A 57,671-nucleotide genomic window follows, 5' to 3' on the forward strand; every position below is an offset into this window, starting at 1 on the left:
TGGGGGATATTTCTTCAGTATCATAATTATAAATAATGCTGAACATGAACAGAATGAGCCCCGCCGCTATCTGCTTTGCATCTGTGCTGCCCGGAGATTTGGAGGGGGAAAATATTGAAGATTGGTATACTATGGGACAGCAATTCGATTCAAACATTATTTAATTTGTTCTGAAGAATGACTTCGCCATACCGTTACTTCACCGATAACTTTAAAGGTTCAATAAGTAAAAGGCGGCAATTAATTTGATCTAATCCGCCTCTTCCTCATCAGGATTAAATCTTTTATACATTTCCATATCGAAGAAAGAAGCGGAGTTAATTTTGTCGACTTTCAATACGAGATCAGTCTTCAGCTCATTTTGATTGGTAACAGATCCATCCGCAATGTAGGAGGCATAAACTGTCAGGTATTGGGTAGTAAACACCAATTCCTTATTTTCATTCCTGTATCCGCTGAATGCTGGTGTAATTCTGATATAATTTGTAGTAAATGGTTTAGGTAATTCTTTTACCCAGCCAATATATACCTTGCCATTATCCATAGTAAATTGAAGCAGGTGAGCATCGAAAAATGAAGTGCTTAATAGCAACTCCAATTCATTGCCCACTTTTTCCAGTGATTTTTTAATCGCTTCTTTCCGGTCGAAAAACAGGTTAGCTATTTCTGTAAATGCTACTGCCGCCAGCAGCGTGAAGCTAGTTGTGCCGAAATAAGGTAATCTCACGGGCATTTGTGCGCCGATGCTTTCGATAAATTCAGGAAAGATCATTTTGGCAATAGCTCTCAGTATAAAACACGCTACCAAAAGAATGATTCCGGCGAATGCAGAGTTAAGCAGGATGCGCTGGCTCTCTAACCGATATTGGATATACCGCAGGTATTCCAATCGGATGAGTATATAATAACCGCCCACAAGGGGGAAAATGAGCAGGTTAAATGGCATAAATTTTATTTATTATGCTTTTCCCTGGTTATTTTTTTAAAGATATTTGACTCCATCATCGAGCTTACCATCTGCTGAATTTTCGGTTGATTGAAAAAGTCAGGACTTTTGATGTATAGCTTTCCGCTACTGTCGGATTGAATGATGTGATCTATTTCAGTTTTCTTAGCCATAAGTCAAATATACTGATAATTTTTATTCATCATATAACAATAAGAGCCTAAAAGAGTTTGACTTTAATTTAATGATGCCCCTGAAAATTAACAGCAAGAACGGACATTAATGAGGTATTTATAACTTGCTGTCTGTGCGTATTTAGTTAATAAAACTTAAATTAGCCAAAATGAAGAATATTCAATTGCCTAAATGGACAATGGCCATTCCAGCAGCTGCAATCCTGGCCTATTTATTAACAGGTGTCAATGATAGTATTTATCTTAAGCTTATACTGGCAACACTGCTGATTGGTAGTGTAATTGCTTCTGTGCATCACGCAGAAGTGATTGCGCATCGGGTAGGAGAACCTTATGGTACAATAATTCTTGCTATAGCAATCACTACTATTGAAGTTGGCCTCATTGTTTCACTGATGCTTGCCGGAGGAGACGGGGTCAAGGAACTGGCCAGGGATACTGTTTTTGCGGCAGTGATGATTATCATTACTGCAATTGTAGGCATTTGTCTTTTGTCTGGCGGGATAAAATTCAAGGAGCAATTATACAAGTTGCAGGGCGTAAATGCGGCTTTAATTACGTTAATGGCTATCGTGGTGTTAACGCTGATCCTGCCGAATTATACCACCACCAAACCTGTTGGTGAATATAGTACGAGCCAACTGATCTTTGTATCGCTGGTTTCTGTAGTGCTGTATGGAGGTTTTATTTTTATGCAAACCGTTCGGCACAGAGATTATTTCCTGCCCAAAGCGGCTGCTTCGGCCGAGGAACACGCTGAGGTACCGAATAATCCAACGGCAACTGCCAGTTTCATCTTTTTGCTGCTTAGTCTGGTTGTGGTTGTGCTTTTGGCTAAATTGCTTTCTAAAGATATAGAATCAATTGTATTGGACCTTGGGGCACCACAATCTGTAGTAGGGGTAATTATTGCAGCTATCGTTTTATTACCTGAAGGATTAGCGGCCTACCGCGCGGTAAAAGCAGATCGTTTGCAAACGAGTCTTAACCTGGCGCTGGGTTCTGCACTGGCCAGTATTGGTTTAACCATACCGGCAGTAGCGATGGTGTCAATTTTTACCAGCATGCCTATTGTACTTGGGATCGACACCAGTTCAACAGTACTTTTACTGCTTGCTATGGTCACCATTATGTTTTCGCTGGCTACGGGAAAAACCAATGTTCAGCAAGGTATTGTACTGCTGGTTATATTTGCGTCTTACCTTTTTTATACAGTGGTGCCATAGGTATTTGGTATTTCCTTTTAAACCATAAAGCCAGATTAACCAGCCCTATCAGCGCGGGTACTTCTACCAATGGGCCAATCACACCTGCAAAAGCCTGACCTGAATTGATGCCAAATACTCCGATAGCTACTGCTATGGCCAGTTCAAAGTTATTTCCTGTTGCTGTAAATGCGATAGATGTGCTCCTGGAATAATCGGCCCCAAAGTATTTGCCGGCAAAAAAACTGACGACGAACATGATCGCAAAATAGATGATCATCGGGATAGCGATGCGCACCACATCCATAGGAATCTGGACAATCAACTTACCTTTTAAACTGAACATGACAATGATGGTAAAAAGTAAGGCAATCAGTGTTATCGGAGAGATTGCCGGTATAAACCGATTTTGAAACCAATCTTCGCCTTTTAACCTGATCAGTCCATACCTGCTGATGATTCCCATGGCAAAAGGAATTCCTAGATATATGCCTGTACTTTTAGCGATCTCGCCGATGGTAATATTTACATTGAGACTTTTCAAACCAAAGAAGGGAGGTAAAACGGTGATGAAAACATAAGCGAACACACTATAGAGCAGCACCTGAAAGATGCTGTTCAAGGCGATTAGACCAGTTGCATATTCCCTGTTGCCTTCTGCCAGTTCATTCCAGACTACAACCATCGCAATACACCTCGCCACGCCAATCAGGATTAAGCCGACCATATATTCGGGATAATCTCTCAAAAAAGTTATGGCCAGAAAGAACATGAGCAAGGGACCTATAACCCAGTTTAAAAGGAGTGAAACGCTCAGGACTTTTGTATCTTTGAACACTTCGCCCATCTTCTCGTACCTTACTTTAGCAAGCGGCGGATACATCATCAGGATCAAGCCTATGGCCAGGGGAATATTTGTAGTACCACTGGAAAAGGAGTTGATGAAATCTGAAGAGGAGGGAACAAAATACCCGATTCCAACTCCAAATCCCATAGCAACAAAGATCCATAAGGTAAGATACCGGTCCAGGAAGCTTAGTTTTTTTCTTTCGCTGGCCGATGCACAATGGTTTGCTGACATGGTTTATGGATGGGTTTCAATTTTTTTTAGAAAGTCGAGCGCATATACTTTGATCAGCTCTCTGACCTTTCTGAATTCATTTTTCACCTCTTCTTCAGTTCCCTTTGCCTTTGCCGGATCTGGGAAATTCTGGTGAAACTTTTGCGCTTTTGTGGGAAAGTAAGGGCAGCTTTCTTTAGCGTTGTCACAAACCGTAATCACAAAATCAAAATCAATGTCTGCGTATTCATCAAGATGATTGGAAGTGTGTCCGGATATATCAATTCCAATTTCTTCCATTGTTTGAACAGCCATGGGATTTAAACCATGTGTTTCTATACCAGCACTGTAAACCTGTATATCCTTCTTATTGCCGAAATGTCTTAAAAAACCTTCTGCCAGCTGACTCCTGCAGCTATTACCGGTACATAATACCAATATCTTTTTCATCATATCTATAATTAAATTAGCAGCAGCCCGATCCGGGCGTACATACTGTTGCGTCACCAGCAAGATTAATCAGCTGTATTTTCGGTTTTTCAACTTTCTCCGCTGGTGTGCAGCATTCTTCTCCTGATGCTGTTGTACCACAACTCCCACCGCGGTTGATGGCTTTACATTGCGTAAAATCTGGGGTTAAACTAACGATCAGTTCATCACCATTTACATTCATCTGTTGAGGATACATTTGCCTGGTATCATAATCAGCATTGCCGAATTCAATCTTGACGATGCCTAAGGGATTAAGGGCTAAAGATTTTTCAACGAGTTGAACAATAGACATAGCTTTGCTGACTTCCATAGCGCGATCGCTCTCTTTAACAGCAGGCTCCCAGAGCTGAATAATAATTTCCGTCCAGGCATTCATGACCCCACCACAATCTACTGAAACAATGGGTGCCTGTTTAATCTCTGTAATATGATAGGAAGCATTTACCAGTTTTCCTTCTCCATATTGAAACTGAAGGCTGAGCGATGGATGTTGTTCTAACCTGGCTTTGAATGTTTGCCAGTTCATTAATTCTGAAGTAGTCATATATTGCAATTTTACGATTGATATAGTCAAAAAAAGCTAGCAGCAGCTAGCAGGACCTTTATAGGCACCTAAAAAAGTACCAATTTGTGTTTCCAGTAATTTCCAGGTAACGGGATTGATACAATAACATACACTCACGCCCTCTATGGTTCCTTGTATAATCCCGGCATTTTTCAATTCTTTGAGATGCTGGGAGATGGTGGCTTGTGCCAGACCCAATTCTTCGACCAGGTCTCCGCAAATACAGGTATCGGAAATTAAAATCCTTTGCAGGATAGCAATACGGGCAGGATGCGCCATCGCTTTTAAAAGCTGTGACAACTGGTTTTGCTGATCGGTAAATATTTCAGATTTGGTAAGTCCCATAATTCTCTATTGCAATATTACGATATATAGATGATTATTCAAATTTTTAGGGCTATTAATTCATCTACAGATATTTGATGAAGATAAAGGAACATAACTGACATTTAAACACAATGTCCTGACTTCCGGATACTTTTATATTGATGGCTTAAAGCACCTTTATACCATAATTAAGCAAACATGAAAATAACATTAATAACAGGCGCATCGGGTGGAATTGGTGAAGCTATAGTAAACAGGCTTGCCGAAAGAAAGCAGAATCTATTACTGGTAGCCCGCAATGCGGAAAAACTGGAGCAACAGGGCAAATTACTTGCTGAAAAGTTTGGTATACAGGTGCAATTTATTGCAGCTGATTTATCAGCACCTGCAACTGCGCAATTTATTCTTGAAGAAACGCAAAAACGCGGCCTTGAGGTAGACGTTTTGATTAACAATGCAGGGATAGGTTCTGGTGGAGAATTTTCCTCACTGTCGTTGAAATCAGAACTAGACCTGATACAGTTGAATATTTCAACTTTAGTGGCACTTACGCATTTATTTTTGTCGCAAATGCAAATCAGAAACAGTGGTACCATCATCAATATTGCATCTATGGCTTCGTTTATGCCTATTCCATATATGGCTACTTATGCTGCTAGTAAGGCTTTTGTACGTTCTTTTACGGAAGCAGTAAGTCAGGAATGTAAACCGTATCAGGTTCACATGATGCTGTTTTGTCCGGGTTTAACAAAAACCAATTTCAATAGTGCTGCCGGTATTGACAATGAAAAAGGAGCGGGCTTGAGTTCTGATTATAAAAGTGCACCTACACAAACGCCGGAACAAGTGGCGGACGAATTATTAGATGCATTAGATAAAAGAAAGCGCTTTGCGGTTTCGGGAAAGATGAACAGGCTGGCGGCGAATATGCTTGCATTGATACCTAACCGGTTCATCACCGTAAACTTTGCGAGATTATATCGTAAAAGATTGGGAATGTAATGTGTAAATTTGATATTGAAACCTGTCTGAAATGAGTAACGAGAACCATACTATCCATTTTGAAACCATTTCTCAACTACATCAAGCTCTGGGTATAGCAAAACCTAAACATCCGCTATTTAGTATTACCCGCTTTGAGGATTTTCCTCCGCTTGAGAATACACAACGGGTAAAACTGATTGCCGATTTTTATCAGATTACCTTGAAGAAGGAATGCCCCTGTAAAATGCAATATGGGCAAACTATGTTTGATTTTGATGAAGGTATAATTTCCTGTTTCGCACCAAAACAAATCTATATTATTGATAAGGAATTCACATTGGCCAAATCAGGATGGCAGTTGTCTATCCACCCGGATTTTTTAAGAACTTACGGGTTAAGTCTAAAAATGAAAGACTTTGGTTTTTTTGATTATGAAATCAGTGAAGCACTGATACTGTCAGATGATGAACAAAGATCAATTGAAAGTATTTTGGGACAGATCGAAAAAGAATACTTGTCTCCTATAGATAACTTTAGCCAGGATGTAATCATTGCTCACCTGGATGTGGTACTTTCTTATTGTAACCGTTTTTATAACAGGCAATTCGTTACCCGAAAAACAAATAACAGTGAAATGCTGAGTAAAGTGGAGAAAATCCTGAATGTGTATGCTGAACATAAGGGCAGTAAGGGTTTGCCTACAGCCAGCTATTTGGCAGCTGAACTTAACTTGTCGCCCAAATATTTAAGTGATTGTCTAAAACAGCTTACGGGCAACACTACGCAGCAATTGATTCAGGAAAAATTGATGGAACAGGCTAAGGAACTACTGACCTCAACTGAGCTGTCGATTAGTGAGATTGCGTACCAATTAGGTTTTGGCTACTCACAGTCATTCAATAAATTGTTTAAAAACAAGACGAGTCAGACGCCGCTGGAATTCAGACAGTCGTTTAATTAAAACATTGCTGCTATTTTATAATCAATTCCAGCTTAATCAAGATGCTGCACCATCGGTAAACTGAACCAAATCGTAGTTCCCTCACCTAATTTACTTTCAATGCCGAACGTTCCTTCATGTTTAGAAACGATTTCTGAGGCTATATACAGACCAAGACCTAAGCCCTGAAAGTGATGACCTGCCTCACCAACCCGGTAAAATCTTTTGAAGATACTGCTTAGATTTTTCTTTGCTATTCCGATGCCATAATCCTGTACGGCAATTTTAACGTATCCTGCTGCTGAACTTAGCCTGACATCAATTTTATTTGAAGATGGGGAGTACTTCACTGCATTATTGATCAGGTTGATCAGCACCTGTTCGATTCTAAACTGATCGCCCATAATCGTAACAGGCAAAGTTCCTTTAAAATGGATTTCATGAGTAGGGTGGATGGTTTGTAAGCTGCCGATACAGGCTTTAATAAATGCGTTCACATCAAAATTGATGATGTTCAGATCAACATTTCCGGCCTGTATTTTTGTCACATCTACTAAATCAAGAATCAGCTTTTCGAGTCTTAGAATGTGATAATTGGATTTCTCTATGAAACCGTAATAGGTTTGATCTTTACTGACTGCCTTTTCGAGCAGCTGGTTAATTGCTTTTATAGTAGTAAGCGGAGTTCTCAGCTCATGGCTAACTATGCTGATGAATTCATCTTTCTTGGTATCAACCTCGGCCCTGATCCGATCCATGTTTTTACGTTCTGTGATATCTTCAAAAATAGTATAGCCGAAGGTTGCACCACTATCCTCAAATATAATGGAGGTGACGCGACACCAAAGCGTAGCCTGATCTTTCATTAAAATACAGGTGTCTATACTAAAGCTGGCATTTTTATCTGCCCAGAGTTTTGCCTGGAGTTCTTTCCAGTCATTTACATATTCAGGATGGGCAATAGCTGTAATCAGTGTTCCTTGTAGTTCTTCTGCTGAATACCCTAAGAGTTGAGTCAGTGCGCGATTAACCTTTATAATCCGCAGGTCGGAGTCGATAATCTTATTGCCAAAGGTAGACTGCTCAAAAATGGTTCTGAATTTTGATTCACTGTTTTCCAAGGTTTTAATTACCCTTGTTTTTATTGCTTCAATAACTTTAGCGGCCTTGTCCGGTATAGGTGTGAGCGAAAAATCATCAGTTGTTTCTGTCTCATGTGCTTTTTGATGTGGCTTGGCCATTGTTGTTTATCTAAAGTGGAAATTAGGGTAATGATCTTTCTATCAAAGAATATCAAGAACGCAAAATCAACCGTAATACTAAAGTTTTGTTTTTAGAAGACAGCAATTAAATGCTATTTCAGGCAATAATTACAGCTCTGAGTGTAGTTATATCCTGCAATATTCCAGCTTATAGAAAGATTTTTTTTTGCGGGTAAATTTATTGCCAGCTCATCTGCAGATATAGATATTTATTGATGTCTATATATATTAAATCACGATAAATAACTTATCTGCAGAGCAGATAAAGTGCAAGGCTAATAATTGCGCCTGATTGTCCTCAGTATCAATTTAGACACAATTATCCTTATGTAATTCTTCTGTTTCAATTTTGGGTTAATATGCAACTAGATTTCATCAATTTGCAATTATTCTTTAGGGTTTTATTCTGCTAATTTAGTTTTTCAATAAGAACAACTAAACCTCCCGAACCGAATGAAACAAACCGCTATCCTTTTTACCGTATTTAGTTTACTTACAAGTCTTGCTGGCGAGAGCAGGGCACAGTCCGCCAATGAGCAGCAATTACTCACTCAAACGAGTGAAACAGCTGATATCATGATTAACTACAAGCAGGATATTGATGCCATTAAACGTTTTTATACGCCTTATGGAGCCGAAAGTGGGTATGGTTGGCGCAATGTAGTGACGCAGTCATCGCCAGAGCAAATGAAGCGATTAAAGGAGGTGAATGAACTGTACCTGGAAAAACTGGACAAGAAGGATTTCAACGGGATCAGTATCTATGGAAAAGTAGATGCTATTTTGTTGAAGCGTGATATCACAGCGGCACTGGGCAGTCTGGCTGCTGAAGAAAAGGAATACCAGCAGATTAGTCAGTATATCCCCTTTGCGGAAGAAATTTATCAACTGGAAAAGGGAAGGAGAAGAGGGCTGAGTGTAGATGGACAGCAGGTAGCAGCATTATATGCAAAACTATTAAAAGAAATAGATGCCGCAAATGTAAAGCTGGAGAAACAAGCTAACATAGATATGAAGCTGGCAGAACGTTTAAAGAAAAGTATTGAAGGTCTTGGTTTGAGACTAAAGAGCGTGTATAACTTTTATTATGGTTATGACCCTTTGTTCACCTGGTGGATTGAACAACCTCAAAAAGTATTGGCAGCGCGACTGGAGCAATATGCTTTAGCAGCAGTAAAAAAGGGAGAGGTAAAGACAACACAGAAGGCAGACAATAGTGGTATCGTAGGTGTGCCAATTGGACGTGAAGAATTTATACGTCAGCTCAAAACTGAGATGATCAGTTATACGCCGGAAGAATTGCTGGACATCGCGAATAAGGAATTTGAATGGTGCGACCGCGAAATGCTGAAAGCAAGTAAAGAAATGGGCTTCGGTACGGACTGGAAAAAAGCTCTGGAAAAGGTGAAAAACAGTTATGTGCCGGTGGGTAAACAACCTGAAATGATCTTGGGCTTGTACAACAGGTCGGTCGACTTTGTAAAATCAAAGGATATGATTACACTGCCCCCTTTGGCGGAAGAAACCTGGGGAATGATTATGATGACGCCAGAGCGCCAGCTGGTCAATCCCTTTTTTACCGGCGGTCGTGAAATCAGTATTTCCTATCCTACAAATACAATGGCACATCAGGACAAGCTGATGAGCATGAGGGGCAACAATCCTAATTTTAGCTTCCCGACAGTGCAACATGAATTGCTACCGGGACACAACCTGCAATATTTTATGAATTCACGCAGCAAGGCTTATCGTGATGGATTTGAAACCCCTTTCTGGACAGAGGGCTGGTCGCTTTACTGGGAAATGTTATTGTATGATAAAGGCTTTGCGGTAACACCTGAAGAAAAGGTAGGGATGTTGTTCTGGCGTATGCACCGTTGCGCAAGGATCATTTTCTCGGCGAATTATCATTTGGGGAAATGGACACCGCAGGAGGCAATAGACTTCCTGGTGGACAGGGTTGGGCATGAACGTGCCAATGCAGAAGGCGAAGTAAGAAGGTCTTTTACAGGTGGATACGGCCCGCTTTACCAGATTGCTTACCTGATCGGCGGACTCCAGTTTTATGCTTTGGAGCGCGAAATGGTAGAAAGTGGCAAAATGACTTTGAAAGCTTACCATGATAAGGTAATGCAGGAAAACAATATCCCTGTAGAAATGGTACGTGCCATTCTAACAAACCAAAACCTCAATATTAACTATCAGACCAACTGGAAATTTTATAATCAGACCCCGGCAAAAAAATAATACAGCCGCATCACAATTGAATCACAAGCTATGCAATTTATAAAAAACAGCCTCTTCAGGTTATCTTTACTGATCACAGTTCTGCCTGTTTCAGCACAATTATATGCACAGGAGCGTCCCTCGCCCTGGAAAAGGATACTAGATAAGCCAGTTACGCTGGATACAAAAAAGGGGCTGAATACTTACCATACGGCAGCATTTGATCTGAAACTGGTGAAATCATCGCAAACGGTAGCAGCGCTGAATCCGGTGACAGATAAGGGTTTTGATTTTACACCGGGTGAATTGCTCGAAAAGAGAAACCGCGACGGGCTTTACCATTTGGGAGATCTTAACCTGCGTTTCAGAACGGCGGGTTCGGAAGACTGGCAGAAAATATCCACTGCGAAAAAAAGAGCAGCTATTAGCCCCCTTGCCGTAAAAGGCAAAGTATTAGCTGCAGCTGATCTGGCACCCACACTGCCTAAAGGAATTCCTTTACAGATCAGACGCTTCTGGGAACTGTCGGGGAAAGAACTGGTACTCCGCTTCACGATTAAAAACACAGGAAATAAAGTGTTGGAATTGGGCGCTGTAGGGATACCAATGATCTTTAATAATGTGCTGCTGGACAAAACGCTGGAACAGACGCATGCGCAAAACGTATTTTACGATCCTTATATTGGTCAGGATGCAGGTTATCTGCAAGTGACGCGTTTAAACGGCAAGGGACCGGTATTGCTGGTGGTGCCTTACGGGAAAACACCTTTAGAAGCCTATAGTCCGTTATTGGATGATCCTACGCCAAAGGGTATTACATTTGAAGGATTTTGTGAATGGATGCCATTGAGTAAAGCTTATGCGGAAAAGGAATGGAAAGGAGTTTCACAATGGAATAATCCTACGTCGCTGACTTTGAAACCTGGAGAAACGCGTGAGTACGGCGTGAAATTTATTGTCGCCCCTGCAATAAGGGAGATAGAAAACAGGTTGATCGCGGAGAAGAGACCAGTTGCGGTCGGCATTCCCGGTTATGTCATTCCTGAGGATGTGAAGGCTAACCTTTTTCTGAATTATGCAAAAAAAGTAAAAGACATCACGATTTATCCAAAAGAGGCGATGGCCTTATCGGCATTGCCGGATACTAAAGGCGGATGGCAGCATTATGCGGTGCAAGGTGCAAAATGGGGACGTGCGAGGGTTACGGTTACCTATGAAGACGGGACTGCGCAGACGATCAATTATAAGGTTATTAAACCGGAAACGGAGGTGATGAACAACTTTGGTCAGTTCTTAACGCAAAAGCAATGGTATACCAGTGAAAAAGATCCTTTTGGCAGGAATAATTCTGTGATCTCCTATGACAATGAAAAAAAGGAGCAGGTAACGCAGGATAGTCGCGCCTGGGTACCGGGACTGAGTGATGAGGGTGGAGCAGGTAGCTGGCTGGCTGCAATGATGAAACAGCTGGTTCAGCCTGATCAGAAAGAGATAGCAAAATTGCAGCTCTTTGTGAACCACACATTGTGGGGCGGGCTACAGCACAGTGAAGGAAAAGAGAAATTTGGCGTGAAGAAAAGTATGTTCTACTACGAACCGGATTCTATGCCGGCAGGAACTTACAGCGACAAAATCAATTATAAAACATGGGCGGCATGGAACCATAAAGCGGCAAATGATATCGGTCGTTCTTATAACTATCCGCATGTTGCTGCGGCACATTGGGTATTATACCGTTTAGGCAGATACCATACGGGATTGGTGCAGGAAAAGAAATGGGACTGGTACCTGGAAAATGCATACCAGACCACTATGGCTATGGTTAACCTGGCGCCTTATTATGTACAATTTGGCCAGATGGAAGGCAGTGTGTTTTTATACATTTTACAAGATCTGAAAAGAGAAGGATGGGCTGCACAGGCAAATACGCTGGAAGCGGCAATGAAAAAAAGAGCAGATCATTGGCGCAGTCTTGATTTTCCTTTTGGCAGCGAAATGCCCTGGGATTCTACCGGACAGGAAGAGGTTTTTATGTGGTCTGACTATTTCGGTTATGCGGATAAAGCAAAGGTAACGCTGGATGCTATTCTTGGTTATATGCCTACTGTGCCGCATTGGGGATACAATGGAAGTGCAAGAAGGTATTGGGATTTCTTGTACGGTGGTAAAATATCACGCATTGAGCGTCAGTTGCATCATTATGGATCGAGTCTGAATGCGATTCCGGTGTTAAAAGCTTATCAGGACAATCCATCAGATTTTTACCTGCTGAGGGTAGGTTATGGTGGTTTGCTGGGTGGAATTGCAAATATTACGGAAGACGGATTCGGTCCTTCGGCCTTCCACTCTTATCCGTCTACGCTGGAGGTTGATGGATTGTCTGGTGACTATGGTTCAGGATTTTATGGTTATGCTGTGAATACTGCTACTTATATCGCCTCGCATAAAGAATTTGGCTGGCTGGCCTTTGGTGGTAATCTGGAACAGAAGGGAGACTGGGTGGAAACACAAATTACAACGGCAAAGAAGTCTGCTGTATTTATAGCTCCATTAGGATTATGGTTGAGCCTGGATGCAGGAACCTTTAGTTCGGTAGCCTACAACTTGAAAACTGCTGAGGTAAAAGTTAAGTTTGGGGCAAAGACTGCAAGTAATCCTAATGCTTATCTAACGATCAAAAATACCAATACAGGAGCTGGTGCCAAACAATATGTTGTAGGTGGAAATCCCGAACAGCTTGCGGGCGCCAATGTGATTCCGCTTGAAGATAAAGAGCTTACCGTTCAATTGAATTTAAAATAAACCCGCTGATGCGTTTAAAATACTATTTCTCCTTTCTCGTTTTTTTATTGAGTATTCCCTTTTCGTATGGTCAGGTATTGAACAAACAAAAGATGCTGGACCGTTTTACTTTCTGGGAAAACAAGGACTGGAACTGGTACAAGGAGAATATTCCTTTTTTGGAGACGCCAGACAAGGATATTGACATGACTTATTATTACCGTTGGGATATGATGACGATCCACCTTGTATATGGATCGCCCGCCTCGGGTTATACGGTAACCGAGTTTATAGATCGGCCCTGGTGGTCGGGCACCTATGGTGCAATCAGCTGTTCGGTGAGTCAGCATCTCTATGATATGCGCTGGATGAGAGATCAGCATTATGTTAAGGATTATGCGAAATACTGGTTTTATACGCCGGGTGCACAACCACGGACTTATTCTACCTGGTTAGCGGACGCGATCTGGCAGCTGTATAAGGTAAATTATGACCGGAAACTGGTTACAGGATTAAAAGACAGCCTGGTAACGAATTTCGCCGGATGGGAAAAGGAGCACTGGAATGAAAAAGAAGGGCTGTTTGCCTGGTCGGGCATGCATGACGGGATGGAGACCAATATCAATAGTCGCCAGACCCCGCAATGGTTTGAAGGTGCATCTGGCTTCAGGCCAACGCTGAACAGTTATATGTGGGCGGATGCAAATGCGATCAGCAGTATTGCTGCTTTAACGGGCGACAACAGTACACAGCTCACTTTCTCCAAAAAAGCTGACCTGATCAAAACGAATTACCTGAAAAAGGGATGGAATACGGAGAAAAACTTCTTCATGCATAAGTTTGAGAAGGATGAGGAAGGGGGGATCAAAGCAAATACTTTTACTTATGAGACGGGAAAATATGCCGGTAATCCACATGGCAGGGAAGAGATAGGTTTTGTGCCCTGGTACTTTAACATGCCGGATAACAATGCTGGTTTTGAAACTGCCTGGAAATTTTTAATGGATCCCAGCTATTTTTATTCTCCTTACGGACCGACGACGGTAGAAAAAGGTGATCCATTGTATATGGTGGCTAAAAACTGCTGTGCCTGGAGTGGGAATGCATGGCCATTCGCTACGGCGCAGACTTTAACGGCAATGGCGAATGTAGTACGTAATTACAAACAGGATTTTGTATCAAAAGCAGATTACAATAAACAATTGCAGATTTATGCAAGAACGCATCGTAAGGATGGTAAACCATATATTGCAGAGGCCAACGAACCGGAAACAGGATCATGGTCCGGGCACGACGTAATTGGCCATAGTGAACATTATAACCATTCGTCTTACGTAGATCAGGTGGTGACGGGTTTGATGGGGCTGGAGCCGATGGATGCTGACTCGCTGACGGTTAACCCGCTGATTCCTGACGGATGGGCATATGCTTGTTTGGATGATGTGATCTACCACGGCAATAAAATCAGCATCATCTGGGACAAAACCGGATTGAAATACAATAAGGGTAAGGGCCTGAGTGTGTATATCAACGGAGAACTGAAAGCCTCTTCGGGCATTATAAAAAAACTGGTATTCCCGGTACAAGCTAAAACTGTTGCAGAACCGGAGAAACTGGTAAACTATGCAGTCAACAATGAAAAGGGAGAATTTTATCCAAGAGCAAGTGCGTCATTTCCGGGATCTGGTGGTGATGTGGAAGCAAAGCTGAATGACGGGCAATACTGGTATGTGAAGCCTACAACCAACCGCTGGTCATCTGTATATGCAAAGGGCTTAAAGAGCTGGACAGAGATAGACTTTGGTGGCGGGAGGCCAGTTAAAGAGGTTAAAATTTATTTTGTGGATGATAGTGCTGCGCGTATTAAAGCCCCTGTATCTTATACGCTGGAATACTGGAACGGAAAATCATGGGCTGTTATTCCCGGACAGGAACGCGTTTTCAATAATGCACAAACGCGGAAGGCCAATGCCATCCGTTTTCCTTTGCTGACTGTTTCGAAAATCAGGGTGCAGCTCACATCAGCTGCTGCTGCGGCGGTAAGCATCTCTGAGATTGAGGCTTGGGGACCACTACAGTCTGGTTTAACTACCACTGCAGCGCCTGAAAATACCAATATGGCTTTCAGAGATGTGGCAACGTTTAGTGCCTCTTATTATTCGAAATTTGATGAGCCAGGTGCGATCAATGATGGTTTTAAAGATCCAAACGCAAGGTGGACAGCGTATTTATCGCCCAACCCGACCGACTGGGTAGCTTTTAAACTAAATAAACAGAAGATGGTGAAAGAGGTGCGTATGTACGTTTTCGATGATCATGGTGGTACACAGCCACCGTTGAATTATACGGTAGAGTACTGGAATGGAAAGACCTGGCAGCCAACCCGGCAGACTGTGAAAATGCCGCTTAAACCAGTCGCCCATTTGAACCTTTGCCAGTTTACACCTGTAAAAACAGACCAGATCAGGATTGTTGTTACCCACCCGAATCCTGCTAAAAAGGTATTCAGTGGATTTTATGAAATTGAACTTTACTAATCTATTTTATGCGTTATATCAACCGGTTTTTAATCCTGATTTGTGTTGTGCTGCTTGGTCAGTCGCTCTCTGCACAGCAAAAGCATTTTGATGCGCCAAATGCTGGTAACCCTATCCTTCCCGGGTACTTTGCCGACCCTACAGTTAAGAAATTCGGAGATACGTTTTATATCTATGCAACGACAGATGGCAATGGCGGGGGCTTCGGCCCTGCGCAGGTCTGGATGTCGAAAGACTTCGTTAACTGGAGTCTGCAGGACATGAACTGGCCAACCACTCATTATTACTGGGCACCTGATGTAACGAAGGCGCCGGATGGCAGGTATTATATGTATTACTGTCAGCCTGTAGAGATATTCGGCGCCTGGGCTTCCTCACCAGTTGGTCCATGGACACCACTATTGCCTCCCGGTGAGCCGGTAGTTAAAAATTTCCTGGTACCTAATGTGATTACGCTCGATGGACAGACCTTCAGAGATGACGATGGAAAGATGTATATGTTCTGGGGTACCTGGGGCATTTATCCGGATCATGGTTGCGGGGTTGGTCTGTTAAATCCTGATATGAAATCTTTCGCCAAACTGGCACAGATTCCAAATACAGTAGCTAAAGATTTCTTTGAGGCGCCATTTATGTTTAAACGGAACGGTTTGTATTACCTCACTTACTCTTCCGGGCGTTGTGAGGATGATACTTACAGGGTACAATATGCCGTGAGTAAAACTGGTCCGATGGGTCCTTTTGTATATGGAAAAAACAATCCTGTATTAACCACAAATGGTGATGGTACGGTTCATGGACCTGGTCATCAATCGGTATTACAGGAAGGGAATGATTTTTACCTGATCTATCACCGTCATAACAATCCACACTCTGGTGGAGGTTATCACCGTCAGGTAGCCGCAGATAAGCTTGTTTTTGATGCTGAAGGTAATATCGAAAAATTGGTGCCTACACATGCAGGTGTAGGTTTCCTGGCAACTAATGTTAATCCGTCGGTCGACCTTCTGGAAGGGAAAACTGTCACTGCATCTTCGGCTTACAGTGCAGCATTTAAACCTGAATTTGCGCTGGATCATAATAACGGTACGCTTTGGAAGCCGAAGAACAATACCAGTGAATCCTGGTTAAGTATAGATCTGGGGGCTGTGAAGAGAATTAAAAGTGTGCAGACTCAGTTTGAATATGCCACCTGGTATTACCAATACCTGATTGAATATTCTTTGGACGGAAAACAATGGCTTGTGTTTGCAGATCAGACTAAAAATACCGTGCATGGAAGTCCGATGACTGATGTAGGTGATGTAAAGGCCAGATTCCTGAGATTAACCATAACCAATACAGAATATCCCGGATTAAATAAAGCTGTGTGGAATATCCGTGCTTTTGCAGATGATCATTATCATCCGAAAATGGCGGTGAAAGCTAAAGATCCGGCGACCGTTCCATCTATCAAACCACAAGGTTTGCTGGTGGATCTGGACGCGCGCAAATTTGAGCGGGGAGCAGCAGTTAGTTCATGGACCAATGAAGGTATTTTAGGTGGTGCATTCATTCCTGAATCTGCTGCTATTCCCGCTGCCGAGATTATAGGCGGTAAAAAAGCAGTTGTATTTGCAGGGAATTCTTCGTTCAGATCCAGCTTTACAGCTCCTTTATCATTGAGCGGGAACAGCAGTTTTACCGTGGCCATGTGGGTGAATAATCCTGTCATTGAAGATGAAGAACCTGTAGTATCCTGGACAGCCAGAGGCGGAGTGGATATGACCAATGCTACAATTGGTTATGGCAGCAATAAACGATGGGGCGCCGCCGCACATTGGGGTTGGGCAGATATGCCTTATAAAACACTGCCTGAAGCAGGAAAATGGCATCACATTGCGCTGGTATTTGATGGAACAAATGAAAGGTTATATATAGACGGAGTACTGGACAGGATAGAACTGAAGATGCTTTTTCTGGCCAATCTTAAAAACTTTGTATTAGGTACTACGGCTGATAAAAATGCTTTTTTTACAGGTGCACTTGCATCACTGAAAGTCTATGATACGGCATTGGAGGAGAGTGAAATTGTTAAAATGGCTGCGGAGCCGATGAACGCTGATGTGGCGGTTTACCTGGATGCAGCGAAACTGCCATATGGCGCTATAAAGAGCTGGAAAAATGAAGGATTTAGCGAGGGTAGTTTTACCGCTGATGGTACTATTCCGAAAGTGGCAGACCAGGCAGGTAAAATTGCGGTGGTATTTGAAGGAAGGGCTCAACTCAATTTCAGCAATCCAGTACCTGATTTTATGAGGAATGATCGTCCTTATGCAGTATCTATGGAAGTCATCGCCAAAACATTCGGTAAGGGCTGGCATCATTTGGTGAAGGTGTATAGTGGAAGAACGCAACAAACTTATGTTGATGGTATATTAAAAGATATTCCGGACCTGAATCTACTGACTACAGAAGGCAATGTATTGTCTATCGGTTCTGATCAGGTGAAGGCACTTGCTTCGGTAATGGTTTATGATCATGTTTTTGATGCAGCAGCTGTTGCCGGACTTTACCAGGCATGGAAAAAGAATATGCCAGCTGTGGTAAATAAAAGCGGATTCAAAGACGAGCCTAAAGCGCTTAGCACGGACATGGTTAGCATGACTGCTGCTGTCGTAAACTTACCAGGCCGTATTTATCAGTATAATTTTATGGAGACAAGTGGTCAATCGGGCAATACAGAAAGCGGATGGATAGATGAACCAGCGTATATCAATTATGGATTGAGTGCGGGAAAAGAATATGCTTATATGGTTAAGGTAAGGGACAATTATGGAAATGTAACTGCAGCTGCACAGCCGGTAAAAGTGAAAACAAATCCGGTATTATTTAATATTGCTGCAACTGCGTTTGAAGATGCCACAGATTTCACGAATGGAAAGACAAGGAACTTGTGGACAGGGTTTGTAGGGAAAGCTGACACTGCTGCAAGTGCGGGAGGTACCTTAAAACTGGCTTCTACAGATACGAAATGGGACGGGGGAGAACCGAAAGGGCCATTTCTTTATAAACAGGTGAAGGGCGACTTCCTGGTGCAGGTGGAAGTTATAGATGTAAGTGGCCTCAAAACCAAAAAAGCAAACGGCGCTAATGACGCAGGTTTAATGGTGCGTTCAGAATCATCCGATAACCTGTTGCAGAACAGTATCTTTCCCGGTTGGGGAGTAGGGAATATGGTAACCAGTCTGGACAGGCGCGGTCGCGCGCAAACCAATAATATGTCTGCCTGGGATTTTTACAGGCACCTGCAGATCCAGCGCAGTGGAAATCTGTTCTACCTGAGAGGCAGTAGTGACGGATTGCATTGGAAAGAACTGCCGGGCAGTCCACTTCAAAGGCCGGATATGAGTGATACACTACAAGTAGGGCTGTTCCATGCCACTTATGGTACGCAAAGCGGATACGGCGTTTTTGATAATTTTAAATTGATTCAGGAGAAGAAAAAATAACTATGTTCAGATTTCAGGTTTTTGTTGTATCATTCGTTGTCACCTTGTTGATTTCTTTTTCAGCAATGAGTGCTGCACCGCGACTTAGGTTTAAGGTGAGTATGCAGGATCCGGCTAGCCATTATTACCATGTAGAATTGCGTTGTGAAGGTTTCAAAAAAGACAAACTCAACTTTAAATTACCTGCTTGGACACCAGGATATTACTGGATCATGGATTTCGCGAAAAACGTGGTCAGGTTTAAGGCAGAGACCGCCGATGGTAAGATTTTAGCCTGGGATAAGGTAGATAAAAATAACTGGGAAGTAAATGCTGCTGCAGCGGATGTTGTGGTAATCAGTTATGATGTTTTTGCCAATACACATTCTGTTGCTGACCCATTTTTAGATGAAAGTCATGCCTATATTTCCACTGCGGGTGTATTTATGCATCTTGCAGGAGAACTGAACCAGCCTGCAGAGATTGTACTGCAGCCTTATAAAAAATGGACTACGGTTTCTACCGGTTTGGAGCCCGTTGCTGGCAAAGTCTATACTTACACGGCTGTTAATTTCGATGAACTCTATGATTGCCCTGTATACATCGGTAACCAGAAAACAATGTCATTTGAAGTAAAGGGCATCAAACATACCATTGCTATGGTTGATCCTGCGGCATTTGATACCCTGCGCTTCGCGGCAGATCTGAAAAAGATCGTGGTAGCAGGCACCGATCTGATGGGCGATATTCCTTATCAACATTATACATTTATCATTATGGGCCCCGGACAGGGCGGCCTGGAACACCGGAATTCTACGGCTGTATTTTCTTCTCCCGGTTACATGATGGCGAATAAAGCTTCTTACAATGGCTGGCTATCCTTTCTTGCGCATGAGTATTTCCATTTGTATAATATTAAGGCGATCCGGCCCGTGGCCCTAGGTCCGTTTAATTACGATAAGGAAAACCTTACGCACATGTTATGGGTATCTGAAGGTTTTACCGTGTATTATGAATATATCCTGCAGAACAAAGCAGGTCTCATCAACAAGGAAGAGTTTCTGGACTTTCTAACCTCGTCGATTACGAACTATGAGAATATCCCAGGGCACCAGCTGCAGTCGGCCACGGCCTCCAGCTATGACACCTGGATTCAGTTTTTTAACAAGAATGAGAATGCAGCAAATACAACCATATCTTATTATGATAAAGGCTGTGCTATGGGATTATTACTGGATCTGAAAATCAGACATGAGACTGGAAACAAACGTTCTCTGGATGATGTAATGCGCACGCTCTATAAAGAATATTACCAGCAGAAAAAGCGTGGGTTTACAGATGCGGAATTCAGAGCAGTTTGTGAGCGTATTGCCGGGGCAAATCTGGAAGAAATTTTTACTTATGCCTCTACGGTGAAGGATATAGATTACCAGAAATACCTGGATTACGCGGGTTTGAAGGTTGATTTAAGTCCCTTGCTTTCAGATAAAGCCAGCAGAGAGGGCGATTTTGTTAAACGCAGTTTCAAACTGAGTATCCAGGAAAAGCTATCGGGCTTGCAAAGGAATATCCTGAAGGGGATGATGAAGTAAAGCGGGGTAATTTCAACAGAAATGCCGCCGGATATAATAACTCCGGCGGCATTTCTGCTTGTTGTTTTTCATGAAATGTTGGCTATTGATCTTCATCTAATAAATATCCAACAGGTTTTTACTGACCAGCTTTACTTTTTGGTTATCGTTGGCAATTTCAAAGTCAACGTATAACTGCCGGGCGCATATACTTTGAAGTCATCAAATGTGAAATTTACATTTCTGTTTTCAGTTACGAAAGCTCCCGGTATTCTGTAATAGGCCAGTTTGTTATTATTACCATTTTTAATGGGAAATCCGTTTGGCAATACAGGGAAACCCCATTCCATACCTATAGCAGATTTGACCATTGGATAATAAGGATTCATCTGTGCAAAATTCCCTCTGTCTCCCCTTGTAATTACTTCGCCATTAGCCGGACTAAAGGCTACACCGTTTTTATCCACTACTTTGATCGTGATTTTATTAGGCCCTCCGGCATCGCGTTCCACCGAAATTTCCGGGTTGGGCAGATTGATAAAGTCGGCCTCAAGACCGATAGGTGAGGTAGAAGAGAAAGCACTGAGAATCGTATAGGCAACCGGGCCCGTGATATGAATATCACAAGCATTTAAAATGGTTATTGATCCTCTGCTATTGGTGACTTTCACATCAATAACATACATCCCGGTATCCACGTTATTGGTGGCAGAAGTGAACTCCAGTCGCCCGCCAGTCTGATTCAAATGAAAAGGCGGTCTTGTGCTCTTCACAATTTTTGCATTGAGCAAAGCGAGTGTAGAATCTGCATCGGTAATTCCTGCACTGAAAGTAGACACCTCAAATTCTTTCAGCATATTCTCTGCCGCTTGTCCTGTTGCCTTGTTTCTGATGGACAGCAATTCTACCTGCAGCGGCAGTGATGACTGATCTGCATTGATGGCACTGGAGTAAAAAACTTTCCCTTGCGGTACTTCGAGCAATTTAGGATTGTAGAATAAGTTGGGGCTCAGGTAACCGGTTTCCGTTTTCTTGCAGCTGAGGACCGTCACTAAGTAAACAGCCAGGGTAGCTAAATATATATATGGGCGTTTCATGTTTTCTAATTTAGAAGGTGACGAAAGTATGTGTATTGGCCAGGACGTGCAGGATTCCTCCGGAAGAGGTCTCTATACCGGTAGTTTGGCAGACTACAGCAATATCCAGCGGGTTATCCGGTGTTACTGTTTCTCCGGGAACATCTTGTCTGCCACGGATTTTTACATAGTATAACAAGTACACAGGCTGGCCTGACCATTGGTTATGCGCGCCGTCGGTCGATTGTAAACGCTGGATACCTGAGGTTGTACTGCCCAGATTGGCAGTTGGATGTACGACGAAGTCAGTGAAGTCTGATGTTCTGATCTGATTAGCGAACAGATATTGTTTGATAGAATCTACTGTAAGCCTGGCGTAAAGACTGTCCATCGTAAAGCTAGCCTGCTCATCTTTCATTTTTACCCGCGCATTCTGAAACTTCATGTAGCGGTTAATGGAGAAGTCGCTCGGTGCAAAAAACGTCTTCGCATTGTTCACTTCATCCTTCAGGTTATAATGCAGAATGATGGTCGTCAGCGTATCAAACATATGATATTTATGCTGCTGCAGGTAATCAAAGGTTGTTAAGGGTGTTTTTGCATCGTGAATGCCACCGTCGTCCAGATAATCCTTCTTGCAGGCACTGCATAATAAAAGTGCCGTTAAAGCGATCATCAATGCCGGGTATAAGGTCACGTTATATAATTTCTTCATCTTTTTTGATTTTAAATGTTTTACATGCTGGATGCCCAGAAAGGCGTTTGCGTGATCAGGCTGTTTAAAGCGATAAGCGTAGGGTCTACCGGCCAGTAATACTTGCCGCGCAGGAATTGGGATTCTGACATCCTTGTGCCGCCAAATGCATAGATCTGCTTCACTTTAGCCAGTCTTACCAGGTCATAGTACCGATGGCCTTCCAGAAATAATTCGCGACCCCGCTCATCAATAATAGCCTTGAAAAGGTTGTCATCAGTTCCATCATAAGCCAGGAGTCCGGCTGCATTTCTGATCTCATTTAATGGTGCTTTTGCTTCAGCAAACCGGTTCAGCGCTGCAAGGGCTTCGGCCTGCAATAATTTGATATCTGCCAGTCTGAAAACGATAATGTTATTGTAAGCAATAGGGATAACAATGTTATTCTGCGTGCTGTACTGAAAATTTGCGTATTTAATACAGATCGGATCAGTTGTACCCAGAAATGCGAATGAGTTTTTCCTGCGCAGGTCGGTCGTATCACTATACAGTTCAGTCAGTGTTGTTGTATTCAGCGTATAGAGGGCATTACCATTATTGGTGGTATTGTAAGGTGCCTTGGTAGTATATCTCGCTATTCCATTGATTGCACCTTCATTTTGGGCGTTCATGGAGATTTCAAAAATACCTTCGGTTGACTGTCCCTTGTATATGCTTAAATAGTTGCTTGCTCTGTTGACCAGGCTGTACTGACCACGTGTAATCACTGAATCTGTTGCCGCAAGACATTCAGTGTAATTTTGCTGCCAGGCATAAATATGTGCCAGCAATGCCCATGCGGCACCTCTGTTGGCACGGATAGCCCTGTTGGTGGTGCTAGAATAACCGTATTGCAACAATGGAATAGCCGCTTTAAGGTCACTGATGCATTGTGCCATTACGGCTTCTTTTGAAGCACGGGGTAAATTCACCGCATTTTCTGCTGCCACTTCAGTGGTCACCAACGGTACATCACCCCATACGCGTGAAATATAAAAGTAGCTGAAAGCACGAACGAAATACGCTTCACCAATCAGGCTGTTTTTTGTTGCGCCATTCTGGCCTGTAGTAAAATCAATTTTTGGAATGTTCCTGATACTGCTGCTTGCCTGGTCAATCGCTCTGTAGAAATTATCCCATCTGCGCAAACCATACATAGGGCGGTAATCAGCACTTGCTGGTACACCGATAGACAAATTAAGATTACTGATATCCTGTCCGTCTTCGCTTCCTACGGCAGAAAATTGATCAGTAGGCAGATCACCATAGGCATAATAGGCAATGGTCTTATTATTAAGGGCGGTTCTTAGTAAGGCATAACATCCCGCGACACCACTCTCTGCGTCACTGGCTGTTTTCCAATAGTTAACTTCTGCAGGATTACTAATCGGTTCCTGATCCAGAAACTTCTTACAGGAAGCAAAAAGCAGGCTTCCTATGCAGATTGTTGCTATGATAAATATTTTTGATGATTTCATTTTAATAGATTTAATTGGAGATAATACAAAACTTAGAAAGTAGCTTCCAGACCGAATGTTATTTTCTTTGGCAGGGAATAAGTATTTCCGTTATAATAACCTGTTGCTTCAATCAGCTCAGGATCAGGTACATCGGCATATTTTTTCAGGTACAGGTTATCGGCAACACTATAAATCCGGAATCCCTGCATTTTGAATTTTTTAACGATAGACTGAGGTAAGGAATAACTTAACTGAATACTTTTAACCCGGATAAAGCTGGCATTCTGTACAAAAGCAGAAGAACCGATGTTCCATTTATCCACTGTGTTTCTAACCAGTCCTGCCACTTCTGCATTGGTATTGGTTGGCGACCAGAATGTTTTGCCTTCGGTGAGATGTGTAGCCGGGCCAGAGCTTACTCCCCATCTGTAATATGGATCGTCAGTACCTGCATCCTGCAGAAGATCAGATAAATAACCATTTCTTAACTGGCGACCAGCCACAAATGTGGTTAATACACTCAGAGAGAAGTTTTTGTAGCTGAATGTATTCGTCATACCACCGGTATATTTCGGATTCGGACTACCTGAGTTAATCTTATCGCTATCATTAATGATATAATCTCCGTTCATATCTTTCAGTGCCGGGTCACCCGCACCATAGAACTGATTAGTTGCACCATTTTTAAGTCTGTCACCCGTCAATGGATCTACCGGTACATCTGCAAGGGTTGCATATACACCCGTTTGTTCCCATGCTTTGTAATAGAAAAGCGGTAATCCCAGACTTAAACTTTGCTGTAACCAGGGTGGTCCGTAAGTGATCTCACGCCCGTTGTTTGGCAGTTTGATCACATAGTTTTTATTATAAGCAATATTGAAGTTAGTTGACCATTGCAATTTGGACGCCGGGCCAAGATTCCTGGTATTCAAAGTTAACTCGACACCTGTATTTCTTGTACTTACAATGTTAGCCAGTAAAGTGGTATAACCAGTGGTTACAGGAACGGGAATTGCCAGTACCTGATCGTAGGTATCCCTTACATAATAATCTCCTGTCAGCATAATCCGGTCTTTAAAAAAGCTGATATCTGCACCAATATTAAACTGCTTATTCGTTTCCCATTTGATTGTTGAGGATGCGGCAGGGCCATAGTAAAATGGATAAGCTACCTGGGTTCCGTTGTAGGTAGTAATGTTCTGCAGACCTCTGTCGCCTGCAATTCCATTTGCCAGTCCTGATCCATCGTAATCTGCTGCGGAAGTCAGTGTAGTGTACTGTGCATAAAAATCACCCGGATCCTGTCCGGTTAAGCCATAACTGCCCCTGATTTTAAAGAAAGAAACTACATCCTTCATCGGTTTTAGGAACTCCTCTTCCGAAAGTACCCAACCTAATGATACTGAAGGGAAACTTGCCCATCTGTTATCTACGCTGTATCGCGAAGATGCATCCCGGCGGTAACTTGCCTGTAACAGGTATTTCGATTTATAATCATAACTCAATCGTGCGAAATAAGATAGCTTTGAGCGTTGTCCGGTATAAGAGTTACCAGAAAGATCTGCCCCTGGTGCCAGTCCCTGTACAGTTTTTACACCTGCGATCGTAATATTCCTACCCTGAACAAAGCTGTTATTCCTTGTCGCGCGCTCGGCACCCTGACCTATCAATGCACTGAAACTATGGTCTTCTTTTACCTTAAAATTATAGGTCAGGTAATTGGTTGTTTCCCATGTCCTGGATTGCAGAATTTCTGTAAAAGCTCTGCTGATTCCATCGCCCAGCACACCTGGCATAAAATAGTTCCTTGTATTGTTCTGTGTGTTATAACTATAGTTACTCGTAAACAACAGGTTTTTGGCCAGCGTGGCATTTAACTGCACATTCGCTACTAACGAGGTATTGCGATCATCATCACGTAACTCATCGTAGGTACCGCTATACAATTGCTCTTCCAGTTCCCTTACCTTGAAAAAGGAAGATGGGAAACCCCATGTGATAAAGGGGGAAACAGCTCCGGTACCCATCCCATGTTTGGCTTTACTGTTACCATAGATAATGTTGGTATTTACACTGATGGCTTTACTCGGTTTGACCATAAGGAACAGACTAGGCGTAAGCCTGTCAAAATCATAACCTTTGTAAACACCCTCTTCGTAGTACTTATTTACGGCAAATTTGTAGGAATATTTGTCCTCAGCAGCACTGACACTTGCATCAATATTATAGATACCAGCGTTCTGCGTAAATAATCCCTGCCAGTCTGTATTGTTATTGAAGGCCACGTTTAAACTGTCCGTCAGAATCTGACTTAGTCCGGCCTGAAGCCTGTCATACGTACCTTGTCCATACAGATAATCCATTTTTAACCTCCGTTCTGAGGCACCGGTAATGACTGATCTGAGCGATGGTTTGCCCGACATTCCATAGTAACTGGAAAGCCTGATTTGCGGTATACCCAGCTTAGGCCGTTTCGTGGTCACAATAATTACACCGTTTGCTGCTCTTGAGCCGTAAATTGCAGAGGCAGAGGCATCTTTTAATACGTCAATCGTTTCAATATCGTTGGGATTGATTACTGCCAGAGGATTCGATCCTGCACTGGACTGCATATCATTCACATCGTAAACCACATTATCAATGACGTATAGCGGAGAGGAGGTTCCACCAAGGTTCACACTGCTGCTCCCCCTAATATTTACGATGTTGTTCGCACCCGGTTCGCCAGTTGTACTCATTACGGCTAAACCCGCTACTCTTCCTTGTAACATCGCATCCACAGAGGCGTAAGGCGTATTCTGAAAGTCCTTTCCTTTAATAGATGAAATGGCAGAGGATGATTTCTTTCTTTCTATGGTTTGATAACCGATGAGTACTACCTCACTGAGTGATTGATTATCATCTTCCAGCTTTATATTTAATACACTTTTTCCGGCAGCCGGGAGTTCTTTTGCCAGGTAACCGACCATACGGAAAGTGATGGTAGCACTAGTTTGAGTAAGTGTAAGACTGAATTTTCCGTCGCCATTACTTGTGGTTCCGTTTTTTGTGCCTTTTTCAAACACAGATACGCCAGGCAGCGGATTATTTTTATTGTCCACAACGGTTCCACTTACCTTGTTTTGCGCAAAGGCACTCCAGGGTATAAGGAGATAGAAGATTACTCCGAGAACCATTTTAAGAATGGGTTTAGTAAAGTTTTGTTTCATAAAAGAATTGGTTAGTGGTGGTTGATTTTATTTTAAATATATATTGACCACACAACCTTAATCCTGCATATTTTAACATCTATTAACAGTTTTTTAATGATTTGCTTACAGCAAACCTTTAATTGTTGAAATAAAAGGGAGGTTTTAACATCCATAGCCAGACTAAAATTTGGTTCATGCGAAGTACTGAGTATTATAATTGTGTCAGTTATTTTATTTTAAGGATGATATCGGTTAATATCATACCTGTTTAAATCAATTTATGTCAAATCATTTGTCGTAACTCTCTGTCTGACAATCTCCAATATTTGGTTTGGAAGCACTCAGTACAGTTTATGTTACCACCTGAACGACTTAAGCTCTTGTTTATGACCAATGGCTAAATTTCGTTCTGCGTCTTTTTTCTGGATAATTTTCAATTTTATTATTTGACTTCGTCAATTTTGTGGCAGTTGAAAAGGTATGATTTGGTTAATATCTAACTGCTTTAAATTAAAAACCGGTCATCATTTCTTGGATTTAAAGAGCAGATTTACTTCATGGCCTATCCTAAGAGTTTACCTTATATTATTGCCAACGAGGCTGCTGAACGTTTCAGCTTTTATGGCATGCGTTCCATCCTGACCACCTTCCTGGTATTGCAGTTTTTTAACCCTTTACTTAATCCTGCGCTGCAATCAGTCGCGGAAGCAAAAGCAAATGAAGCCACTCATTTTTTCGTATCGCTGGCCTATACTGTACCCTTTGTTGGTGCCATTGCAGCGGATTGGTTTTTTGGGAAGTATAAGGTTATTCTGTGGATTTCCTTATTGTATTGCGTAGGGCATTTGTTGTTATCACTATTTGATACCGATCTGGATATGTTCAGGTTCGGCCTTGTGCTGATTGCGATAGGTGCGGGAGGGATAAAATCATGTGTATCGGCTAATGTGGGCGACCAGTTTAATAAGGATAACCAGCATCTGCTTTCTAAGGTGTATGCCTGGTTTTATTTTAGTATCAACGCAGGCTCAGCGCTTTCTACCTTGCTGATTCCAATTGTTTATGCTGCATATGGTCCTAAATGGGCATTTGGGATTCCCGGAATATTAATGGCCATCGCTACAATCATCTTTTATTTTGGCCGTAACACATATGTGCGCGTGCCGCCCACAGGTATCAGAAAAGATAACTTTGTTTTTATCAGTTTATATGCATTGTTAAATTTTCGTAAAAAACAAAAAGGTCAGTCCTTGTTAGATGTAGCCAAATTGAAATTTAATCCTGAAAAGGTGGAGGACATCAAGGCCGCATACCGTGTGATTGCTGTATTCAGTTTTATCCCTCTTTTCTGGGCAATGTGGGATCAGAATCTTTCAGAATGGGTATTGCAGGCCGCTAAACTGGATCGTCATATTTTTGGCTATGAGTTATTGCCGCAGCAGATTCAGACCGTTGATCCTTTTTTTCTGTTACTGCTGATTCCGGTATATAATTACCTGATATATCCTTTTATGGAGCGTATGGGGGTTAGCATGACGCCACTCCGCAGGATAGGTGGAGGATTAGCAATGATTGTGATTTCATTTGTAATTATTGCACTGGTGCAAACAGGAGTGGATCAGGGAACACATCCTTCAGTATGGTGGCAGGTATTTGCTTATTTTTTCCTCGCTGCTGCGGAAGTAATGGTTTCCGTTACCTGTCTTGAATACGCTTATACACAAGCTCCTGCTTCAATGAAAAGCACAATGGGTGCGATATGGCTGCTGACTATTGCCATTGGTAATATATTTACCGCGCTGGTTAACCGGAGCATTTCGAACCACGGCTTTTTCGCTTCGCTGGAAGGAGCAACCTATTACTGGTTTTTTATCGGGTTGATGGTCTTAGTGCTGGTTATCTATATGATTGTTTCACCTAAGATCAAAGAGCGGGTGATATTGCCAGCATCATAATTCCTCACTCAACCATCATCCTTTTCCAACCCGGGGGTACAGATCACCTGAACAATGGGTGAACGACGGGTGAAGAAACTGTGAGGAAATTATAATCCAGGGAGACTCTGACTAATACAATTACATGCCAAAATGCCCCCTCCTCAATCAAGACAATATCCTGTTGTTATTGGTTAATATGCTACTTATAGCAGTTCCTTAATCTTATAAATTTGAGTTCTCCTAAACCTGAATATTGAACCGAATATGAGAATTAATAAACTGATAATCCTATTGTCGCTGTTTTCTGAGACAATATATGCACAGCAAAAAGACTATCCAATTCAGCCTGTTGCGTTTACGCATGTACATGTAAACGACCAGTTCTGGGCACCTAAAATGGCCGTAAATGCTAATATAACCATTCCTTATACCTTGCAGCAATGCAGGATGGACGGCCGGATAGACAACTTCCTTAGGGCGGCTAAAACTATTCCGGGTGATAAGCTCAGCGCTTTTCCATTCGATGATACAGATATTTATAAGGTAATAGAAGGCGCTTCCTATGCGATGCAGATGAAGGCAGATCCTGCGATGGACAAATACATTGATTCGCTGATCACAATTATAGCTGCGGCACAGGAGAAGGACGGTTACCTGTTTACTTTCCGCACGGTAAATGCTGCTAAGCCCCATGACTGGATTGGGAGTAAGAGATGGGAAAAGGAAGAGGAACTGAGTCATGAGTTGTACAACTCGGGACACCTGTTTGAATCTGCCGTAGCCCATTATCAGGCTACAGGAAAGAAAACCTTACTGAATATTGCGATTAAAAATGCAGACCTGCTGGTGAAGGATTTCGGTTATGGGAAAGTAGAGAAATATCCTGGCCACCAGGTCGTAGAGATAGGTCTCGTAAAATTATATCGTATTACAGGGAATGAAAAATACCTGGATCTGGCCAAGTTTTTTCTGGATGAACGCGGACCAAAAGGGGATGCCTACAATCAGGCACAAGCAAAGGTAGTTGATCAGCATGAGGCAGTTGGTCATGCGGTAAGAGCTACTTATATGTATACCGGTATGGCAGATGTTGCTGCGATTACCGGCGATAAAAAGTATCTGAAAGCAATTGATGATATCTGGGAAGATGTAGTCAATAAGAAATTATATATCACCGGTGGTATTGGTGCTACAGGCGCTGGCGAAGCCTTTGGGGAAGCTTATCAGCTCCCTAATATGTCGGCCTACGCAGAGACCTGTGCTGCGATTGCCAATATTTACTGGAACAGCAGGATGTTCCAGCTGCATGGAGATGCCAAATACATTGACGTACTGGAACGCACTTTATATAACGGATTATTGTCTGGCGTTTCCCTGAGCGGTGACCGTTTCTTTTATCCTAATCCGCTGGCTTCTATGCATCAGCACCAGCGTAGCGCATGGTTCAGCTGTGCTTGCTGTATTTCGAACATGACCCGTTTTTTACCTTCGGTGCCAGGTTATGTATATGCACAGGATGCGGATAACTTATATGTGAACCTCTTTATGAGCAACAGCAGTGAGATTAAACTACCTGCGGCGAATGTGAAAATTGCCCAGACCACCAACTATCCATGGGATGGGAAAGTCGAAATCAAAGTTGATCCTGATAAAAGTGCGGCATTTGCGCTGCATGTCCGGATTCCGGGATGGACAGGTACACAGCCTGTTCCGGGAACGCTGTACAGCTTTATGGAAAGTCCGGCTGCACCGGTAACGCTATTAGTGAATGGAAAACCGCTAAAATATACCGTGGTTAAAGGTTATGCCGTGATTCAGCGCAGCTGGAAAAAAGGTGATCAGCTGACACTCTCACTGCCAATGGAAACCAGAAAGGTAGTTGCAAATGAGAAAGTAAAGGATGATAAAGGGCGTTTTGCTTTTCAGCGCGGACCGGTAGTCTACTGCCTGGAAGGTCCTGATAACCGTGACAGCCTTGTGCAGAATATTATGGTCGATAAAAATGCGGTGCCTGCAATGGCATTTAACACAGAATTGCTGAATGGTATTGAAGTGTTAACGGTAAAAGGCTTAAGCGCTAACAGACAGGTAAACAGCAGCGAAATCATTAAGACAGCACAGGACGTAACAGCGATTCCTTATTATGCATGGGCAAATCGTGGTCCGAGTGAGATGGCCGTCTGGATTCCTTATGAAGAATCTGCATCGCGACCAAAACCTGCGGCAACTATAGCTTCAAAAAGTAAGGTTTCCGGCTCTTTGAGTAATAAACAATTGCTGGTTTCGGTGAAGGACCAGTATGATCCGGTAGATTCTAAAGACACGAACTATCCTTACCTGCACTGGTGGCCTAAAAAGGATTCGAAGGAATACCTGCAATACGATTTTGACCAGGAATATGAGGTCACCCAATCTAAAGTTTACTGGTTCGATGATGCGCCGTGGGGCGGATGCCGTATACCGGCCAGCTATCAGGTTTTATACCTGAAAGATGGAAAATGGTTGCCTGTGGAAAATACGAACAGCTACGCTGTGGAGAAAGATAAATTCAATACGTTAAGCTTTAAGCCGGTTAAAACAAGTGCATTACGACTGGAATTACAGCTGCCTAAAGAGAATGCGTCGGGCATTCACGAATGGATCATTAACTAGATCATTTTAAATCAACAAACCAAAACACACCACATTATGAGATTGAAATTTTTACTATTTGTCATAGGGATGCTCTTCCTGGGCAGCACCTATGCACAAACCAGCCTGATCAAAGGGAAGGTTAAAGATCATACCGGGGGCGCTATACCGGGCGTAACCGTAAAGGTAAAAGGAACAACTTCCGGCGTTGCTACTGCGGGTGACGGCTCTTTTCAGATCAGCGCTGCACGCGGGGCAACACTGGTTTTCAGTGCAATAGGCTTCGGTGTAAAAGAAGTTGTCGTAACTGCGGAGCAGGAACTTAGTATTATCCTTACTGCAGATAACAAACAACTGAACGAAGTAGTGGTAACGGCATTGGGCGTAAAACGTGAAAGGCGCTCGCTGACTTATAGCACACAGCAACTGACCGGTGAAGAATTAACGAATACAAAAGAAAACAATATCGTGAATGCGATGGCCGGTAAGGTTGCTGGTGTGCAGGTGACGAGTTCATCAGGTTCACCTGGTGCATCTTCAAGGATCGTAATCAGAGGTACATTTTCACCTACAGGAGAAAACCAGGCGCTGTTTGTGGTGGATGGTGTACCGATCGACAATACAGAAACGGGAAATGTTCCGGGTGGCGCGGCTGGTGCCGGCGTAAACAGGGCAGCTGATATTGATCCTGCCACGATAGAATCTATGAGTATATTGAAAGGTGCAGCAGCAACTGCATTGTATGGTTCACTGGGAGCCCGGGGTGTGGTGCTGATCACGACCAAAAACGGTGGATACAACAAAAGGGCTAAAATCTCTGTGTCATCTGATTTCTCAATCGACAAAGCCATCTTACCTGAGATGCAGCAAAAATATACCCAGGGTACTAACGGCACTTTTTATGATGGTGAAACACAGAAAATCGGACAATCATGGGGCCCTGCTTTAGATGGTCTGCTGGTAAATGGCACACAAATACCAAAGTATAATCCTTACGATTTTTATCAGACAGGACATACCACCAATAACACGGTAAGTGTTGAGGGTGGAGGAGCTGCGTCTGATTATTTTATGTCTTATTCCTTTTTAGATCAGACAGGTGTTGTGCCGAAATCTGAATTTGAAAGACATACATTTTTTGCCAAGCACAATACTAAAATCAGCGATAAGCTGACAACTACTTTTCAGATGACTTATACCAATTCTGAACAGAACAGATTACCGGAAGGCGCCAGTAACGGACCGCAGTTTGTCGTGTTTTTACAACCAATCTCCTGGAATCCTTATCCTGTTACAAATCCTGATGGCTCTCAGCGTTTATACCGCCTGTCCAGAAATGCACCCTTATGGACGCTTGATCACATCAATAACCGGTCAGTGGTGAATCGCTTTCTGCCAGTAGCTACGGTAAACTTTAAACCCCTGCCATGGTTGACGATCACTGAAAGATTAGGTGCTGATATCTATACTGAACAAACGAAGTACACGGAAGATCCCAGCCCGGAAATAGGTCTTAAGGGACAAATCATAGAGCAGAATTCACTATACAGACAATATAACAATGACCTGATTGTGAATGGAGAGAAACAGTTCGGTAAGTTAAATGTGAACCTGCTGGCAGGAACAAACTTCAGGTCTGACTATTCGCAGGTAAATTTCCAGAAAGGTGCGGGACTGGTAGTAGATGGATTAACTAACGTATCTGCCGGTTCCGTGATCTCATCGAGTGAGAATCATTACCTGCAGCGTAAGCTTGGATTTTACGGACAGGCAAATATTGATTACAATAAATTCCTGATCCTGTCGCTAACTCAACGTTATGATGGCAGTTCTGTATTGTCTAGTGATAAACAATTTTACAGTTACGGATCAGCTGCCCTGGGTTTAATCACTTCGGATTTGTTGCCGGCTGCGGTTAACAGGGTAATGAACTTTTCAAAGATCAGACTTTCTTATGCGCGGGTAGGTAATGAGATAGTTGGCGCTTATAGTTTACTTACGCCTTATAACCTGGCCAGCAGAAATACGGCGACCGGTTCTTTCTTATATCCTTATAATGGTCAGCCAGGCTTTTTGATCAGCGACCTGTATGGTAACTATATGCTGAAAAATGAAAACCTTGACGAGTTTGAGGCCGGACTGGAAATGAAATTCCTGAACAGCAGGATTGGTTTTGAGGGTTCTTATTTTGCAAGAAAATCTACAGACGGAATTATCCCTGTAAATATCTCACAAGCGACCGGTTATGCCTCAACTTATGTGAACACGGCAAGTGTAAGAAACAGAGGTGTCGAGTTACTTCTAACAGGTGCACCTATACGTAATCAGGATTTCAGCTGGGATATTACGCTGAACTTTAGTAAGATCAAGAATAAGCTGCTGGCACTGGCACCGGGAACAACACAGCTGGGCAGGAACATCGTAGGTGAATCTATAAATGTTTTTTATGGTACCCGTTACGAACGTACGGCAGATGGTCAATTGCTGATCAATGATGCAGGTTTACCAGTGGTTTCGGCTACACCTGGTATTGTAGGTGATGCCAATCCGGATTGGCTGGCAGGGATCAATAACAGCATCCGTTACAAAAACTTTACTTTTAATTTCTTCTTCGACATGAAGAAAGGTGGCGATGTACAGAATGATGTAGAGTCGGCCGCATTTTTTAATGGTACCGCAAAAGTGACAGAAAACAGGGAAGACCGTGTGGTTGCCGGAATCAGCCAGACAACGGGATTACCGAATACGGTTTCTGTGAAGGCTCAGCAATATTATCAGAGTCTGATCTATGAATCAACCATTCAGGATGGAACGTATGTAAAACTGAGACAGGTGGGATTATCTTATGCACTTTCTGGTAAACTGCTGAAGAAAACACCTTTCAAAGCCGCTTCATTCTCCGTAACAGGAAGAAATCTTTGGATTTACAGTCCGCATTTTACCGGCGCAGATCCTGAGGTAAGTTCTTATGGAACAGGATTGGGGGTACAGGGAATCTATTCCTTCTCCACGCCAACCTCACGTTCAGTGGATTTTGCACTGAGACTGAGTTTTTAAGCAGAGCTGTTAACTTATTAAAATTAAAGAAATGAAGAAATTCGCTATCATATTCCTCCTTGCTACTGTAAGTCTGGGTGGATGTAAAAAAATTCTTGACGTAAACGACGATCCAAACCGTCCGATAGAGGTACAGGAAGCATTAATACTGGCACCGGTAGAGGTTGCTGTATCGGATTACCTGTATGCTGGCAACGCCAATATTATTATTCAGGACTGGCTGCAGGCGACTGCGCCAAACCAACCCAGTCCTGGTTTATGGAACTACCAGGCCTTTAACAATAACTGGGACAGTGACTGGTATAATACCTATGTGGTGTGTATGAATAACCTTCAGCAACTGAATAAAAAAGCAGTGGCGACGGGCAATACAAATTACCAGGCAATCGCTAAAATACTTACGGCTTATTCCCTGGGTTTTGCAACAGACATCTGGGGTGATATACCCTATTCGCAGGCTTTTACAGGTACAACTACACTAAATCCGGTTTATGATTCCCAGGAAAGTATTTATAGTGCCATGCAGTCCCTGCTGGACAATGCAATCGCTGATATCGATAAAAACTACGTGATCAAACCAGGTACAGATGATTTCTATTATAAAGGGGATATGGCAAAATGGAAAGCAATGGCCTACACTTTAAAGGCGCGTTATTATATGCACCTGACCAAAGCTCCGGGACACACGGCTACAGCACAGGCAGATCTTGCACTGGCGGCACTGGCAAATGGCATCACTACTGATGCTCAGGATTTGAAAATGACTTACAACGGTGGGGCCGGCAGTGAGAATCCATGGAACCTGACTTTCGGACCGGTATCTACTAAAGTGTTAAACCAGACTTTTGTAGAGGGTTTAAAGTCTACAGGTGACCCAAGGCTGGAGAAAATGGTGGCTCCGGCAATACTTACTGGTTTGTATACAGGCAGGAGAGTAGGCAGTGCGCTGGAAAACCTGGAATCTTATTCTCTGGGAGGTGCCTATTATGCCGGGGAGAATGCCAGTAATTACCTGATGACCAATACTGAAGCCCAGTTTATTAAAGCAGAGGCCACACTCATCAAATCTGGTGCAGCGACCGCTCAGCCGATATTTACTGCTGCAGTAACGAATCATATGAACAGATTGGGTATTGCAGGCGGAGATATAACTACTTATCTTGCTGCCAGAGGTACACTGACTACGGCTAATGCACTCCAGAGAATTATTGAGGAGAAAAGCATAGCCAACTTCTTAAGCACAGAGAACTATAACGACTGGAGAAGGACAGGTTTTCCTGTACTGACAAAGGTTGACGGAGCGCTAAGTGAAATACCGAGAAGGGCAATGTATCCAGAAACAGAATTAACAACCAATCCTCAGCCACAGCAATCCGCAAAGATTACTAACCGGGTGTGGTGGGATTCAAACTAGTATTATGTTTTCAAAAGAAGTATATCAGCAAAGAAGAGACGCACTTAAAACTGCTATAGGTGAAGGAATTATCCTCTTACCCGGGAATGAAGAAAGCGGAATGAATTACAGGGATAACTTATACCCTTTTCGTCAGGATAGCTGCTTCCTGTACTTTACAGGGATAGACAGACCCGATCTTTGTTTTATGATTGATATCGATAGTAACCAGGAGATTCTTTTTGGTGATGATGCTACGGTAGAGGATATTGTATGGACAGGGCCGCAGGAAGCTTTAGCGCTGCAGGCAGAAAAATCCGGCATTGCGTATGTTCGTCTGAAATCTGAAATACCAAATGCTTTAAGAGGTGGCAGAAATATTCATTTCCTGCCACCTTACAGGGCAGAAACTACTATAAAGTTATCAGAATGGGGCGTTACTGGTCAGCCATCAGTTCCGCTGATCAAAGCCATCGTTGCCCAGCGCTCTATAAAAAGCGCAGAAGAAGTAGCGGAGATTGAAAAGGCTGTAGCTACCAGTGTATTGATGCATCAGGCTGCCATGGAGCTGGGCATAGCGGGGATGACAGAAAGCGCCGTTGCTGGTCACCTTCAAGCTGTCGCTATAACAGGTGGAGGTAATCTTGCCTTTCCTGTAATACTAACCGTGAACGGTCAGTTCCTGCATAACCATGCAGGTTCCAATGTATTGAAAAGCGGGCAGATGGTTTTATGTGATGCTGGTGCAGAAAACAACATGCATTATGCTGGTGATTTAACCCGTACTTTCCCGGTCGACCAATCCTTTACATCGCTGCAGCAGGAGGTATACAATATTGTGCTGAACGCACATCAATCCGCCGCCGCGGCATTAAAACCAGGCGTATTATTCAAAGATGTACACCTGCTGGCCTGCGAACGTTTGGCTGAAGGGCTCAGTGATCTGGGACTAATGAAGGGTGATCCCAAAGAGGCTGTGGCAGCCGGAGCCCATGCGCTGTTTTTCCAGTGCGGACTGGGACATATGATGGGACTTGATGTACATGATATGGAAAACCTGGGCGAGGAATATGTAGGCTATACAGAAGATTTGAAAAAAAGTACACAGTTCGGCCTGAAGTCGCTCAGACTTGGCAGAAGCCTCGAAGCAGGTTTTGTGCTGACCGTAGAACCCGGACTCTATTTTGTGCCCGACCTGATCGATGCCTGGTCGGCCGAAAGTAAACACGCCTCTTTTATCAATTATGCGGAAGTAGAAAAGTTCCGCAATTTCGGTGGCATCCGGATCGAGGAAGATTTTCTGGTTACACCAGGGGGCAGTCGCTTATTGGGGCCGCCACTGGCTAAAACTATTGCCGAATTGGATCTCGTTTTCAATACATAGGTATATGTTAAGATCGAACTGATTTCCGGTAATTTCCAGTTAAAAAGCCACTTCATCATGCTTTATTTTTGAAAGAAAAACATAATTTATGAATAAAGATTTTTGGGCAGGTGTATTTCCTGCAATCACTACTAAATTTACATCAGACGAAGAACTTGATCTGGCAGCATGTAACAAAGGGATAGAAGCACAGCTTGAAGCAGGCGTTAACGGTATCGTTATCGGAGGTTCATTGGGTGAGGCAAGCACATTAACAGAAGAAGAGAAGTTTATACTTCTTGAAGAGACATTGAAAACTGTTGCAGGCAGGGTTCCCGTGATTTTTAGTATTGCAGAGCAGGCGACCAATATCGCGGTAAGCCATGCTAAAAAAGCGGAATCACTGGGCGCATCTGGTGTGATGATCCTTCCGCCGCTGCGTTATTATGCATCAGCTGATGAAACGGTAGCTTATTTTGCTGCAGTAGCTAAAAGTACCAGCCTTCCTATTATGATTTACAATAATCCGGTTGACTATAAAATCCATGTTACGCTGGATATGTTTGCAGAACTGGAGCAATATGCTAACATCAGCGCGGTAAAAGAATCTACACGTGATATCAGTAACATCACCAGGATGCTAAACCGTTTTGGCGATCGTTTCAAGATTTTTACAGGAGTTGATCCCCTGGCTTTGGAAAGTATTGTTGCAGGTGCACACGGCTGGGTTGCTGGTCTGGTAGACGCTTTCCCTAAAGAAACAGTCGCGATTTTCCGTTTGGTAAAAGAAGGCAGGATTAATGAAGCAGTGGCGATTAACCGTTGGTTTATGCCATTACTCGATCTTGATATTCACCCTAAACTGGTACAATATATTAAACTTGCGGAAGTGGCTACTGGAACGGGTACAGAATATGTGCGTGCACCTCGTTTGGTGTTGAGCGGTACCGAACGTGAGCAAATCACTAAAGTGATCAATGATGCACTGGCGGTAAGACCGGTATTGCCTGAAGGCAGCTGGGGATAATCCCCCTGAATGATCAATAATATTTAACACAAAAGAATGAACGGACAGAATTTAATAGGAAATGAGTATGCTGAAGCAGCAACTTCAGCATTTAAGGCGATTAATCCCGCAACAGGGGCAACTCTGGAAGGCGATTTTTTTCCTGCTCAGCAAAAAGATGTTGATGAAGCTTTAAATCGTGCTGTAAGTGCTTTTACAGTGTATAAAAATATTGATAAAGACCGTAGAGCAGATTTTTTACGGGCTATAGCAAATGAAATACTGGCTGTGGGCGATGAGCTGATTGAGCGCGCCTGTGCAGAAAGTGCTCTGCCTTTAGGCAGGATCCAGGGAGAGCGGGGAAGAACGGTAGGCCAGCTGAATATGTTTGCTGACCTGCTGGCGGAAGGCTCCTGGGTAGAAGCAATTATAGACAATGAACTGCCGGACAGGCAGCCTGCACCAAGACCAGATATCAGAAGAATGTTAGTTGCCATGGGACCAGTAGTGGTATTCGGGGCAAGTAACTTTCCTCTGGCTTTTTCTGTTGCAGGCGGAGACACGGCTTCGGCCCTGGCTTCGGGCTGCCCGGTGATTGTAAAAGCACATGCTGCCCATCCGGGTACAAGTGCACTGGTGGCTGCTGCGATACAAAAAGCAGTGATTTCAACAGGAATGCCTGAAGGGGTATTCTCTATGCTGTTTGACGATGGTTATGAAATTGGTGCATTACTGGTAAAACATCCAAAAACCAAAGCGGTAACTTTTACGGGTTCGTTTAAAGGAGGGATGGCACTGAACAAACTGGCTTCGGAAAGAGAAGAGCCTATTCCTGTATTTGCGGAGATGGGCAGTATCAATCCTGTTTTGTTATTGCCGGAAGCACTGGAAACACGTGCGGAACAGATAGCAGAACAGTATGCCGCTTCGATTACTATGGGAGCCGGACAATTCTGTACTAATCCCGGTTTGTTGCTGGGTGTGGCTTCGGCTGGTTTAACTCGTTTTAAAGATACGCTCGCAGAAAAAGTTGCAGCGATTTCTTCGGCAACAATGCTGACTGAAGGGATTTGTAAAAACTTCAGCACACTTTCTGCAGGGATGCTGGAAGAACAGGAGATTACACTGGTAGCGAAATCGTCACTGGAAGTGGATGGCGCAAGCAATCAGGCATTGGCCACTATTGCTGAAGTGTCTGCAAAAGCATTTCTGGCTAACCCAAAATTAAAGGAAGAAGTTTTTGGACCATGGTCATTATTGGTAGTTGCTGATAATGTACAAGAGCTGGAACAGGTACTGGCCTACGCAGGCGGACAATTAACATTGTCTGTAATGGCAGCTGAAAACGAATTGAATACGTATCAAACATTACTCGATAAAGCGGAGGAAATTACGGGACGTATTTTGCTGAATGGCGTGCCTACCGGAGTGGAAGTATGTGCAGCGATGCAGCATGGCGGACCTTTCCCGGCGACAAATGATAGTCGTTTCACCTCTGTAGGTACAACGGCAATCCGTCGGTTTGTGCGACCATTAAGCTGGCAGAACTGGGACAAGAAATTATTGCCTCCGGCATTACAGGACGGTAATCCGTTAAATATCTGGAGACTGGTAGATAATAAAATGACCAAATAATATATGTCAAGCAAAACATTTTTCTGTATAGATGCGCATACCTGCGGTAATCCGGTGCGACTGGTAGCTGGTGGCGGACCCAATCTTGTTGGGGAGACGATGAGTGAAAAGAGACAACATTTTCTAAAAGAATATGACTGGATCAGACAGGGGCTCATGTTTGAACCAAGAGGTCACGATATGATGTCAGGCAGTATTTTATACCCGCCTCATGATCCTCAAAATGATGTTGCGGTGCTGTTTATTGAAACCAGCGGCTGTCTGCCTATGTGCGGTCATGGTACTATAGGTACAATTACGATTGCGATAGAAGAGGGATTGATTATGCCAAAAGTTCCCGGCATAGTTAAAATGGAGGCACCTGCGGGTTTGGTGAACATTGAATACAAACAGGAAAACAATAAGGTATCTTCGGTAAAGCTCACAAATGTGGCTTCTTACCTTGATTCGGAAGGTTTAACCGTGGAATGCCCGGATTTGGGAACGCTGACTTTTGACGTGGCCTATGGAGGTAACTTCTACGCCATAGTTGATCCGCAACCTAACTTTAAAGGGATTGATCACTATGCAGCCGATCAGCTGATTTCCTGGAGCAGGGTAATTCGTAAACGAATCAATGAGCTGTATAGCTTTGTGCATCCGGAAAACCCTACGATTAAAGACTGTACACATATTCTTTGGGCAGGAGATACCAAATCCCCCGATGCTACAGCACGAAATGCAGTTTTTTATGGCGATAAAGCGATAGACCGCTCGCCCTGCGGTACAGGGACTTCTGCACGCATGGCGCAGTGGTTTGCTAAAGGCAAACTAAAAAAGGGTGATTCATTTGTCCATGAAAGCATCATTGGAAGTACGTTTATTGGTAAGGTAGAAGATGTGGTGGACTTACAGGGACGTAAAGCTATCATTCCAAGTATTGAAGGATGGGCAAAAGTATTTGGCTATAACACCATCAAAATTGATGATGATGATCCTTATGCAAAGGGTTTCCAGGTGATTTAACGCGCTGGAATTTTTAAAAATATTAGAAGATCTATAAATGGGAAAAGCAATTATAATAGGTGCCGGAATTGTTGGGCTGAGCTCCGCTTATTACCTGCAGCAGTCTGGCTGGGAGGTAACGATACTGGAGAAAGGGGATTTATCTGATAATTGCTCTTTCGGTAATGCAGGGATGATTGTTCCAAGTCATTTTGTGCCCCTTGCTGCCCCGGGAATGATAGAGAAGGGAATTAAATGGATGTTTGACAGCAAGAGTCCTTTTTATGTGAGGCCTTCGCTGAACTTTGATCTGGCAGGCTGGGGACTGAAATTCATGAAAAGTGCAAACAGGGAGAAAGCTGAACGTGCGGCTGTGCCATTGCGTGACATTTCTTTATTGAGCAAGGACTTGTATGCGGGACTGACAAAGGATATCGGCGATTTTGGGCTGACCAATAACGGGATCCTGATGTTGTACAAAACGGATAAAGTGGGTGAGGAGGAACTGCATATTGCAGAGCAGGCAAGAAATCTGGGACTGGATGTAGCCTCGTTATCTGCTGCTGAAGTCCAAACGCTGCAACCGGATCTTAAGCTGGACGTGTTAGGGGGAATCCATTACAGATGCGATGCCCACCTGAACCCAAATCAGCTGATGGCCTTAATGCAAAAATACCTGTTGGCTAAAGGCGTTAAAATTATTAAAAACACAGAAGTCACAAAAATTATACATGAGAAAGGAAAGATCACCAGCCTGCTGGCCGGCGGGAAACAATACAGCGCAAATCACTATGTGCTGGCAGGTGGATCATGGTCGCCCGAAATAGCCAAACGTGCCGGTTTTAAAATTCCTTTAATGCCGGGTAAGGGTTATTCCTTCTTAGTAGATGATACGGCGAAAAACATGCACATCGCTGCTTTATTGTGCGAAGCTAAAGTTTCTGTTACGCCAATGGGAGGTAAGATCCGCTTTGGCGGCACGATGGAAATCGATGCTGTAAATGACCGCATTAACATTAACCGGGTAAAAGGAATTGTGGAATCTATTCCTAAATACTTTCCCGGTATGCATCCTGCACTGCCTGAAACGAAAGATATATGGTATGGTTTCAGACCTTGTTCTCCTGACGGGCTGCCTTATCTTGGAAACAGTAAATCTTTACAAAACCTGACTGTAGCTACAGGGCATGGTATGATGGGAATCAGTCTTGGGCCGGCTACCGGTAAATTAGTGAGCGAACTCATTAATGGTCAGTCGCCCTCAATGGACATCAATCCATTTTCGGCCAATAGGTATGCTTAAAAGCGATATTTACTGCTAAATAATAAGCGTCAAATTGATAATTAATTTGACGCTTATTTATCTTTTTGTATATTTCGTAAATGAAAGTACTGCCTTTTACTATACCGGTTTCCCATGACAGGACAATCATTGTTCAAACAGAGGATATGCCTTATTTCTACACGTATTTACATCGTCATAAGGAAATTCAGCTGACATGGATTCAGGAAGGTGAAGGGACTTTAGTTGCGGGTATGAATATGCATTTGTTCCGTGCAGGTGAGATTTATCTTTTTGGCGCCAACATGCCCCATGTCTTTAAAAGTGATCCCGAGTATTTTGAGGTGGACAGTAAAAAGAAGATCCGGACCATTACAGTTTTCTTTAATCCCACAGATAAGCTATCCGCTCTGTTTGACCTCCCTGAAATGAAAAATGTACAGGCCTTCCTGGAGGAGAATAACTGTGGCTTTAAAGTACCGCACCAGTTATTTTCTGATATCTCCGGCAGGTTGCTCGGCTTGCTGAATTCGGATGGTATAGACCAGCTGATGCAGTTTCTGCAGTTACTGAAAACATTGAGCAGTATGAAAAACCTGGAGCCGCTTACCGTAAATTCACTGCCACGGAGCATTAATGACAATGAAGGAATGCGTGTTGCTTCGATTTATAACTATATCATCCAGAATTACAGCAAGGCCCTTACGCTGGAAGAGGTGGCTGAACAGGCTTACATGACCCCGCATGCTTTCTGCCGTTATTTCAAAAAACATACCCGTTATACGCTGGTGGGCTTCCTGAATAAGGTGCGGATCAATGAGGCCTGTAAATTGCTGATGAGCGGCTCCCATAATGGGATAGCGGCCATCGCTTACAGCTGTGGTTTTAACAGCATCACTAATTTCAACAGAGTATTCAAATCCATTACCGGTAAAAGTCCCCGGAACTATAAAGAGCAATTCTAAGAAGAAGGTTAATATCTGTCAATGATTGATTAATAATTGAATATTTTTCAGTTTGTATTCTTCTATTTTTGAAATACAACAAACCAAAACCTCTTTTTTTATGAATGAACCAAAAACGTCGTTCAGACCCACCCTGGGTCTGATGGATGCAACAATGCTTGTGGCAGGAAGTATGATCGGCTCGGGTATTTTTATCGTTAGTGCCGATATTGTAAGAAACGTTGGCGGTTCTGGCTGGCTGATATTTGTATGGGTAATTACCGGTTTTATGACTCTTGCTGCGGCTTTGAGTTATGGAGAGCTGAGTTCGATGTTTCCCAAAGCAGGCGGACAATATGTTTATCTGAAGGAGGCATATAATCCACTGGTCAGTTTTCTCTATGGCTGGAGCTTTTTTGCCGTGATACAAACGGCTACAATTGCCGCAGTAGGTGTAGCTTTCGCCAAGTTCACCGCCTATATCTTTCCGCAGATCAGTGAGGATCTGGTGCTGATGGACTTTGGTTTTATGACGATTTCCCCGGCACAGCTTTTATCCGTCTGTGTGATCATTTTCCTTACTTATTTAAATACCAGGGGAGTGAAGAGTGGAAAAATGATACAGACCACGTTTACGATTGTGAAGATATTGAGTTTAGGCGGACTGATCCTTTTTGGTTTCTGGGCATTTAAAGTAGAAATATGGAATGCAAACTGGAGCAATGCCTGGGATATGCATAAACTGCTGCCATCTGGCAACAAAGAACACTATACTTTTATTCCTGCGCTGGGTGCTGTTGCCGCAGCGATGGTGGGGTCTATTTTTAGCAGTGATTCCTGGCATAATGTAACCTTCATCGCAGGAGAAGTGAAAAACCCCAAACGCAATATTGGCCTTAGCCTTTTTCTGGGTACGCTGACCGTAACGATCATCTATGTAGCGGCTAACGTGATGTATACGGGGGTATTAACCTTACCGGAAATTGCTTCGGCGGAAAAAGACAGGGTAGCTGTTACGGCTTCGCATGTTATTTTTGGGAATGGTGGTACGATCATTATTGCAGTGATGATCATGATCTCTACTTTTGGCTGCAATAATGGATTGATCATGGCCGGAGCCAGGGTTTATTATTCGATGGCTAAAGATGGTTTGTTCTTCAAGAAAGCGGGCGACCTGAATACCAATGCTGTACCGGGTTTTGCTTTATGGGTTCAATGTATCTTCGCTTGTTTATGGTGTTTTAGTGGTAAGTACGGAGACCTGCTGGATATGATCTCTTTTGTAGTAGTGGGCTTTTATATACTGACGATCTTTGGGATTTTTATCCTTAGAAAAAAGAGACCCGATGCAGAGCGGCCGTACAAGGCGATAGGTTACCCTGTACTGCCGATCATTTATATCCTGATGGGGCTGGCCTTCTGTATACTGCTGATTGTGTATAAGCCCAAGTTCACCTGGCCGGGACTGATTATTACCTTAATCGGAATCCCGATATATTATTTCATCAGGTCACAGACTGCGCAGAAAAGTATTTCTGATCAGCCATGACAATTCTTCCGTGGTCAGGTGAGGTTTAAGCTCCCTGATCACAAATTCATGATAGTTATTCAGCCAGTTGATATGACGCTGCTCCAATAATGTGATGTCAATCGCTTCAGTATCTATCATTGCAATCGTAATGGTTTCCGAGCTCAGGAAGCTGCCAAAGTCCGACTGTGCGGCTGCTACGGTCAGCACCAGGTTTTCTATTCTGACACCATGTTTGCCTGGTCGGTAAATACCCGGCTCTATGGAAGTGACCATACCAGGCAGAAAAGGGATAGGCAGGTTATCCGGACTGATGGACTGTGGACCTTCATGTACGTTCAGGAAATAACCCACACCGTGCCCTGTACCGTGACCATAATTCCTTGCGTGATCCCATAAGGGTTTACGGATAATTCCATCCAGCTGGTATCCACAGGTGCCTGTCGGGAACTGTGCGGACGATCCTTCAATCAATCCTTTCAACACCAGGGTATAATCTGTTTTTTCTTCTGCGGTAACCGGCCCCAGGATCACCATCCGCGTAATGTCAGTTGTGCCCAGATAATATTGTCCGCCAGAATCTATCAGGAACATGCCTTCCGCCTTTAACTGCACATCGGTAACTGTTGTCGGCATATAATGCGGCAGGGCCGCATGCGCCTTATAACCCGCAATGGAGTCGAAACTTACACCTGCGAAGCTGTCCTGTTCTGCCCGGAATCCTTTTAGTTTCTCTGAGGCCGATAATTCAGTAATTATTTCCTGTTCAACGTTTTCCTTTAACCATTTCACAAAACGCGTCATGGCTACGCCATCCCTGATCATAGCTTGTTTGAAGTTGCTGATTTCGGTGGTGTTCTTTACTGACTTTAAATGTGTGCTTGGGTTGATGCCCAGCTGCACCTGCACTTCTTCAGGAACCAGATTGTACAAGTAAGTGCAGGTACGTTTAGGATCTATGAGCAATGTTTCTCGAAGGTTCAGCCTGGCAAGATGTGCCTCTACAGTGCCATAAGCGGATAATGTAACTCCTGCATTGCTGAACTCAAGGATATCAGCAGCAGTGAATTTGCCCTTATCTATAAAAAGTAATACCTGATCCTGCAGGATCAGACAAAAACTGAGTACCACAGGATTACATTTTACATCCGTTCCACGGATATTGAACAGCCAGGCAATATCATCAAGAGAAGAAATGAGGTGCGCAGTAGCTCCGGTTTTGCTGAGCACTTCACGTACTTCTTCCAGTTTTTTTACCAATGGTTTACCACTATATTTTTCTGCTAATAAAAATGCAGGTGCTGATGGTAGTTCGGGTCTGTTCTCCCAGATCGGATCCAAAAAATCTGCATGGCTTACCTGCATGTGGTTTGCTTTGAACAGCGCTGAGAGGGTAACAGAAAGGAGCTTGAAATTACAGGCAATCTGCGCGTATTTTGGCAGCCATTGTATATATTCCGGTGTATGTGGAATTTTAAGTTTTACCAGTTCATATCCTGTATCTTTTAATTGCTCTTCCGCCTGGTTAAAATAGCGGGAATCTGTCCAGAGTCCAGCAAAATCCTGCGTAATCACGAGCACCCCTGCACTGCCTGTAAAACCGCAGGCAAATTCCAGGCATTTATAATGTGCCGGCAGGTATTCACTCATGTGCGGATCTGCAGAATGGATCAGGTAGGCATCTACTGCCGAACTCCGCATTTGCGAACGTATCGCAGCTAACTTTTCCAGGTATGTCATCTATAATTAGTTTACAGGGGTTAGAATAGCAGTATATCCGCCACCGGCAGCCATATCAATTTGCAATTTATCCCCTTTATTTATTTCTTCTGTAAGCAACTGGTAATCTGCTGCATGTTTGCCTGCATTAATTCCGTCTTTTAATATTTCTATTTTATATTTTTTTCCTTCCAGAAAGGTCAGCGGAATAGTAAAACTTCTTGCATCCCAGTTGGTCATCCCTCCAATATACCATTTATCTCCGTTTTTTCTGGCTACCACTACATACTCTTCAATTTTTCCTTCGAGCGCAACTGTTTTATCCCATGTAGTTGGGAAACGTGCTATAAAGTGAGTATAGACAGGTTCTCTCTTGTAGTTGGATGGATTGTCACATAACATCTGCAGCGGACTGTCATAGATGACGTACATGGAGGTTTGATGTGCCCTGGTGCCCATACTCATGGGTGAGGTATTATTGATATGAAATTCACCTTTATTGGTATTCAGCATTGCACCGGGAGTGAAATCCATTGGTCCGGCTACCATCCGGGTAAACGGCAATGTAGCATTATGGGCAGGGGTGATCGTTTCTTCCCATTTATTATTTTCCATTCCCCTTACACCTTCGTAATTCAGTAAATTGGGATATTCCCGGTTCAGTCCCACAGGTTTATAGGCACCATGCATATCCAGCAGCAACTTACGCTGTGCGGTAGCTTTTGAGGTACGTTCATAAAAATTAACCATGTACTGATCTGCCCGTGCCATGTAATCTACTTTAACACCCTTAACCCCCCATTTCACATATTGATCTAGTATAGCATCCATATTTTGGTCGAGCGGTTTCCACAAAGCCCATAAAATCAATCCTACATTTTTGCTATTGCCATATCGTACCAGTTCTTCAATATCTATCTGTGACGCAGAGGCTAACAGATCCGTTGTGGTGCGCGACCAGCCTTCATCGAGAATCACGTACTCCAAACCATATTCTGAGGCGAAGTCAATGAAATATTTGTAGGTGGCAGTATTGATGCCTGATTTAAAATTGACACCGTAAATATTGTTGTCGTTCCACCAGTCCCAGGCCACTTTACCGGGTTTAATCCAATCAGTATCTTTCAGCACATTCGGACGGGCCAGTTTATAAACCAGTTCATTTTCCAACAGGTCTTTGTCAGATCCGCTGATGATCACTGTCCGCCAGGGATATGTTCTGGTTCCCGTAGTTTTTGCATTGTATACTGCCTTTTTTACAATCAGCTCCGTTCTGTCTGATTTCCCTTTGGGTGTGGTTTCGAGGATGACTTTTGGGAATTTTCCTGTCAGACTTTTTCCGCCTGTACCGTAAAGGAACAGGTTAGGATAGTCATGCAGATCTGCCTCTGTGACTACCATTTTAGTGCCTGAACCGGAAGAGATATAAAGGGGGAGGTAGCCATACTGGCCAGTATTAACATCAGTGAGTTTCATAGACTTGAAATCTCCTTCATAATGGGATTGTAATTCCGGATTATCTTCTTTAGGCAGATAGATCTGACAGTTATCATTGAAATTGAATGCTACCTGCTCGTCATTTACCTCTACTGGCTGATCACCGAAAGCAGTTACAAAACGATAGGCAACCCCATCATTATAAGCACGGAATTCTATTGCATAATTATTTTTAAAACTTAGTTTGAGATCATTGTATAGCTCCGGGATATATTTATTACGCACGGGAATAACCGCGGTGATCATTTTATTTACGCTGCTTTTTCCAGCTTTAACAACTGTAGGATGAAGTCCGGGGTTGCGCCCGCCTGCGAAGGTCATGGCCATCGGACTAGGGGTAATCAGCAGCTCTTCATTTCTTGAGACCGACCAGGAAATGGTTTTAGTTACGCTGACAATAATCTTAATTTTTTTATCTGGTGATACCAGCGTATAATCTTTTGCGGAAACTGTAGCAGTTGTCATTAAGGCAATGCAGAGAATCCTGATAAATTTACAATTCATGGTTTTGTTATTTGCTGACATTTAATTCGTTAGTATTCCTGTCTGGTGCATCTACACCGAGCAGTGTTTTTACAAAAAAGTCTCTTTTTTTCTTTTTACCAAATACGCCACCGTCACTATGCCCCATTCCGGGAACTGTTACGAGATCAAAGTTTTTGCCCGCTTTAATCAGTGCATCTGCAAAACGGTAAGTAGATTCTGGTGGTACATTCGTGTCTGCCTCGCCAACAACGAGCATGAGGTTGCCTTTTAAGCGGCTGGCATTGGTAATGTTGGACTGTGCTTCATAATGCGGACCTAAGGGATAACCCATCCATTGTTCGTTCCACCATTGTTTGTCAATTCTGTTATCATGGCAACCACAGGCAGCAACGGCCGATTTATAAAATTCCGGATGAAACAGCACTGAACCACCAGCATTTTGTCCCCCTGCGGAAGTGCCGTATACGCCAATTCGTGTGGTATCTGCGTAGGAGTGCTTTTTACCAAGGGCTTTCATCCAGAGGATCCTGTCTTCAAAACCCGCATCTGCGAGATTTTTCCAGCATACATCATGGAAAGCTTTCGATCTGTTTGCGGTACCCATACCATCCATTTGTACAACAATGAAACCCAATTCTGCCAGACTTTGCATTTCGCTGTAAGGCATGAAATTTTTCGGTACAAAGGAGTCCTGCGGACCTGCGTATATATTTTCTATGATCGGATAGGTTTTGTTGCTGTCCAGATTGGAAGGTTTACAAACAATCCCCCAGATAGCAGTTTTTCCATCACGACCTTTCGCCGTGAATACTTCAGGAAATTTAATTCCGGTAGTGATGAAATCTGCTACATCTGCTGTTTCGATATCCATCATTTTTCGGCCTGTCGCTGTAGCGTTTAAGGTGGTTAGGGGAGGGACATTTACCTGCGACCAGGTATCTGTGAATACGGAGCGATCTGGCGAGAATGCCAGGCTATGATTTCCAATTGCAGGGGTTAAGGAGATTAAATTTTTACCATCAAAGCCAATCCGGTAATAATGGATATTGTAGGGGTCTTCATTTGGATTCATTCCGCTGGCCCTGAACCAGATTTGCCTTTTTTTGCTGTCTACGCTGTCAATTTCCCGCACTACCCAGTTGCCGGTGGTAATCTTTTTTTTCTGTTTGCCGGTAAGTTCATCCATCAGGTAAAGACTACGCCAGCCATCCTTTTCTGTTGCCCAGATAATTTCATGTGTATCTGGCAGGTAATGGGTGTAAATACGTTGTTCGTAAATAAAGGTTTTTGTCTGCTCGTCTATGACATGGCGTGTTTTTGCCGTTTGTGTATTGACCTCGATGATTCGGAATCGCTGATGACCACGGTCTACCCGTTCAAAAGTAAAGAAAGCAGGATTATCCTTTCGCCAGTGTAATAGAGGATTGCCGAAGAAATCGATTTTATCTGTTAATACTTTGCGTACACTTTTTGAAGGAAGATTGAAAATGTGCATTTCGTAAGTTGTAAAATCATCTCCTGGCTGCATATAGTCCTGAGAACGGAGCTGACCGCGACTCGTTCCGGGTTCGGAACTGAGCACATAGTATACCTTTTTTTCCTCTTTCGGGTCGATATGATAACCGACTATGTTTTTGCTGTCGGGCGACCATGACAATGCTCCATAGGGCATTTCCTTGCTTCCGTTTTTGGTAAACTGTATTTCTTCCTTAGTGGAGACGGATCTGGCGAATACATTTCCGCCTTTAGTGAAGGCGATCCATTTTTTATCTGGGGAAACTGAATCTTGCAGAGGATGTTCCCAGCGGCTTAACCTGCGTTGCAATGGTCGATCATCAATTTCCCAGGTCTTTGCCGGCTTGCTTGCAGCTTTACAAATATTAGTTGTAGTATTCCAGGTAAACCATTGTTTATCAATATTTATAAACCACTCCTGATTGCCTGATCCGGGGATAAAATCGGTAACCGGCAAGTCTGTTGCGGATACTGTTTTTCCTGTAACACTGCTCAGCGCCTTTGCCAGCTGTTCATGGTCAAACGCGCTGCTCTTTCTTTTTCCGGTTATATTTACCAGCACATATTCATGTGTATTATTAGCGAGATTATTACGGTACCAGAAGCTTTCGCCGGCTGGATTCCATTTCGCTTTTACATTGGCTTTGTATATTTTTTTTGCGGCTGTACTGTCCAATTTTGCTGCATTGCGATAGGATTGGAGCAATTCCTCATGATTTGGATGATATGGACGGAGCTGTGCAAAACAGCTGATCGTGCCCAGCGTAAAAATCAGGGTGGTTAAATATTTCATCTTGGCTCAGGATTTTAGTTCTAAAAGTACAAGATATTGTCACCGGCCGTTATTCCTAAATTAACTGATTATAGTACGGTATTAACCTTTGTGGAATAGCAGCCTAATGGTTTATATTTGCAGCCCAATAAAAAAGATAAATGAAACCACTATCGATTATTCTCCTGTTCTGCTCGTTTTCCTTGTCCATCAGGGCACAAAATACTTCATCAGCTAAAACCAGTAAAGATTTTGTTCTGGGTAAAGTGGAAACCTTACACTCTGCGATTCTGGGGGAGGACAGGATTTTGAATGTCTATCTGCCGGATGATTATGACAGTACAGCAGACTATGCAGTGATTTATCTGCTGGATGGATCTGCAGATGAAGACTTTATACATATTGCCGGATTGGTGCAGTTCAATACATTTGCATGGATCAACAGAATTCCGAAGTCAATCGTTATTGGTATCGCAAATACCAACCGCAAGTATAATTTTACTTCAGCAAGCAAAAGAGAAAGTGATCATCAGTTAGTTCCTGAAAATGGTGGTTCGGCTGATTTTATTGCATTTCTTGAAAAGGAATTACAACCTTATGTAGACAAAAGGTATAAGACCAATAGTTCCAGAACGCTTATAGGACAATCATTAGGCGGTCTTCTGGCGACAGAAATTCTATTTACAAAAGCTCATTTATTCAATAAATATATCATTATCAGTCCGAGTCTCTGGTGGAAAGATGGTTACCTGTTAAGGGAAAATCCTGCAGTTTTGAGTAGTACCTACGAGAATCCGACGGCTGTATATATTGGCGTTGGGAAAGAGGGGTCTATAGATGGATCTAAAAATCATGTGATGGAAGACGATGCAAAATTGCTGGCCGCAAAAATCAGGCAGGCTAAGTCTAAAAATGTACAGGTGTTTTTTGATTATTTACCAGAAGAGGACCACGCTACGGTTACCCATCAGGCCGTCTTTAATGCGTTAAGAATGCTGTATCCAAAGAAATAATCATGCGATAAAAAGGTTTATCAGGCTCCGCCTGGTATTTCTTAATAATGGCTTAACCTGAAAGCGCTATTTTTGCGGGAGATTTAGAAGCATCATGAAATATAAAAACATATTGCTGTTAATAGTCGTTTTTACGATCACTATAGCAGATCTGCGTGCACAGGATTTAAACATCGCCAGTTATAATATCAGGTATAACAATCCTGGTGATTCACTGGATGCCTGGCCTCATCGGAAAGATCTTTTACGTAATATGGTCCGTTTTTATGATTTTGACGTTTTTGGTGTGCAGGAAGCTTTAGCCGGACAAATCAAAGATCTTTCGGAAATGGATAACTACAGCTACGTGGGTGTAGGCAGAGATGATGGCAAAACAAAAGGCGAATACGCTGCCATTTTTTATAAAAAGGACAGGTTGAATCTGATCAGCAGCGGTACCTTCTGGTTGTCGGCGACAGATACTGAGCATCCAAATAAAGGCTGGGATGCAGTTTTACCCAGAATTTGCACCTGGGCGAGCTTTCAAGATAAAAAAACTGGTCTTCAGTTTTATCATTTTAATACACATTTTGACCACGTTGGGGTAGAAGCAAGAAGAGAAAGTTCAAAACTGATTATGCGAAAGATGAAGGAAATTGCGGGTACATCGGCTGTGATGCTTACCGGAGATTTTAACGTGTCGCAGGAGAATGAGAGTTACCATTTGTTTAACAATTCCGGCTTTCTTAAAGATGCGTTTGATACGGCGTCAATTAAGTTGAGCAATAGCGGGACATTTAACGGATTTAAATTGACACCAACCACGGATAGGATTGACCATGTATTTTTAAGTAATGCATTTACTGCCCGCCGTTACGGTGTGCTGACCAATTCTTTTATGGGACATTTCCCCTCAGACCATTTTCCGGTAATGGTTGTCATTAGTCAGGCTGCTAAGAATTAGCCCGAAGCAATAGGGTTTTGACAATGCCCGGGTGGAGTAAAACCTGGACATTTTTTTTTATGTTTGTTCTAATGGAGAAATTGATTAAAGATAGTAAAGCAGCGTCGGAATACCTTTCTCATATTTCTCTGGATTGTGCGGTGTTTTGCTTTCAGGGCGGGCAGCTGAAAGTGTTGCTGCTGAAGAGCAGAAAGCGGCAGCAGTGGATGCTGCCGGGCGGATTTGTAAGGCAGGATGAGGATGTGAAGGATGCTGCACACCGTGCATTAAAAGAACGTTCCGGTGCACAAAAAGTCTTTCTCCAGGAGTTTGCCGTATTTGGTTCGCCAGCAAGAACAAAGGGTAACAAAGACCTCTTTGATGCGCATGCCTGGCTAGGTCAGCGTTTTATCTCTATCGGTTTTTATGCGCTGGTAAATTACCTGTCGGTAACACTTGTCGCCGATCATCTTTCGGAGGCCTGTGAATGGTGCTCGGTAGACCATCTTCCTGAGATGGCTTTGGATCATAAAGATATCCTGAATCAGGCACTGGAATCCTTACGTCAGCATCTCAATTTTAAACCTATCGGATACAATCTGTTGCAGGAAGAATTTACGATGCCGGAATTGCAGCGCCTCTATGAAACTATTCTTGGGAAAAAACTCCACCGGGGCAATTTTGCAAGAAAGATACTTTCCTTCAATATTTTAGAGAAACTGGAGGAGCCCCGTAAAGGTGGAGCACATAAGTCTCCGAATCTTTATCGCTTCAACCATGAAAACTATAAAGCAGCGCTGGAAAACGGATTCCAGCAGATGTTCAATTAACATTGCTTATTTGCGGGCAATTGCTTTAAAGCTGGTTTAACTTCCCCAAGCTTTCCTGCCTGTGAAATGAACAACTTGAACAGCGAAGATATCCATCTTAAACAGATCTTTATATTACCCGCAATGCTTTTTTGCGGGAATAACAAGTAGAGGGATACATTCCCGGACTTGATGATCATGACGCTGCTAAAAGGAGAAAAAAGAAATAGAAGTGAGACCATATCGGACTTTTTAAAGTCGAAGGCCACCTTCTGTATCCTGTTTTTTAGCTCATTTTACTTACCCTTGTCAGCACAAACCGTACAGCCGGGGACGCAAACTAACGGTAGCGGCACAAGTAATTTAACTACTGCAGTTCCGTTTTTACTCATCACCCCAGATGCAAGAGCGGGAGGAATGGGCGATGCGGGAGTTGCAGTGCAACCTGATGGTAACGCGATGAGTATCAATCCCTCTAAACTGGCATTTCTCGAAGCAGATCGTGGTATTTCAGTTTCTTACAGTCCCTGGTTAAGGAGTCTGCTGCCTGATGTGAACCTGGGTTATTTCAGTGGATATTACAAGCCAGACGACAGGAATGCTCTCGGTCTGTCGATAAGGTATTTCAGCCTGGGGGATATAGAATTGAATGATGCCAATTTTCAGCAGATGGGCATTTATAGCCCAAGTGAAGTGGCGGTTGATTTTACCTATGCCAGAAAGTTTGGCAATTCGTTTTCTTTAGGAACAGCATTTAGGTATATCTACTCGAATTTACTATCGGGGGCTTTTGTTTCCGGGCAATCTACTGCTCCGGGAAAATCATTCTCTGCCGATGTATCTGCATTTTATCAGCATCCGACCACTTTGTTTAATAAGGAAGCTATAGTTTCAGGAGGGCTATATATAGCCAATATAGGCGCCAAAATGAGATATGGTAGTGAGAATATAAGTTATTTTTTGCCCGCCAATTTAAAGATTGGGGGCGCAGCGACTTTAATGGTTGATGATGACAATCAATTTACCCTTGCAGTAGACCTGAATAAATTACTGGTGCCAACGCAACCAATCTACGACAAGGATGGTAACATTGTTGCGGGTAGCAGTCCTGTACGCTCTGTACCCTCGGCCATTTTCAGCTCTTTTAATGACGCACCGGGTGGAGGGAAAGAAGAATTACGGGAAATTAGCATCGGCACCGGATTAGAATACCTCTACAAACAGCAATTTGCGTTAAGAACAGGTTATTTCTATGAAAATCCTGACAAAGGGAACAGACGTTATCTCACTCTTGGTGTTGGTGTGAAATATGAGTCTTTTCATCTTGATTTTGCTTATGTAGCGGGCAATATCCAGAGAAATCCATTGGCCAATACACTCCGCTTCTCTCTCTTGTACAACTTCGGACAATAATAACTATTTAACCGGAACGATGAAAGCATCAGGGAAACCCCGGTATTTTATCGCTTTGATCAGTGCTTTTGCTTCAGCTTTATCTTTCAGTCCTGTCACGTAAACGTTGAAATAGGATCTTTTTCCCGTACTCCGGATAAAGGCATCATATCCAATTTTGTTAATCAGGAATTCTTTGGAAGACAGGGCATTGATGATTCTGAAATGGGCAATCTGCACGGTGATGCCATACATGGCGTGGTTTAAGTCGGCCTCAATAATAGCGAGCGTCTTCTCGTCAGCTTTACCACTTGGATTATTTTCTGTAACAGGTACGTAAATATCTTTTTTAGGCGTACGTTTAGGCGTAACAGGGTTTTTAGGATTGGGCACCGGGATTGTTTTTACAGGTAATTTGTTGCCTGCTAACCGGGCTGCTGCCGAAACGTCAATTTGAGGTTCATCTTTTTGAACTTCCGGCAGTTTATCCTCAGTAACTACAAATGCCAAGCCATCTGTAACGCTTCCTTCTGTGCTCATTTTGATGGAGAAGGGCATCATTGCCGGTGTTGACTTTAAGTTTAGCTTGCTGAGCTGTGTGGTATCCAGCGAGGCGGTATAATCTCCAGGCGGCAGACCTAAAAAGCTGAAATAACCATCAGACTCTGTAAGTATCCGTGCAACCATTTTGTTTTTCCGGTAGATCATCACGATGAGTCGTCCCAGTCCTTTCTGACCATCCGCATTTTTAATATTTACATTTCCTGCGGCTTCACCCATCACATTGACAGGTATCTCAATCATCCTGATGATATTCGGATCTACAGCGATGCTGTAATTCTTTTTGGTGAGTTGCCAGGCTACGTTCTCAAATCCCCCTGCATCAAGCTCCAGAATATAATTTTCATAAGGTTCCAGTTGTAAAATCTGTAAGGTGGTATCCTTCGCATTAAGGGTGTAAATTCCCGCTCTGCTGCTTTTGAGTTTTAGTCCGGCAGCTTTAGGTTCGCCCCTGTCTTTTTTGCCGTTGAAATTCAGATCCAGGAATGGTACGACCATGATACCTCCTTTTCCTACACTGCTGCGGTTAGTAAAACTGGTATAGTTTGCCGGGCCGTCAGCAATCAGGCTGCCGCTGGCGAACTGAATCAGGTTTTCTGTATGATTTCCCGTGCGGAAGGATGCTCCTGTTTGCGCAAAACGGAAGTCGTACCGCAGCCCTATTTCAAAATTACTGATATTGCTGAGTGTGTTTCGCTCGTAACTCAGTCGCAGGTAACCATTGGTCAGCACCCTGCTTTCCAGTTCTTCCTTAAAGCCTGTGATCTGACTGTTCTGATAGGCATAAAGAAGATGCTGGGTAAAAAGATAGTTTTTAAAGATGCGTTTAGACACTGAAAAATTACTGAGGAGATAAGCCGGATTCTGGTCTGTAAAAAGGGCAAAGGTGTTCACATTAGCGTTAATGTTCCACGCTACCGCAGAAACCAGCCATTCCGCAGTAGTATATTCCGTAACTGGCAGGATATTCTGATTGATAGTTAACCTCGTATATGCAGAAAAGCTTTTTCCCCGGAAGGGGAGTGACAAAATAGCTTTCCTTTCCTCTTTAAAGGTGTTATTGATGGCTGTTTGCCCGGTTTCATACCAGGAGTTGTTCAATTCTACCTGTAAACCAAATTTGAATTTGTAAGTCAGTAAGGCCCTGGTGCGCACACCATAAGCGTGTTCGGCGGATAAGAGCAGGTTCGGGAGAATCCTTGCCGATGAATTCACAAAGGGTATCGTACTGCCGGAGGTTACTGAGGACAGATATTCTGTTCCGCCACCGACAGTTAAAAAACTGGTCAGCCCGTAGTTGGTACTCAGTCTGGAGAACCTGGAGCCATTTCCATCTTCTACAAAGCCTGCGCTTGCGCTATATTCAAATTCTTTGGCCGGCAGGAAGTTAAAAGGGATACTGATGTTCTGTTCTGTAAATGTTTCTTCCCCGGCAGGCCCGTAAAAACGGAGTTTTACCATTGAGTTTCCATAAATCAGCGGCACTTCGAAACTGTAAAAACCTGAGGCATCTGCCTTCACATAACTCACCAGCACGTTGTTTACATATAACTCTACCGTCCAGTTCGGCTGTGTGGTATTGCTGATAGTATAAGTACCAAACGAACGCCGGAATGTTGTGGGTGTATTGGTGATCTGGATACCTACCACAGGGGCGAAAATTGTGGATATGGTTGGGGTATAAATCTTTCCTGCTGTAATTTGCCGTACCACTGTGTTCTCATTATTCGCGAGTCGCCATCTGTAATACTGATTCCGCTCAATCAGTGGTTCTGTGCTGTGGTAGTTTAGGGACACATCCGTTTCTCCTCCGGCAAGAATACCACCAACACGCAAGTTTACGCGCGTATCTGATCCCAGTTGTTTATCCTGTGTATTGATGACCGACCAGTCTGCCGTGCCAAAGTGAAAAGCCGGATAGCTTCTTTTAATGGTTGTGTCTACTTTCACTTCACCCCTGAGCTGGTTGATGTTGCTGCGCATCTCCGCCAGCCGCATATCCCTCAGTACCGGCAATTCCAGGTCTGTACTCATTGTTACAGAAAGATTCCTGTAGCTGAATACGGATTGGAGTCCGAATATCTCGCCAAAATAACTTGCTTTAAGGTATAAATTTGAAGGTGTTTTGATCAGATCATCCGTTTTTAAGCTGTAAGTCTTGTCTTTATAAATGATGCGTTTTTTTGCATTGTCGATCAGATAGGT

37 protein-coding genes (1 of these 37 running past the window's edge) are annotated in these 57,671 nt (G+C 43.1%); 23 read left to right on the top strand and 14 right to left on the bottom strand.

The features are described from left to right. Positions 1 to 250: 250 nt before the first annotated feature. Entirely contained in the window at positions 251 to 946 is a 696-nt protein-coding gene (locus tag OQX62_RS22735) for a hypothetical protein (RefSeq protein ID WP_265833962.1), read from the bottom strand. A 343-nt stretch (positions 947 to 1,289) separates the two neighbouring features. Here OQX62_RS22735 and OQX62_RS22740 point away from each other — a divergent pair, with 343 nt between their 5' ends. Continuing rightward, positions 1,290 to 2,366, top strand: a complete 1,077-nt coding sequence (locus OQX62_RS22740) for a calcium:proton antiporter (protein WP_265833963.1) — start codon at positions 1,290 to 1,292, stop codon at positions 2,364 to 2,366. Here OQX62_RS22740 and arsB read toward each other — a convergent pair. Genes arsB through OQX62_RS22760 form a run of 4 tightly spaced genes read right to left on the bottom strand, consistent with a single transcriptional unit; the run spans position 2,326 to position 4,807 of the window. Next, positions 2,326 to 3,426, bottom strand: coding sequence for an ACR3 family arsenite efflux transporter (arsB, locus tag OQX62_RS22745; protein WP_265833964.1), 1,101 nt, complete (start codon positions 3,424 to 3,426; stop codon positions 2,326 to 2,328). The two genes, OQX62_RS22740 and arsB, sit on opposite strands and share 41 nt — an antisense overlap. A gap of 3 nt (positions 3,427 to 3,429) precedes the next feature. Then, positions 3,430 to 3,855 (bottom strand): arsenate reductase ArsC, encoded by a 426-nt coding sequence (locus OQX62_RS22750; protein ID WP_265834338.1) that lies wholly within the window; start codon positions 3,853 to 3,855, stop codon positions 3,430 to 3,432. Between the two features lie 16 nt (positions 3,856 to 3,871). After that, a complete protein-coding gene (locus tag OQX62_RS22755; RefSeq protein ID WP_265833965.1) occupies positions 3,872 to 4,441 on the bottom strand; it encodes a DUF6428 family protein in 570 nt (189 codons plus the stop codon). A 36-nt stretch (positions 4,442 to 4,477) separates the two neighbouring features. Next, positions 4,478 to 4,807, bottom strand: coding sequence for an ArsR/SmtB family transcription factor (locus OQX62_RS22760; RefSeq protein WP_265833966.1), 330 nt, complete (start codon positions 4,805 to 4,807; stop codon positions 4,478 to 4,480). 180 nt (positions 4,808 to 4,987) lie between these two features. Between OQX62_RS22760 and OQX62_RS22765 the strand changes: the two genes are divergently transcribed. Together OQX62_RS22765 and OQX62_RS22770 are read left to right on the top strand one after the other, a co-directional pair. After that, on the top strand, positions 4,988 to 5,791 hold the full coding sequence (locus OQX62_RS22765; RefSeq protein ID WP_265833967.1) for an SDR family NAD(P)-dependent oxidoreductase: 804 nt from the start codon (positions 4,988 to 4,990) through the stop codon (positions 5,789 to 5,791). A gap of 31 nt (positions 5,792 to 5,822) precedes the next feature. Then, a complete protein-coding gene (locus OQX62_RS22770) occupies positions 5,823 to 6,734 on the top strand; it encodes a helix-turn-helix domain-containing protein (protein WP_265833968.1) in 912 nt (303 codons plus the stop codon). A gap of 32 nt (positions 6,735 to 6,766) precedes the next feature. Here the strand turns inward: OQX62_RS22770 and OQX62_RS22775 are convergent, their stop codons facing one another. Beyond that, positions 6,767 to 7,954, bottom strand: coding sequence for a sensor histidine kinase (locus OQX62_RS22775; RefSeq protein WP_265833969.1), 1,188 nt, complete (start codon positions 7,952 to 7,954; stop codon positions 6,767 to 6,769). 474 nt (positions 7,955 to 8,428) lie between these two features. Here OQX62_RS22775 and OQX62_RS22780 point away from each other — a divergent pair, with 474 nt between their 5' ends. The 5 genes from OQX62_RS22780 to OQX62_RS22800 are packed head-to-tail and all read left to right on the top strand — an operon-like array spanning position 8,429 to position 20,581. Further along, positions 8,429 to 10,222 carry a DUF885 family protein gene (locus OQX62_RS22780; protein ID WP_265833970.1) on the top strand — a complete coding sequence of 598 codons (1,794 nt, stop codon included), beginning with the start codon at positions 8,429 to 8,431 and terminating at the stop codon, positions 10,220 to 10,222. A gap of 30 nt (positions 10,223 to 10,252) precedes the next feature. Continuing rightward, complete coding sequence (locus tag OQX62_RS22785) at positions 10,253 to 13,003, top strand: DUF5695 domain-containing protein (RefSeq protein WP_265833971.1); 2,751 nt, start codon at positions 10,253 to 10,255, stop codon at positions 13,001 to 13,003. An 8-nt stretch (positions 13,004 to 13,011) separates the two neighbouring features. After that, positions 13,012 to 15,519 (top strand): MGH1-like glycoside hydrolase domain-containing protein, encoded by a 2,508-nt coding sequence (locus OQX62_RS22790; protein ID WP_265833972.1) that lies wholly within the window; start codon positions 13,012 to 13,014, stop codon positions 15,517 to 15,519. A gap of 8 nt (positions 15,520 to 15,527) precedes the next feature. Beyond that, positions 15,528 to 19,010, top strand: a complete 3,483-nt coding sequence (locus tag OQX62_RS22795; RefSeq protein WP_265833973.1) for a family 43 glycosylhydrolase — start codon at positions 15,528 to 15,530, stop codon at positions 19,008 to 19,010. Positions 19,011 to 19,012: 2 nt separating this feature from the next. After that, a complete protein-coding gene (locus tag OQX62_RS22800; RefSeq protein ID WP_265833974.1) occupies positions 19,013 to 20,581 on the top strand; it encodes a M61 family metallopeptidase in 1,569 nt (522 codons plus the stop codon). Between the two features lie 131 nt (positions 20,582 to 20,712). Here OQX62_RS22800 and OQX62_RS22805 read toward each other — a convergent pair whose 3' ends face one another. From OQX62_RS22805 to OQX62_RS22820, 4 genes are read right to left on the bottom strand one after another with little or no spacing between them, the layout of a single operon-like run. After that, on the bottom strand, positions 20,713 to 21,657 hold the full coding sequence (locus OQX62_RS22805) for a hypothetical protein (RefSeq protein ID WP_265833975.1): 945 nt from the start codon (positions 21,655 to 21,657) through the stop codon (positions 20,713 to 20,715). A 10-nt stretch (positions 21,658 to 21,667) separates the two neighbouring features. Next, positions 21,668 to 22,351, bottom strand: coding sequence for a hypothetical protein (locus OQX62_RS22810; RefSeq protein WP_265833976.1), 684 nt, complete (start codon positions 22,349 to 22,351; stop codon positions 21,668 to 21,670). 20 nt (positions 22,352 to 22,371) lie between these two features. Beyond that, a complete protein-coding gene (locus OQX62_RS22815) occupies positions 22,372 to 23,847 on the bottom strand; it encodes a RagB/SusD family nutrient uptake outer membrane protein (RefSeq protein WP_265833977.1) in 1,476 nt (491 codons plus the stop codon). A 32-nt stretch (positions 23,848 to 23,879) separates the two neighbouring features. Next, the gene (locus OQX62_RS22820) at positions 23,880 to 27,038 is read right to left on the bottom strand and encodes a SusC/RagA family TonB-linked outer membrane protein (RefSeq protein ID WP_265833978.1); all 3,159 of its coding nucleotides are present in this window, start codon (positions 27,036 to 27,038) and stop codon (positions 23,880 to 23,882) included. Between the two features lie 539 nt (positions 27,039 to 27,577). Here OQX62_RS22820 and OQX62_RS22825 point away from each other — a divergent pair. The 11 genes from OQX62_RS22825 (at position 27,578) to OQX62_RS22875 (ending at position 44,801) form a co-directional block, all read left to right on the top strand. Next, positions 27,578 to 28,975, top strand: a complete 1,398-nt coding sequence (locus tag OQX62_RS22825) for a POT family MFS transporter (protein ID WP_265833979.1) — start codon at positions 27,578 to 27,580, stop codon at positions 28,973 to 28,975. 246 nt (positions 28,976 to 29,221) lie between these two features. Next, a complete protein-coding gene (locus tag OQX62_RS22830) occupies positions 29,222 to 31,609 on the top strand; it encodes a glycoside hydrolase family 127 protein (RefSeq protein WP_265833980.1) in 2,388 nt (795 codons plus the stop codon). 36 nt (positions 31,610 to 31,645) lie between these two features. Beyond that, a complete protein-coding gene (locus OQX62_RS22835) occupies positions 31,646 to 34,645 on the top strand; it encodes a SusC/RagA family TonB-linked outer membrane protein (protein WP_265833981.1) in 3,000 nt (999 codons plus the stop codon). 31 nt (positions 34,646 to 34,676) lie between these two features. Continuing rightward, the gene (locus OQX62_RS22840) at positions 34,677 to 36,059 is read left to right on the top strand and encodes a SusD/RagB family nutrient-binding outer membrane lipoprotein (RefSeq protein WP_265833982.1); all 1,383 of its coding nucleotides are present in this window, start codon (positions 34,677 to 34,679) and stop codon (positions 36,057 to 36,059) included. A 4-nt stretch (positions 36,060 to 36,063) separates the two neighbouring features. Then, the gene (locus OQX62_RS22845; protein WP_265833983.1) at positions 36,064 to 37,422 is read left to right on the top strand and encodes an aminopeptidase P family protein; all 1,359 of its coding nucleotides are present in this window, start codon (positions 36,064 to 36,066) and stop codon (positions 37,420 to 37,422) included. A gap of 88 nt (positions 37,423 to 37,510) precedes the next feature. After that, entirely contained in the window at positions 37,511 to 38,428 is a 918-nt protein-coding gene (locus OQX62_RS22850) for a dihydrodipicolinate synthase family protein (RefSeq protein WP_265833984.1), read from the top strand. Positions 38,429 to 38,464: 36 nt separating this feature from the next. Continuing rightward, positions 38,465 to 40,042 (top strand): aldehyde dehydrogenase (NADP(+)), encoded by a 1,578-nt coding sequence (locus tag OQX62_RS22855; RefSeq protein WP_265833985.1) that lies wholly within the window; start codon positions 38,465 to 38,467, stop codon positions 40,040 to 40,042. A 3-nt stretch (positions 40,043 to 40,045) separates the two neighbouring features. Further along, positions 40,046 to 41,047, top strand: a complete 1,002-nt coding sequence (locus OQX62_RS22860) for a 4-hydroxyproline epimerase (RefSeq protein WP_265833986.1) — start codon at positions 40,046 to 40,048, stop codon at positions 41,045 to 41,047. Positions 41,048 to 41,084: 37 nt separating this feature from the next. Then, positions 41,085 to 42,329 (top strand): NAD(P)/FAD-dependent oxidoreductase, encoded by a 1,245-nt coding sequence (locus tag OQX62_RS22865; protein ID WP_265833987.1) that lies wholly within the window; start codon positions 41,085 to 41,087, stop codon positions 42,327 to 42,329. Between the two features lie 80 nt (positions 42,330 to 42,409). Beyond that, positions 42,410 to 43,273, top strand: a complete 864-nt coding sequence (locus OQX62_RS22870) for an AraC family transcriptional regulator (protein WP_265833988.1) — start codon at positions 42,410 to 42,412, stop codon at positions 43,271 to 43,273. Positions 43,274 to 43,373: 100 nt separating this feature from the next. Further along, a complete protein-coding gene (locus tag OQX62_RS22875; protein WP_265833989.1) occupies positions 43,374 to 44,801 on the top strand; it encodes an APC family permease in 1,428 nt (475 codons plus the stop codon). Here the strand turns inward: OQX62_RS22875 and OQX62_RS22880 are convergent. From OQX62_RS22880 to OQX62_RS22890, 3 genes are read right to left on the bottom strand one after another with little or no spacing between them, the layout of a single operon-like run. Further along, on the bottom strand, positions 44,763 to 46,520 hold the full coding sequence (locus tag OQX62_RS22880) for an aminopeptidase P family protein (RefSeq protein WP_265833990.1): 1,758 nt from the start codon (positions 46,518 to 46,520) through the stop codon (positions 44,763 to 44,765). The two genes, OQX62_RS22875 and OQX62_RS22880, sit on opposite strands and share 39 nt — an antisense overlap. Before the next feature lie 6 nt (positions 46,521 to 46,526). Beyond that, the gene (locus OQX62_RS22885; protein ID WP_265833991.1) at positions 46,527 to 48,500 is read right to left on the bottom strand and encodes a glycoside hydrolase family 97 protein; all 1,974 of its coding nucleotides are present in this window, start codon (positions 48,498 to 48,500) and stop codon (positions 46,527 to 46,529) included. A gap of 7 nt (positions 48,501 to 48,507) precedes the next feature. After that, the gene (locus OQX62_RS22890) at positions 48,508 to 50,790 is read right to left on the bottom strand and encodes a prolyl oligopeptidase family serine peptidase (RefSeq protein WP_265833992.1); all 2,283 of its coding nucleotides are present in this window, start codon (positions 50,788 to 50,790) and stop codon (positions 48,508 to 48,510) included. Between the two features lie 140 nt (positions 50,791 to 50,930). Between OQX62_RS22890 and OQX62_RS22895 the strand changes: the two genes are divergently transcribed. The 4 genes from OQX62_RS22895 (at position 50,931) to porV (ending at position 54,926) form a co-directional block, all read left to right on the top strand. Further along, on the top strand, positions 50,931 to 51,782 hold the full coding sequence (locus OQX62_RS22895) for an alpha/beta hydrolase (protein WP_265833993.1): 852 nt from the start codon (positions 50,931 to 50,933) through the stop codon (positions 51,780 to 51,782). Between the two features lie 94 nt (positions 51,783 to 51,876). After that, positions 51,877 to 52,725 (top strand): endonuclease/exonuclease/phosphatase family protein, encoded by an 849-nt coding sequence (locus OQX62_RS22900; RefSeq protein ID WP_265833994.1) that lies wholly within the window; start codon positions 51,877 to 51,879, stop codon positions 52,723 to 52,725. 71 nt (positions 52,726 to 52,796) lie between these two features. Then, positions 52,797 to 53,534: an NUDIX hydrolase gene (locus OQX62_RS22905; protein ID WP_265833995.1), complete on the top strand. Its 738-nt coding sequence runs from the start codon at positions 52,797 to 52,799 to the stop codon at positions 53,532 to 53,534. A 177-nt stretch (positions 53,535 to 53,711) separates the two neighbouring features. After that, on the top strand, positions 53,712 to 54,926 hold the full coding sequence (gene porV, locus OQX62_RS22910) for a type IX secretion system outer membrane channel protein PorV (RefSeq protein ID WP_265833996.1): 1,215 nt from the start codon (positions 53,712 to 53,714) through the stop codon (positions 54,924 to 54,926). 3 nt (positions 54,927 to 54,929) lie between these two features. Here the strand turns inward: porV and OQX62_RS22915 are convergent, their stop codons facing one another. Continuing rightward, positions 54,930 to 57,671, bottom strand: the 3' portion of a protein-coding gene (locus tag OQX62_RS22915) for an SPOR domain-containing protein (protein ID WP_265833997.1). It continues 297 nt past the right edge of the window; 2,742 of the gene's 3,039 nt are visible here — the last part of the coding sequence; its start codon lies beyond the right edge, outside the window — the gene reads right to left on this strand; the stop codon is at positions 54,930 to 54,932.

The organism is Pedobacter sp. MR2016-24 (genome assembly GCF_026239655.1).
Classification (GTDB): Bacteria; Bacteroidota; Bacteroidia; order Sphingobacteriales; family Sphingobacteriaceae; genus Pedobacter.

Bases quoted from the DNA above. Each gene is read 5' to 3' on its own strand.
- OQX62_RS22830 (WP_265833980.1), top strand. From the start codon at position 29,222: ATGAGAATTAATAAACTGATAATCCTATTGTCGCTGTTTTCTGAGACA.
- OQX62_RS22820 (WP_265833978.1), bottom strand. From the start codon at position 27,038: ATGAAACAAAACTTTACTAAACCCATTCTTAAAATGGTTCTCGGAGTA.
- OQX62_RS22825 (WP_265833979.1), top strand. From the start codon at position 27,578: ATGGCCTATCCTAAGAGTTTACCTTATATTATTGCCAACGAGGCTGCT.
- OQX62_RS22790 (WP_265833972.1), top strand. From the start codon at position 13,012: ATGCGTTTAAAATACTATTTCTCCTTTCTCGTTTTTTTATTGAGTATT.
- OQX62_RS22880 (WP_265833990.1), bottom strand. From the start codon at position 46,520: ATGACATACCTGGAAAAGTTAGCTGCGATACGTTCGCAAATGCGGAGT.
- OQX62_RS22885 (WP_265833991.1), bottom strand. From the start codon at position 48,500: ATGAATTGTAAATTTATCAGGATTCTCTGCATTGCCTTAATGACAACT.
- OQX62_RS22860 (WP_265833986.1), top strand. From the start codon at position 40,046: ATGTCAAGCAAAACATTTTTCTGTATAGATGCGCATACCTGCGGTAAT.
- OQX62_RS22900 (WP_265833994.1), top strand. From the start codon at position 51,877: ATGAAATATAAAAACATATTGCTGTTAATAGTCGTTTTTACGATCACT.
- OQX62_RS22755 (WP_265833965.1), bottom strand. From the start codon at position 4,441: ATGACTACTTCAGAATTAATGAACTGGCAAACATTCAAAGCCAGGTTA.
- OQX62_RS22840 (WP_265833982.1), top strand. From the start codon at position 34,677: ATGAAGAAATTCGCTATCATATTCCTCCTTGCTACTGTAAGTCTGGGT.
- OQX62_RS22815 (WP_265833977.1), bottom strand. From the start codon at position 23,847: ATGAAATCATCAAAAATATTTATCATAGCAACAATCTGCATAGGAAGC.
- OQX62_RS22805 (WP_265833975.1), bottom strand. From the start codon at position 21,657: ATGAAACGCCCATATATATATTTAGCTACCCTGGCTGTTTACTTAGTG.
- OQX62_RS22850 (WP_265833984.1), top strand. From the start codon at position 37,511: ATGAATAAAGATTTTTGGGCAGGTGTATTTCCTGCAATCACTACTAAA.
- OQX62_RS22865 (WP_265833987.1), top strand. From the start codon at position 41,085: ATGGGAAAAGCAATTATAATAGGTGCCGGAATTGTTGGGCTGAGCTCC.
- OQX62_RS22775 (WP_265833969.1), bottom strand. From the start codon at position 7,954: ATGGCCAAGCCACATCAAAAAGCACATGAGACAGAAACAACTGATGAT.
- OQX62_RS22890 (WP_265833992.1), bottom strand. From the start codon at position 50,790: ATGAAATATTTAACCACCCTGATTTTTACGCTGGGCACGATCAGCTGT.
- OQX62_RS22765 (WP_265833967.1), top strand. From the start codon at position 4,988: ATGAAAATAACATTAATAACAGGCGCATCGGGTGGAATTGGTGAAGCT.
- OQX62_RS22780 (WP_265833970.1), top strand. From the start codon at position 8,429: ATGAAACAAACCGCTATCCTTTTTACCGTATTTAGTTTACTTACAAGT.
- OQX62_RS22795 (WP_265833973.1), top strand. From the start codon at position 15,528: ATGCGTTATATCAACCGGTTTTTAATCCTGATTTGTGTTGTGCTGCTT.
- OQX62_RS22875 (WP_265833989.1), top strand. From the start codon at position 43,374: ATGAATGAACCAAAAACGTCGTTCAGACCCACCCTGGGTCTGATGGAT.
- arsB (WP_265833964.1), bottom strand. From the start codon at position 3,426: ATGTCAGCAAACCATTGTGCATCGGCCAGCGAAAGAAAAAAACTAAGC.
- OQX62_RS22810 (WP_265833976.1), bottom strand. From the start codon at position 22,351: ATGAAGAAATTATATAACGTGACCTTATACCCGGCATTGATGATCGCT.
- OQX62_RS22905 (WP_265833995.1), top strand. From the start codon at position 52,797: ATGGAGAAATTGATTAAAGATAGTAAAGCAGCGTCGGAATACCTTTCT.
- OQX62_RS22740 (WP_265833963.1), top strand. From the start codon at position 1,290: ATGAAGAATATTCAATTGCCTAAATGGACAATGGCCATTCCAGCAGCT.
- OQX62_RS22855 (WP_265833985.1), top strand. From the start codon at position 38,465: ATGAACGGACAGAATTTAATAGGAAATGAGTATGCTGAAGCAGCAACT.
- OQX62_RS22760 (WP_265833966.1), bottom strand. From the start codon at position 4,807: ATGGGACTTACCAAATCTGAAATATTTACCGATCAGCAAAACCAGTTG.
- OQX62_RS22785 (WP_265833971.1), top strand. From the start codon at position 10,253: ATGCAATTTATAAAAAACAGCCTCTTCAGGTTATCTTTACTGATCACA.
- OQX62_RS22735 (WP_265833962.1), bottom strand. From the start codon at position 946: ATGCCATTTAACCTGCTCATTTTCCCCCTTGTGGGCGGTTATTATATA.
- OQX62_RS22835 (WP_265833981.1), top strand. From the start codon at position 31,646: ATGAGATTGAAATTTTTACTATTTGTCATAGGGATGCTCTTCCTGGGC.
- porV (WP_265833996.1), top strand. From the start codon at position 53,712: ATGACGCTGCTAAAAGGAGAAAAAAGAAATAGAAGTGAGACCATATCG.
- OQX62_RS22895 (WP_265833993.1), top strand. From the start codon at position 50,931: ATGAAACCACTATCGATTATTCTCCTGTTCTGCTCGTTTTCCTTGTCC.
- OQX62_RS22750 (WP_265834338.1), bottom strand. From the start codon at position 3,855: ATGAAAAAGATATTGGTATTATGTACCGGTAATAGCTGCAGGAGTCAG.
- OQX62_RS22800 (WP_265833974.1), top strand. From the start codon at position 19,013: ATGTTCAGATTTCAGGTTTTTGTTGTATCATTCGTTGTCACCTTGTTG.
- OQX62_RS22845 (WP_265833983.1), top strand. From the start codon at position 36,064: ATGTTTTCAAAAGAAGTATATCAGCAAAGAAGAGACGCACTTAAAACT.
- OQX62_RS22870 (WP_265833988.1), top strand. From the start codon at position 42,410: ATGAAAGTACTGCCTTTTACTATACCGGTTTCCCATGACAGGACAATC.
- OQX62_RS22770 (WP_265833968.1), top strand. From the start codon at position 5,823: ATGAGTAACGAGAACCATACTATCCATTTTGAAACCATTTCTCAACTA.